This window comes from Micromonospora sp. CA-249363 (assembly GCF_050950185.1).
GTDB lineage: Bacteria > Actinomycetota > Actinomycetes > Mycobacteriales > Micromonosporaceae > Micromonospora.
The window spans coordinates 1,018,761-1,076,063 of record NZ_CP192020.1 but is presented as its reverse complement, the minus strand read 5'-3'; the positions used below and the strand labels follow the sequence as shown (position 1 = coordinate 1,076,063).

Sequence of the window (57,303 nt, the reverse complement as noted above, 5' to 3'; positions counted from 1 at the left end):
GCGGCGACGAGTGGCCGGAAAGCCATCGTGCGCAATAATCGGGCCATGAGCAGTGGCCCGCACCGGATCGCCGTCCTCGCCCTCGACCAGGTCGTCGGCCTCGACCTCGGCACCCCGTCCCAGGTCTTCAGCACCGCCCGGGGCGCGGACGACGCGTACCGCTACGACGTCCGGGTGTGCACCCCCGGCGGCAGGCCGGTCCGCAGCACCGCCGGCTTCCAGGTGCTCCCGGACCACGGATTGGAGCTGCTCGACACCGCCGACACGGTGATCGTCCCGGGCATCCACGACGGCGCGGCGCTCACCTCGGGCACCATCGAGCCGGAGGTGGCCGAGGCGCTGCGGTCGGCGTACGAGCGGGGCGCCCGGATCATGTCGATCTGCACCGGCGCGTTCGTGCTGGCCGCCGCCGGCCTGCTGGACGGACGCCGGGCGACGACCCACTGGGCGTACGCCGAGCGTTTCCGCCGCCTGCACCCCCGGGTGGACCTCGACCCGGACGTGCTCTTCATCGTCGACGACCGGGTGCTCACCTCGGCCGGAGTGGCCGCCGGTATCGACCTGTGCCTGCACGTCATCCGGCTCGACCACGGCAGCGAGATCGCCAACCGGGCGGCCCGACGCTGCGTCATGCCGCCGTGGCGCGACGGTGGGCAGGCGCAGTACATCGAACAGCCGGTACCCCGGGCGACCGATGCGAGCACCGCCACCGCGCGCGAGTGGGCCCGGCAGCGCCTGCACGAGCCGATCGCCCTGCGTGACCTCGCCGAGCAGGCCCGGATGAGCGTCCGCACCTTCACCCGACGTTTCCGGCTGGAGACGGGGCTGAGCCCGGCGCAGTGGCTGCTGCGGCAGCGCACCGACCACGCCCGGCTGCTGCTGGAGACGACCGACCTCACCGTCGACCAGATCGCCCGCCGCTGTGGCTTCGGCACGACGGCCGCCCTACGCCAACAACTCCACCAACGCATCGGCGTGGCCCCGTCCACCTACCGCCGCACCTTCCACCCCCGCGAAGAGCTGACCCGGGCCTGACCCCCCGCGATCTTGCACTTTCTGTTGTCGAGATGCCCGCTTGTGTGCACTTTTGTCACCACAGAAAGTGCAAGATCGACGAGGTTGGGCCGGGACGACTCAGGTCCGCAGCAGGTGTAGTTGGGCCTGGTGTTTGGGGAGGTGGACCCTCGCGTGCAGGTCCAGCGTGCGGGACCAGGGCAGCGGCTCGTCGACGATCAGGTCGAAGCCCTCGCGCAGGTGGGTCTCCACCGGGACCTCCGCCGCCAGGCCCAGCTGGTCGACCAGTCCGCACAGGCGATCGCTGGTGCCGTGCAGCAGCGCCGCCAGGCCACGCAGACCGCCCTGCTCGGCGGCCAACGCGTCGAGCTGCGGACGGTGGATGTCCTCCTCCAGCTCGTAGTAGGCGAACGGCGACCCCGCGATCAACGCCTCGCTGGCCTGGATCATCAGCTCGTCGTTGGCAACCAGGTGCGCCACGATCTGCTCGGCACTCAACTGCCCCCGAGGGGCAGGCCCGAACGACGCCCCGTCGATCTCGGCAAACACCAGGTCATAGGCCCGCCGCAACCCACCACTGTCCGCCACACCCCCACCCCACCCGCCCCACCCCGTCGATCATGGGGTTGTGGTGCCCGGTTCACCCGGACGAGCGGCATTTGCCACCCACCACAACTCCATGATCGACGGGGAAAATCAGCGGCGGGACTGGCGGGACCGGAGGTAGTCCGAGACGACGTACTCGCCCAGGTCGTCGGTGTCGGGGGTGAACATGCGGCCACGGCTGCGTCTCGCCACCGCGTCGATGAAGCGGCGCAGGCCCTCGTCGTCACCGAGCATGAACAGGTTGAGGGTGGCGCCGTAGCGGCTGAGCCGGTCCACCTCGCGGACCGTCGCCTCGATCGTCTCCGGCAGCGGCGGCCAGTGGAACAGCGCCTCCCCGTCGTCCGGATCGAGGTGGGCGGTCGGCTCCCCGTCGGTGACCACCAGGACCACCGGCTCGGCGTCCGGGTGGCGGCGCAGGTGCCGAGCGGCCAACCGCAGCGCGTGTTGCAGGTTCGTCCCCTGTTGCAGGTCCGGCTCGACAGCCGCCAACTCCTGCTGGGTGAGCGTCGTCGCCTCCCGACCGAAGCCCACGATCTGCAGAGCGTCCTGCGGAAAACGGGTCTCCATCAGGTGCGCCAACGCCAGCGCCGTCTGCTTCATCGGCCCCCAACGACCCTGCGAGATCATCGAGTACGACAGGTCGACGCAGAGCACCACCGCCGCCGAGACCCGCTTCTCGGTCTCCACCACCTCGAAGTCGTCGACGGCGAGCTGCACCGGGACCGTCGGCCCGGCCCGGCGTACCGCCCGGGTGAGCGTGCGGACCACGTCCAGCGGTTGCTCGTCGCCGTACTCCCAGGGGCGGGACGCGCCGCTGACCTCGCCGGCCGCGCCCGCCGAGCGCAGGTCGTGCTGGCCGCGTGGCCCGGCCGTCAGGTCGGCGAAGACCCGCCGAAGCGCCGTGCCGCCGAGCCGGCGCAGGGCCTTCGGGCTGAGCGTGAGCCCGTCCGCGTCCCGGCCCACCCAGCCCTGCCGGCGCAGCTCGCGTTCCAGCTCGCGTAGCCGGCGGACGTCGTCGGCCGCGTCCCGGCCCAGCGTGCGGGCCACCGCGTCGACGTCCACGTCGTCGAGCGTGGCCCCCGGGTGCTCCTGGTCGAGCTGGTCCAGGAGGTCGTCCAGCTCGCCGATCTCGCCGAGCGCGCCGGCCGCGTCGGCGTAGTCCAACGGCTGGTCGCCCCGGACCCGCTCGCCGCGTCCCCAGCGCAGATCCGGCCGCAGCGCCCGCAGGTTCGCGTCGAGCGCCGACAGCTCACCGGCGAGCCGGTCGCCGAGGGACTGCTGCATCAGGCCGGCCAGCTCGGCGCGCTGCCGCTCGGACAGGGAGTTCATCAGCCGCTCACCGGCCGCCGAGCGGCGGGCCAGCACATCGATCAGCTCGTCGACCGTCTCCGGCTTCTCCGGGAAGAAGTCGCCGTGCCGACGCATGAACTCGGCGAACGCGTCGGTGGTGTCCTCCGCGCGGCCGTGCCGGGCCAGCAGGTCGTTCAGGTCCCGCATCATCTCGGCGAGCCGCTGCTGCGCGGCCGGATCGGCGGACGCGCGGACGGCGTCCCGCAGCCCCGCGAACCGCTGACCGAGCACGTCGTCCCGGAGCTGGTCGAGGATCTGCTGGTACGAACGGCGGGCGTCGTCGCTGGCCCACTGGTAGCCGGACAGCTCCTGGACCGCCCGGGCCGTGGAGCGGGGCAGACTGTCCAGCACCGCCTCGGCGAACCGCGCGTTGTCGTCGTCGCGTCCCCGCAGCTCGTCACGTTCGGCGGCGAGCGCCTGGTCCAGCAGCGCCTGTGCGCGGGTCACCGCGCCGTCGAGGTTGCCGCGACGAAGCGCCTCGCGGCGCAGCCGTCGCGCCCGGGCGGCCAGGTCGTCCAGCCCGCCCCGCCCCTGTGGGCCACGGCGCAGCAGGTCGCGCAGCGCCTGCCGCAGGCTGCCGCCGGCCAGCACCTCGGCGCCGACCGCGTCCACCGCCTCGCGCACGTCGTACGGGGGTGCCAGCGGGTCGGGCCCGCCGTTCCACTGGCCGTACCGGAACCGGTTGCCGGCCACGGTCAGCCCCGGCCGCCGTAGACGGTGCGCCCGGACTCGGTGACGTCCTTGCCGAGCCGGCGGGTCAGGTGCAGCCCCTCCAGCACGAACTCGACGGCCGCGGCGGCCTCCTCCGGGGTGGGCGCGTCGCCCAGGCCGAGCCGGTCGAGCACCTTGGCCAGACCGGGCACCGTGCCCACCTGCCGCAGCAGCTCGGCGGAGCCGACCAGTTCGCCGGTCTCGATCGCCGTCCCGTCCTCGACGAGGGCGGTGAACCCGGACAGGTCCAGGCCGGCCAGGTGGGCGCGGAACGTCTCGGCGGTCGCGGTCCGCAGCAGGTGGGCCAGGATCTCGATCTCCCGCCCCTCCTCGCCGCTCTCGAACTCCACCTTGCCGCGCAGCGTGCTGGTCACCGACACCGCGTCACCGACCCGGGCCACCGGGCTCTCGGGCCGACCGTCCGGGTCGACGGAGGCGGCGAGGAGCCCGGCGCGACGCAGCGCGGCACCGGCCACCGTCTCGGCGGCGGCGATCGCGAACCGGGCGGAGACGCCGGAGCGCGGGTCCACCGACGGGGATTCCCGTACGGCGCGGGCGAAGCGGGCCAGCACCTCCAGCACGTGCTCCGGGACGGCGGCGACCAGGTCCGCCTCCTGGCGGATCAGCGCCAGCTCCAACTCCAGGTCGACCGGGTAGTGGGTACGGATCTCCGCGCCGAACCGGTCCTTGAGCGGGGTGATGATCCGGCCCCGGTTGGTGTAGTCCTCCGGGTTGGCGCTGGCCACCAGGAGCAGGTCCAGGGGAAGCCGGAGCTGGTAGCCCCGGACCTGGATGTCCCGCTCCTCCAACACGTTGAGCAGCGCCACCTGGATGCGCTCGGCCAGGTCGGGCAGTTCGTTGACGGCGAAGATCCCCCGGTTGGTACGCGGCACCAGCCCGAAGTGGATGGTCTCCGGGTCACCGAGGGTGCGGCCCTGGGCGATGCGGATCGGGTCGACGTCACCGATCAGGTCGCCGACGCTGGTGTCCGGGGTGGCGAGCTTCTCGCCGTAGCGCATCGAGCGGTGCAGCCAGCCGATCGGCAGGTCGTCGCCGGCCTCGGCGACCTGGGCGACCGACGCGGGGGTGAGCGGGCGCATCGGGTGCTCGTTGAGGACCGAACCCGCGATGACGGGGGTCCACTCGTCGAGCAGCGAGCCCAGGGCGCGGATCAGCCGGGTCTTGCCCTGGCCGCGCTCGCCGAGCAGCACCATGTCGTGCCCGGCGAGCAGAGCGCGCTCGACCTCGGGCAGGACGGTGTCGTCGTAGCCGACGATGCCGGGGAAACGGGTTTCGCCGGAACGCATCCGGGCGAGGAGGTTGTCGCGGAGTTCCTGCTTGACGGTGCGGTACTGGTGACCGGCCGCCCGAAGCGCGCCGAGCGTGCCGGGCAGGTCGGCCGGTGGAACCGGGATTACCGGGGTAGGCGCAGTCACCCGAGTAACGCTAGCTCACATTTCCGGGGGCGCCTCCGGCTTCGGGTGGCACCCCCACGGCCACCCTCAGCCCCGGCCGCAGCGCCGGCAGGCGCCCCGACGGCGCAGGTGGTACGCGTACGCGGCCGCGCCGAGCGCAACGCCCCACAGCGGCCAGAGCAGCATCGGCGCCCCGGTCAGGCTGGTCCCGCCGGTGAGCTCCCAGAACTTGGGGTTGCTGAGCAGGCCGAGGCTCGCCGCGGTGACGGAGATGGCGACCAGGGTGGCCGGCACCACGGCCAGCGGCACCGGCACCCGCCGACCGGCGAGGCCGACCATCCAGCGGGGGAACCGCTCCCCCCAGCGCTGCACCAGACCGAGGGTGAGGATCGCGCCGGCGGTGGCGAACGCGGCCAGCCCGAACCCGGCCCAGACCAGCCCGCTGTCCTGCATCTCGGTCAGGAACTCCCGGGAGATGCCCAGGGGTATGCCCGCCGCCCAGGCGAACCGGATCACCGCGTACGTCAACGGGATGATCGCCGCGATGCCGGCGGCCCACCGACCCCAGCGGGCGGCGGCGGCCGGGGTGGTCCAGCCACGGTCGGTGTCGTCCCGCCCGCAGGAGACGCAACTCCCGGCGGTGCGGCGTTGCCAGGCGAGCACCGCACCGGCCAGCAGCAGCCCGCCGAGCAGCGCGGCGAACCGGCCGAACAGGGCCCAGTTGAAGATGTCGGAGTAGTCGACCGGCGGCCAGCCGAACGGCGCGCCGACGATCAGGATCGGCAGGTAGCCGAGGATGACCAGCACGCGGACGTCCGGCACGACCACGGCGAGGACGAACGCGACCGCCCAGCCGTAGCCGGCGAGCAGCGCCCGCAGTGGGCCGGGTGGACGGATCGCCGGGCGGCTCATGGCCAGGGCGGCCACGGCGGCGGTCAGCAGGACACCGGCGAAGAGCGGGGTGGCCACCTCCACCGGCACCAGGCGCAGCAGGCTGACGTCACCGCCGTGAGGGTCGTTCGGACCGAACGGGTAGCCGGCGCCGGTGAGCGTGCCGAGCAGGGCGAGTACGCCCCACAGGCCGAGCCAGGCGGCGGCCAGCGGGGCGAGCCGGTCGGGCCAGCGGGAGTCGGTACGGGCTCGAGATTCATTGATCGTCGTCATGCCTACAGCCTCGGCCGATTGGCGGCCGGTTCCCTCCCGGGCGGTGGTGAACCCGCTCCCCCCGCCGAGGGAACGGCCGGTCAGCCGGACGGGGTGACGAAGCCGGACTCGTAGGCGGCGATGACGGCCTGGGTACGGTCGCGGACGCCCAACTTGGCCAGCACGTTGCCGACGTGCGTCTTGACCGTCTCCACGCCGACGACCAGGTGCGCGGCGATCTCCGGGTTGGACCGGCCGGTCGCCATCAGCCGCAGCACCTCGGCCTCGCGCTCGGTGAGGCGTGCGGCGGCCAGGCGGTCCCCACCCACCGGTCCGTACGCCCCGACGAGTTGGCGGATCGCGGCCGGGAACAGCAGCGACTCCCCGGCCGCGACGACCCGTACGGCCTCGACGACCTCCGCCGGCCGGGCCCGCTTGAGCAGGAAGCCGGACGCGCCGGCGCGCAGCGCCTCGTAGACGTACTCGTCGTTGGCGAACGTGGTGACCACCAGAACCCGGGGCGGGTCGGCCGAGGTGGCCAGCAGGTGCCGGGTGGCCTGGATGCCGTCGATGCCGGGCATCCGCACGTCCATCAGCACCACGTCGGGGCGGTGCCGGGCGACCAGGGGCGGCACCTCGGCGCCGTCGGCGGCCTCGGCGAGCACCCGCAGGTCGGGTTGTGCGTCGATGATGGCCCGCAGCCCGACCCGGATCAGCTCGTCGTCGTCGACGATCAGCACGCCGGTGGTCATCGCGCGTCCTCGTACGGCAGGCGGGCCTTGACGAGCCACCGGTCGCCGTCCGGGCCGACGGTGAGCCGGCCGCCCAGCAGCAGCACCCGTTCCCGGATGCCGTCCAGGCCCCGTCCGCCCCGCCCCGGTGCGCGCGAGGAGTGAGCCGGTTTTGCGAGCCCCGCAGTCGCGGACGAAGGATGGCTCAGACCGGAGCGGCGCGGGTGGCTCAGGGCGTTCTCCATCTCCAACTCCAGGGCGTCCGGGTGCAGGTCCAGCCGCAGCGTCACCGGCCCGTGCCCGTGGCGGGCGGCGTTCGTCAGTCCCTCCTGGACGATGCGGTAACCCTCGCGGGAGACCACGGCGGGCACCGCCGCCGGGTCGCCGTCGCGGCGGTCGTACACGGTCAGGCCCGCCGCGCGGGCGTCGGTGACCAACCGGTCCAGGTCGGCGAGCGTACGCTGCGGCGCCACCGACGACCGGCCTGATCCGGTCTCGCGGAGCAGCCCCAGCACGTGGTCCAGCTCGTCCATGGCGGTCCGGCCGGCGTCCTCGATGGCGGCCAGCGCACGCCGGACGAACTCCGGGTCGCTGTCGAGCACCTCGCGGGCCGCTCCTGCCTGCAGGGTCGCCACGGTCAACGCGTGACCGACCGAGTCGTGCAGCTCGCGGGCCAGCCGGTTGCGTTCGGCGAGCCGGGTGGCGCGCGCCTCCAGGGCGGCGATCCGCTCGGCCTGGGCGGGGCCGAGCAGCACCGGGGCCATCGAGACGGCGAGCGCGCCGAGCCCGGCGACGGCGTACCCGAGGCCCACCAGCAGGGCGACCCCGGCCAGCGTGAGCCAGCCGCTGTCCCGCCCGTCCAGCGGCCCGAACCGTTCCCGGCTGGTCAGCTCGTCGCCCACACCGAACTGCTGGGCGATGAACGCCAGCGCCATCGGCAGGGCGCTGAACAGCGCGATCATCACCACCGCGCCGACGATGAGGTGTGTCGCGATCCAGAGCGCGCTGCGCAGGCGGCTCTCCCGGTCGCCCCGGTGTCCCGGTGCCGGGTCGGGCAGGTCGACGCCGAGCAGGGCCCGTACGGCGGCGATCTCCAACGCCCGGCTGCCGTCCAGCAGCAGCGGCACCACGGCGATCAGCGCCGCGACCACCAGCAGGACGTACACCAGCGGGCGGGGGATCTCCGAGTCGGTGAGCATCTGCGCGAACGTCACCGCGAGGACCCCGTACGGCAACGCCAGCACACCGCCCAGCAGCAGGAACACGCCGCGTCGCCAGGTGCTGCCGGCGACCAGCGGGGCCAGCGCCGCGCGGAGGGTCATGCGGTCATTCTGCTGGCGTGGGCGCGGTGCGCGACTCCCCCGCAGCGGGGAGATCTCAGCGGTGATCGGCCACGTACCCCTGCGGGTCCTTGTCGCGGAAGGGCAGGTTGCGCCCGTTCTTGTGTTCGCCGTAGAAGGTCAGCCAGCGCTGGCCCAGCTCGGCGCGGAGTTCGAAGCTGGCGTGCCGGCGGAAGTCGGGCAGCGCCTCGTCCTCCTCCTCGGCCAGGTGCTCGCTGTTCTCCCGCCGGGCCGTGCCGACCGCTTCCCACCAGGGCTTGGAGCCGACCGGGTGCAGTTTGGACTCGGCGACGGCGTCCCGGATCTTGTTGTGGTCGCCGATCGCGTCGGCGGTCTCGTCCTCGCCGTCGTCGCCGTGCTTGACCAGGTGCGGGTAGAGGATCGCCTCCTCCGCCTCGGCGTGGATGTCCAGGTGCAGGGCGAGGGCGTCCCAGATGGCCAGCAGTTCCTGCTCGTCGCGGGCGTCGTCGAGGCGGGCGAAGCCGCGCCGGAAGGCGGCGTGGTCGTCCAGGATCAGTGCGGTGATGTCGTCCACGTCGCTCGCTTTCCGCGGTGCTGGGCCGGTCGTCGGGTCGAAACTACCCCGATGTCCGGCTTCCCACGCCCGATCTCGGGCACACCGGACCGGGGCTAGGCTCATGATCGTGACCTACCTCGCCGCGGAAGACCGCTACGACACCATGACCTACCGGCGCAGCGGACGCAGTGGCCTGCGGCTACCCGCCGTCTCCCTCGGGCTCTGGCACAACTTCGGCCCGGACCGCCCGTACGAGCGCCAGCGCGACATCGTCCGGCGCGCGTTCGACCTCGGCGTCACCCACTTCGACCTGGCCAACAACTACGGCCCGCCGCCCGGCTCGGCCGAGGAGAACTTCGGCCGGATGCTCGCCACCGACCTGATGCCGTACCGGGACGAGCTGATCATCTCCAGCAAGGCCGGGTACCTGATGTGGCCCGGCCCGTACGGCGAGTGGGGCTCGCGCAAGAACCTGATCTCGTCGTTGGACCAGTCGCTGCGCCGGATGGGCCTCGACTACGTCGACATCTTCTACTCGCACCGGTTCGACCCGGACACCCCGCTGGAGGAGACGATGGGCGCGCTGGACGCCGTCGTCCGCTCCGGCAAGGCCCTCTACGTGGGCATCTCCAACTACAACTCGGAGCAGACCGCGAGGGCCGCGGCGATCCTGCGCGACCTGGGTACGCCGCTGCTGATCAACCAGCCGTCGTACTCGATGCTCAACCGCTGGACCGAGGACGACGGCCTGCTCGACACGCTGGAGCAGGTCGGCGCGGGTTGCATCGCGTACAGCCCGCTCGCGCAGGGTCTGCTGACCGACCGTTACCTGGGCGGCATCCCGGCCGACTCGCGGGTACGGACCAGCGTCTTCCTCAACGAGAGCGACCTCGGCGACGAGAAGATGGCCACCATCCGGGGGCTCGGCGCGGTCGCCGAGCGGCGCGGTCAGTCCCTGGCCCAACTGGCGCTGGCCTGGGCGCTGCGCGACCCGCGGATGACCAGCCTCATCATCGGGGCGAGCAGCGTCGAGCAGTTGGAGACCAACATCGCCGCCGTACACAACCTCGACCTCGACGCCGACGACCTGGCCGAGATCGACCGCCTGCTGGGCTGACCCGCCGGATCACGGGCGGGCCGGGTCACCAGATCCGGCGCCGCCCGGCCCGGTGGTTGCGCACCTCGCACCGCGGTCCCGTCGGCGCGACGGTGTCGCGCCGACGCCGACCCACCCCGACCAGCACCGCCACGACCAGCACGACGGCCACGCCGGCCAGCACCGGCCACCGGCCGTCGAGGGCGCGCACCGACGCCACCGGCACGCCCGGGTCGGCCGCCGCCGCCACCGCCGACTCGGTGGCGACCGGCCGGCTCGCGGGGGTACGCGCCGACGCCTTCGCCGACGCGCGGGTCCCGGTACCGCCCGGGGCCGCGAAGACCACGTCGGAGCAGGAGTAGTAGGTGTCCGGCGTGTTGGAGTTCTGCCAGATCGTGTAGATCAGGTGACGGCCGGTACGCCCCGTGGGCAGCCGACCGGCCAGTTGGTACGCCCCCGCCCGCACCGGCGGATCGGTCCGGGTCAGGAACGGACGCGACTCCAGATCCGCCCAGGTCAGCGGCTTACGGGGGTCGTAGTCGGGCGTGGTGACGTAGAGCCGGAAGGTGCCCCGGTGCTCAATGGTGGTCCGGTACCGGAAGGTGAACGTCGCGCCGGTCGTCAACCGGGTGCTCGGCCAGTCGGTCCGGGGCAGGTCCAGCCCTCGGTACGCGGAGAGTCCCCCGCTGCACAGTTCGCCGTCCGGGATCCGTTCCCGGTCCCGACCGTTGATGGCCGCGACGCGTACGTTGTCCCATTCCCGCACCGCCGCGCCCGCCGCCACGGCCGCCCGGCAGGCGCTGGTGGACGCGTACCGGCCCTCGGGCCCGCAGGCCGCCGCCCGGCTGACCGGGTCGGTGGGGGCGCCGTGCGCCCAGCCGGGCGTGCCGCCCAGCGGTGCCGCCGCCACGACGACGAACACCACGACGAGCATCCGACGCACGCTCATGGCTTGAACCTCCCGCCACTGGTACGGGCGCGGGAGGTCAAAGGTTCGACGCCCGGGCGCCGGGAATCGCGCGGCGGTCCCCGGCGTTCCGATAACCGGTACCGATACAGGCCAGACCCCCAGGCCGAGGAGGCAGACATGAAGGTACGTAGCTCGTTGCGTGCGCTCAAGCAGAAGCCCGGTTCGGTGGTGGTCCGTCGTCGCGGCCGGGTGGTCGTGGTGAACCGCGCGAACCCGCAGTGGAAGAGCCGCCAGGGCTGACAAGGCCCTTACCGGACATACCGTCGACAACGCCCCGACCGGGACCATCCGGTCGGGGCGTTTCGCGTTCCGGTTCTCGGCGAGCGGCACGCCTGAGTCGGTGGCATCATGCCCCTTGATCAAGCATGTTCATCGATCGAGGGGGCGACGGTGCACGGAACAGACAGATCAACAGCCCGACGGCGTACGCGACAGTTCGCCGCCGGTGTGGTCGGCGCGTTGGCCGTGCTGGCAAGCGTTCCGGCGCCGGCGTGGGCGGCCACCTGGTCGCCGATCCAGGTGGTGTCGGAGCCCGGCTGGAGCGGGCTGGACCAGCCCTTCGTCGCGGTCGACCGGCAGGGCGACTCGCTGCTCGCCTGGGCGGGCTGCGACAACAACACGAGTGGCTGCAACGACCAGGTGAAGGCGCAGCTCGTCTCGGTCGACGGCGCGGCCGGCCCGGTCCAGACGCTCTCGCCGGTCGGCCCGTCCGCCTTCTGGCCCAAGGTCGCGTCCGACGACGACGGCGACTCGGCCGTGGTGTGGACGCAGGACGGCCTCGTGGCGGGCCGCCGGGTGTCCGCCACCGGCGAACTGGGTCCGCTCCAGATGATCACGACGTGGCACGGGGTCAGTCCGGCCGTCGCAGTCGACCCGTCGGGACTGGCGCTGGTCACCTGGACCGAGATCCGCGACGGCACGTACACGACGAAGGCCCGTTACTTCGGCGCGGACAGCTCCCTCGGCCCGGAGCTGACCCTCGGTGTCGGTGCGGACCAGCCGGTCGTGGGCGTCGACCGCACCGGGACCGCCGTCGTCGCCTGGACGGAGAGCTACGAGCGGGTGGTCGCGCGCCGCGTGCGCCCCGAGGGGGTCGCGCCGCTGCGCGTCATCGCCGGGCGGGCCACCGACGTGCGGTACGCCAGCGTCTCGCTCGCCGTGGACCGGGACGGGGACGCGGTGATCAGCTACCGGTGGTCGAAGGCGGGCGACCCGCCCCGCCTGCGCGTGCGGCACCTCAGCCAGACCGACACGCTGGGCAGCGTCCTCAGTGTCTCGCCGGCCGCCCACGAGCTGAGCCTCTTCGACGAGCTCGCCGGTGACCTGGACGGCGACGCGGTGCTGACCTGGGGTCGCTGGACTCCCGAGGGTCGGCAGGTCTTCGCGCGCTCGATCTCCTCCACGGGGGTGCTCGGCACGGTCACCCGGCTCGGCGACGGTGACTGGCCGAAGATCACGCTGGACGATGACGGCGACGGCCTCGTCACGTGGCAGGCGCCCAGCCCGGACTTCTCGACCACTCAGGTGCACGCCCGGACGATCGGTCCGGACGGCACGGTCGGGGCGGACGAGACCATCGCTCCCGACGGTCGCTACGCGCAGCCAGCGTCCAGCCCGACGGGCCGCTTCTCGGTGATCTGGCAGAAGGCGTCCTACGAGTACGACATCCGGGCGCGCTTCAGCCAGTAGCGGCGCGCAGACAACGAGACGCCCGGACCGGTTCGCCGGTCCGGGCGTCTACCGGAGCTGTCGGAGTTGACTCTTGTCGGGTTTGCCGCTGGCGGCGAGCGGCACCCGGTCGATGACCGTGACGGTACGGGGCACCGCGAGGTCGCCCACCTGTACGGCCACGAGCTTGCGCAGCAGGTCCGGATCGGGCGTCCTCCCGGACGCCGGCACCACGAAGGCGTGCACGGCCTCGCCGGTCATCTCGTCCGATTCCCCGACGACGTACGCCTCGGCGATCGCGGCATCGGAGACGAGCGCCCGCTCCACCACTCCGGCGTGAATCAACTGCGCGTTGACGATGATCACGTCCCGGCTGCGCCCGAGCAGCCGCAGGTAACCGTCGGCATCGAGCTCGCCCAGGTCACGGGTCCGCACCCAGCCGTCCACGAACACCTCGGCCGACTCGGCCGGGTCCTGCCAGTACGACGCTGCCTGCGCGGGTGTACGGACGTAGATCTCCCCGTCGCGAAGGGAGACCTCGACGGCGGGACGACCGACCGTCGCGAGGGTGGCGGGGTCGGTCATCATCTCGGTGGGGGGCACCATGGCGATCATCGACGTCTCGGTCTGACCGTAGCCGTGGAAGAGCACCGGGCCCAGCACGTCGAGCGCCTCCGCCAGTCGGCCCGGCGCGAGCGGCGACCCGGAGACCATCAACGCCCGCAGGTGACGCAGGTCCACCGGCTGGGAGCGCTGGTCCCGGATCAGCTGGTGCAGCTTGCCGACCGTGATCACGCTCGCCGTTGCGCGGTGCTCGACCAGGGCATCCGGGAAGACCGGCCGGGGCGCCACGACGAGGGTGCCGCCCGCCACGAGGGCGAGGATGCCGTACTCCAGCATCACCTGACTGGCCAGCGATCCGAAGACCAGGTAGCGCTGCATCCGGGTGGCCAGCTCGGCGATGGCCGGGGGCCACCGGTCCGGGTACGGGGCCCAGGACGCCGACATGGCCGCGTAGGTCTGCACCACGCCCTTCGGAGTTCCCGTACTCCCACTGGTCCAGATGATCCGTGCCGGGTCCTCGGCCCGTCCCGCCGCGACAAGAGGCAGCCCGTCGTCAGGCCGCACGGCGAGCGAGGCCAGCCGGGTCGAGTCGACCACGAGGGAGCCGGACAGCTGTGCCGAGCTCAGGTCGGCACGCCACCCGGACACCCGCGCCCCGACGGCGAAGGCGGCCATGGTGGCGGCGAAGGCCGGGGCCGTGACCGGCAGGTCGAGCGTGACACCCACGCCCGGCCCCGCCCCGGACGAACGCAGCCCGGCCGCGATGCGCCGGATCAGACCCGCCATCTCCGACGCGGTCGTGACGACCGGCCCGTCCTCGAAGGCCGGCCGGTCCCCGCCGGCGCTCAGAAGGTCGAGGACGGGCTGCGGCCAGACGTCAGCGGGCATCGGCGAGGACGCCCTTGACGAAGACCTCGAGGGGCTGCTGGTGCACCGCCGGCAGGTTCCATGTGTTCTCCAGGTTCTCCGCCAGGTGGTGCTCGGCGACGACCTGCCCGTCGCGCCGCACCCGCACCACGGGGTGCAGATAGCTGGCGTCGTGGGCGGCGGTCGCGTCGTTCTCGGCGGGGCGCGGCACGGTGATGTCGAACGGGTCGACGTGGTCGTGGTCGGGGCCGTACTCGAGGGTGACCACGAACGCGAACACGTCCGGCTCCGCGTCCCGCAGATAGGCGACCGGCACCTCCTCGCGGTAGCGGGCGGCCTCGCCCTCCACGCTGATGACGTCACCGAGCACCGAGAACTGCTGCCACAGCGCCGAGGTCACGTTGATCCGGGCGATGATCGAGTCGGCGATCGCCTCCGGGGTCAGGGGGATCTGCCGGGACGGCCAGGGCGCACCGTGGTGCCGCTCGCGGAGGATGTGGTGCAGCGCGCGGGTGGCGTAGCGGAAGCCGTGGATGAAGCCGTTCGTGGACTTCTTGAAGTCACGCTGCTGACTGAGGGTGCCGGCGAAGTAGAGGCCGGGAACGTTCACCGATTCGAAGGCCGACGTCTGCGCCGGAAACCGATCGTTGATGGCCAGCTCCGGCCGGGCCGACTCGGCGAAGATGGACGCGTCGAAGCGGAACCCCGTGCAGAGAATGACCCGGTCGTACTCGAGTTCGCGCAGATTCTCGACGGTCCGGGCGTACCGGAAGAGCACCCGGAAACCGCCACCTTCGCGCTGACTGATCTGCTCCACCGTGCCGTCCAGGACGGCGTTCTGCGACTTCAACTGATAGGTGTCCAGGAAGTTGTTGTTCACCGCACGCAGGTGCCCGACGTAATGGGTCTGCCAGGCCAGCTTGATGGAGTGCGGCCCGGCGACGTGAATCGTGGCGGCGGTCTCGACCAGTGCGTCAGCGGTCTCGAAGGCGGAGTTGCCCTTACCGATGATCAGCACCCGCTGGTTGACGAAGTCGGCGGGGTCGACGCTCACGGTGTCGTAACGCTCGGCCAGCTCCGCGCCCTCGATCGACGGCACGTGGAGCTGGGAGACGCCGGTGGCGACGATGACCCTGCGCGCGGTCCAACGGTGCTCACCGGCCTGCACGGTGAACACGTCACCGGTCTTCGACACCGCTGTCACCCGGGTGTCGTAACGGACGCGCAGACCCCGTGCGAAGTCGGCGAGATAACGCAGCAGATCGTCGGCGGCGGGAAAGTAGCGCGTGCTGTAGTTCTTGAAGAGAAGCGCCGGATCGTCGGACAGCAGCGAGTTCCAGTCCGACCGTAGATTGAACTCCGGGTCCTCTGAGCCGGTCCACACCTTGTTGATCGAGATCAATTGGCGGTGCCGGGGATAGGTCTCGAAGAACATGCCCGGCCGCGGGCCGCCCTCCAGCACCACATAGTCGTGACCGTCGCGCTCCAGCAGGGCCGCGAGCTGCAGACCCGCCGGACCGGCTCCGATGATCAGGCAATCGTGCGTCATGTGGCGCAATGTACTGAGGCGATTTCAGAGCGCTCTGAGAAACCGTCTCTAGCATCCGCTTGCATGACGATTCAGGTGGATCTGGCAGCACCGCTGCACCCCGCCGACCTGCGCGCGGCAGCCGGGCCGGTCACTGTCGTGATCGGCGACGAGGTACGCGACCGGGTGGCGACCGGGCGCACGTTCCTCGGCAAGGCACTCGGCGACGACCGGGCCATCTACGGTGCCACCACCGGCTTCGGGGCGCTCGTCGGGTACGCGGGCCGAGCCGACCAACGCGACCAGGCCGACAACACCCTCGCCCACCTCGGCGCGGGGCAGGGACCCGACCTCTCCCCCGATGTCGTACGCGCGACGCTGCTGGTCCGTGCCTGGTCCCTGGCCCAGGGCGCGTCCGGGGTCTCGCCACACGTGATCGACGCGCTCGCGGCCATGCTCGGCACGACGTTCACGCCGGCGATGCCCCGTCTCGGCTCGGTCGGGGCCAGCGGTGACCTGATCCCGCTCGGCGCCGCCGCCCAGGCGCTGCGTGGTCGTGGACACGCCTACGTGGACGGTGTCCGGATGCCCGCCGGGGACGCGCTGACCAGGGCCGGGCTGGAGCCGCTGCCGCTCGACGGCCGGGACGCGCTCGCGCTCGTCAACGGCACCTCGCTGACCACCGCCGCGCTGACCCTCGCCCTGGACCGGGTCCGCACCTCGCACCGAGTGGTGCGGACGCTGAGCTGCCTCCTCGCCGACCTGCTCGGCTGCGACCCGCAGTTCCTCGACCCCGCCCTGCTGGCCGCCTACGGTCACCAGGGCGCCATCGAGGTCGGTGCCGCGATGCGGGCGACCTGCGCCGGCCTCCGGCCGTCCGGCGGCAGACCCCTGCAGGAGCCCTACAGCATCCGCTGCGCGCCGCAGCTGCTCGGAGCGGCCGAGGACGCCCTGCGCTACGCCGACGGCGTCGTGGCGGCCGACCTCGGCGCGGTGAGCGACAATCCGCTGTTCTTTCCGGACGACGACAAGGTCGTACACGGCGGCAACTTCTTCGGTCAGCCCGCCGCCTTCGCCGCCGACGTCCTGTCCATGGTGATCGCCCAGGTCGGCAACCTCGCCGAGCGCCAGCTCGACCTGCTGGTGGATCCGGGCCGCAACGGCGGGCTGCCACCGATGCTCGCGGCGGGGCCGGGTCAACAGCACGGGCTACAGGGCGTCCAGCTCGCGTCCACCGCCCTGATCACCGAGATCAGGCGGGACACCGTGCCCGCGAGCGCGCAGAGCCTCCCCACCAACCTGCACAACCAGGATGTCATCCCGCTCGGCACCCAGGCCGCGCTCCGCGCCCTGGACCAGGCGGAGCTCCTGCGCCTGATCACCGGTTCACTCGCGCTGGGGCTGCGCCAGGCGGTGCATGTCGGAGCGCGCCGTCCCACGGCGGTGGGCAGCGGCCGTGCTCTCCAGGCCCTGGAGGAAGCAATCGCCCCGATCGATCCGGACCGACCACTCGACGGTGACGTGCGAACGGCGGTCGCGATTCTGGAAGAGCTTGAAAAATCTCTGAATTCCCACTCGTACGGTGAGCGCCGTGATGCTTGATTACCTGATCATCGGAGCAGGGCCGGCCGGCCTTCAGCTCGCCGCCCTGTTCGAGGCCGACGGCAAGCGCGACTATGTGGTGCTGGAGGGTGCCGACGGGCCGGGTGCCTTCTTCGCCACCTATCCGCGACACCGCACACTCATCTCGATCAACAAGCCACACACCGGCACGGACGACCCCGAACTGAACCTGCGGCTCGACTGGAACTCCCTGCTCACCGACGATCCCGCGCTGCTGTTCACGCAGTACACCGAGCGGTACTTCCCGGACGCCGACGTGATGGTGCGGTACCTCGCGGACTTCGCCGCGAAGACGGGCGTCAAGGTCAGGTACGGGGTCCGGGTGACCCGCGTGTCCAAGCACGACGACGTCTTCACGGTCGAGGCCGGCGACCAGCGCTGGGAGGCCCGCGCGGTGATCGTCGCCACCGGCGTCTCGAAGACCTACGAGCCGGACATCGACGGATTCGAGCTGGCCGAGGGGTACGACGTGATGAGCGTCGAGCCGCGTGACTATCTCGACCAGAAGGTGCTGATCATCGGCAAGGGCAACTCCGCCTTCGAGACCGCCGACAACCTCATGGAGACCACGACGCTGATCCACGTCGCCGGGCCCAGCTCGGTCCGGATGGCGTGGCGTACCCACTACGTCGGGCACCTGCGCGCGGTGAACAACAACTTCCTGGACACCTATCAGCTCAAGTCGGCGAACGCGATCCTCGACGGCACGATCATGAGCATCGAGCGCGACGGTACGGGCTACAAGGTCACGTTCAGCTTCTCGCGAGCGAACGAGGTCGTGAAGGAACTGCACTACGACCGGGTGCTGGCATGTACGGGATTCCGATTCGACGACTCGATCTTCGATTCCTCGGCCCGACCGCAGCTCGCCATCCGGGACCGGTTCCCGGCGCAGACCGAAGCGTGGGAGTCGGTGAACGTGCCGGGGCTGTTCTTCGCCGGAACGATCTCGCAGGAACGCGACTTCAAGAAGTCCACGAGCGGTTTCGTGCACGGCTTCCGCTACGCCGTACGCGCGTTGCACCGGATCCTCTCCCGTCGGTACGACGCCGTCCAGTGGCCGTCCACCGGACTCGCCGCCGAGCCGGCGGCCATGACCGCGGCCGTCATCGAGAGAGTCAACCGCAGCTCGGCCCTGTGGCAGCAGTTCGGGTTCCTCGCCGACGTGCTCACCGTCGCCGCAGACGAGGCCCGCTACCACGAGGAGGTGCCGGTGGACTACCTCGTGTCGACCGGCCTGCGCACCCCCGACCACGAGTACGACCAGGCATTCGTCGTCAGGCTGGAGTACGGGCCCGACCACGACCAGGTGGACCCGTTCGACATCACCGTGTCCCGCATCGCCCAGGATGCCGTGGGGCAGGCGCACGACGCGGCGTACCTGCACCCGGTGGTCCGTTACCACCGCGCGGGCCAGGTGATCAGCACACATCACCTGGCCGAGAACCTGGAGAACCGGTGGGATCGGCCCGACGTCCACGTACGACCGCTGAAGGAGTTCCTCCACCGTTGCCTGTCCGGCGTCGAGGGCTGACATGGACCCCGTCCACCGGGACTTCTTCGAGGGCGGCGCCGGCCGGGAGCGCACCCTGGCCGGCAACGAACGGGCCTTCGCGCGACGGTGGCTCGTACCCCGGGTGTTGCGGGCGACCGGCGAGCGGGACCTACGGACCACGGTGGCCGGCACGTCGCTGGCCACGCCGGTGCTGGTCGCTCCGACGGCCTTTCATCGGCTGGCGCATCCCGACGGCGAGGCGGCCACCGCGCGGGGCGCCGCGGCGGCCGGTACGGCGATGGTGGTGAGCATGGCCGCCACCCAGCCGGTCGAGGAGATCGCGGCGGCGGGCGGAACGCTGTGGTTCCAGCTTTACCCGCAACCCGATCTCGACTTCACCGAGTACGTGGTCAAGCGTGCCGAGTCGGCGGGCTGCCAGGCATTGGTGGTGACCGTGGACTCACCGGTGTTCGGGAGGCGCGAGCGTGACCTGCGCAACGGCTTCACGGACCTGCCGCCCGGCTACGCCTGCGAGAACATGCGCGACGCGACGGGCCGGGTCCGCCCGATCGAGATGGACGCGACGGCGGGGTGGGACCGGATCGCGTGGCTTCGCGGTGTCACGGGACTACCGATCCTGCTCAAGGGCATCCTGCATCCCGCGGATGCCCGCCTCGCGGTCCAGCACGGCGCCGCCGGTGTGATCGTGTCCAACCACGGCGGACGACAGCTCGACGGGGCGGTCCCCACGCTCGACGCGCTGCCCGCGGTGGTGGAAGCCGTGCAGGGGCAACTCCCGGTGCTGCTCGACGGGGGTGTGCGCGGCGGCACCGACGTGCTGATCGCGATGGCGCTCGGGGCGCGGGCGGTGCTGGTGGGGCGTCCGGTGATCCGAGGGCTCGCGGCGGGCGGATCCGCGGGCGTACGGGAGGTTCTCGAACGACTCACCGGCGAACTGGATCAGGTCCTCGCCCTGGTCGGCGCGCGGCGACCGGCCGACCTGACGCCCGACGTGGTGGCGACCCGGTGAAGGCCGTCGTCGACCTGCGAGAGTGGATCTTCGAACGGGTCAACGGGACCGAGGGCGTTCCCGTCCCCGGGCCACTGGTGGGGCCGGAGGACTTCGAGCGGGTCTACAGCGACCCGGCCGCCGACGGGCGCAGCCGCGGGGCGGGCCTGTCGGACCTCTTCTGGTACTGGCTCGCGCCCGGTCCGCAGATGCACCAGGAGCACCTTGAGCCCGGCGAGCGGTACCGGACGGTCGCGCGGACGACACGTCAGGTGCTGGCCGTCCCCCACCCGCGCGCCGACGAGCTGGCGACGGCCGCGACCCGGCGGATCCTCGACGCGCTCCCGACCGACCGGACCAGTCACGTGCGGCTACGGGACCTGATGATGCCGATCTGGGCCGAGGTCTCGTACGAGCTGGTCTTCGGAGCGCCCTGCCCGCGCGAGGTGCGGGACCTCGTCGTGGCGAACGCGGACGACGTGGTCACCGCGCTGAAGGGCATGAGTCTGCGGCACATGTCCCGGCGGGATCGCCTGACGCGCTACCTGCTGGACCGGATCGACGCGGGGACGTGCCCGGTCGTGCTGCCGCCGCCCTTCACCGCCCTGGAGACCGCCTGGTACCTCCAGGGCGCGTTCTTCAACACGGCGGTGGTGCAGATGTCGGAGGCCATGACACACATCCTGCTGTGCGCCCGGTCCGTCGAGGACACGTCGGACGACTCCCTCGACCGGATCATCGACGAGACGCTCCGCGTGTACCCGCTGTTCGGCATCGCGCACCGGATCACCTCGGGACCGATCACCGTGGGAGATCACGTCCTTCCCACCGGATCGGTGCTGCTCTTCAACTATGGGGCCTACCAGCGCACCGGACCCGCCGACGACGACGAGTTCAACCCGGACCGCTGGTTGTCGTTGCGTCGGCAGGACGCCCACTTCATCCCGTACGGCGTGAGCGCCAACCGAGCCTGCCCCGCACGCGGATCGGCGCCCGTCCAGCTCCGCGCGGCGACCCGGGAGGTGCTGCGGCGCTTCTCGATCAGTTCGTCGGCGGCGCACACCCGCTCGCTGCCGAGTCGTGGCCCCGCGTACCTGACGCCCCGGGGCCTCCCCGGCCCCGGCCGAAACCGGCTCGCCCTCATGCGGCAGCGCGACCGGCTCTTCGACGTCGGCCGCTCGGTCAAGCAGCTGGTGTGCGGGACGTGGATGGTCGTCGACGCCCGACGACAGAAGTTGTGCACCAGATTCTTCGAGGAGGCCGGCTCATGACACCCACTGAACTCGCCCCGCGGTTCTTCATCGCGGTCGCGGTCATCCTGCTGTTCTGCAAGCTGGTCGCCTGGCTCCTCGGCAAGGTGGGGCAGCCCGCCGTCGTGAGCGAGATGCTGGCCGGGGTGCTGCTCGGCCCGTCGCTGCTCGGCCTGCTCTGGCCGGGTGCGCAGGCCACGCTCTTTCCCGCGCCGCTGCTGCCGATCCTGTACGTGGTCGGCCAGGTGGGCCTGGTGCTGTTCATGTTCCAGGCCGGGTACGCCTTCACCTCCCACCGGCTGACCAATCTCGCGGGCACGGCGGGAGCGGTGTCGCTCGCGGGTGTCGCCGCGCCGCTGGCGCTGGGCATCCTGCTGGTCCTCGGTGTGGCGGGCTTCGTACCGATCCGAGCGGACGACGTGTCGCTCGGTGTGTCCGCGGCGTTCGTCGGCGTGGCACTGGCGATCACGGCCTTCCCGATGCTTGCCCGGATCATCACCGAACGCGGCCAGACCGGCACCCGGCACGGGATGGTCGCCCTGGCCAGCGGCGCGATCGACGACATGGTCGCGTGGATCATGCTGGCGGTGGTGCTGGCGTTCGCCTCGGGCGAGGCCGGCCCGGCTCTGGTCACCGCGGGTGGCGCGGTGCTGTTCGGGGTCGCCCTGTGGCTGGGTGGGCGGCGGGTGACCAGCTACGTGATGGGGTTCCCGGGCGACCGGGCGCGGCTGCTCGGCACGGTGGCGCTGCTCTTCCTGGTCGCCTGGTACACCGACGAGATCGGGCTCTACGCGGTCTTCGGCGCCTTCGCGGTCGGCGTGGTGATGCCGCGCTCCGAGCAGACCGACAAGGTGGTCGACACGCTCTCGCCGATCGCCGCGACGGTGTTCCTGCCGCTGTTCTTCACCTACTCCGGTCTGCGCACCGAGTTCGCGCTGCTGGGCGATCCCGCCGTACTGGGATTCGCCGCCGCGTGTGTGACCGTGGCGATCGCCGGCAAGTACGGCGCCTGCTGGGCCGCGGCCCGGATGCGCGGTGAGCCGAACGGGGTCGCCCTGCGCGTCGGCGCCCTCATGAACGCCCGTGGCCTGATGCAACTGATCGCGCTCAACGTGGGTCTGGAGGCGGGCATCGTCAACCCGTCGCTCTTCACGGTGTTGGTGCTGGTCGCGCTCATCACGACGCTGATGACGACCCCGCTGCTGAGCTGGATCGAGCGGCGCGAGGCGCGAACTCGTGCCGCTGCGCCCTCGCTCGTGACCGCCGGAACCCCGTAAATTGTTTGTTTGCGGCGACAAGTTTTCCGGAACATAGAGACATGTCGATGTGTCAGTGTCACTATCTACCCATGACTCGACTCCTGCTCGTCGAGGACGACTCGGAGCTGCGCGGGATGGTGGCCGAGACGCTGATCGGCGAGGGATACGTCGTCGACCAGGCCCCCGACGGCCAGCGCGGTCTGCACCTGGGGCTCACCCGGCCGTACGACGTGATGGTGATCGACCGACGCCTACCCGCCCTCGACGGGCTGGACCTGGTCGTCCGGCTGCGCTCCCGAGCGGTGGCCGCCCGAGCGCTGCTGCTGACCGCGCTCGGCACCGTCGAGGACCGGGTCGCCGGCCTCGACGCAGGCGCCGACGACTACCTGACGAAGCCCTTCGACCTGGACGAGCTGAGCGCCCGCATCCGGGCGCTCTGCCGCCGGATCACAGACTCCACCGAGGTGCTGCGGTTCGGGTCGGGCCAGCTCGACCTCTCCGCGCGCGACGCCGTCCTGCCCGACGGCACCCGGATCGCCCTCTCCGCGCGCGAGTTCGAGCTGCTCCGGGTGCTCGCGGCCCGACCGCTCACCGTCCACTCCCGCTCCGAGCTGCGCAGCCGGGTCTTCGACGAGGCTGCCGCGGCGTCCCTGGTCGACACGTACGTCTACTACCTGCGCCGCAAGCTCGGCCGCTCGGTGATCCGGACCGTCCACGGTCTCGGCTACAAGCTGGGAACCCTGTGAGTTCCGAGGACACCATGCTGCGCCGGGCCAGGGCGCGGGTCAGCCTGCTCGTCGGACTCACGATGACGGCGCTGCTCGCCCTGGGCGCCGCCATCTCCTACGTCGCTCTGCTGCACAACCAGCACGAACAGATCGAGCGCGAGCTCAGCTACGGCGTGGCCCACGGCACCATCAACGGGCCGCCGGCCTGCAGCTGGATCATCCTGTACGACGGCGGTCGCATCGACCTGGGTCGGAACCCGCCCCCGCCGGGCTTCCCCCTGCGGTCCGCCATCGACGCGGCGGCCCTCGACGGTCAGGTCCACAGCGACAAGGTCGACCGCAACGGCACGACCTACTACGTCCGCACCCAGCCCCGCGGCACGGGGGTCGTGCAAGCGGTGTTCGACGCGCGCTTCCAGCTCTCCGACCGGCGTCACCTGCTCGCCGCCTTCCTCCTCGCCGCGATCGTCGGCCTCGCCGCGGCAGCGCTCACGGGCATCGCCGTGGGCCGCCGAGCCGTGGCACCGCTCGCCGAGGCGCTCGGCCGGCAACGCCGGTTCGTCGCCGACGCCAGCCACGAGTTGCGCACCCCCATCGCCCAGGTCCACACCCGCGCGCAGATCCTGGCCCGCCGCGCCGGTACCGACCGCGCCGACTACGACCGCCTGATCGAGACCACCGGACGGCTCGGGGAGATCGTCGACGAGCTCCTGCTGTCTGCCCGCCTCGCCGCCACCCCGGTCGACCGACACCCCGCCGAGCCCGTCGACCTGGCCCTGCTCACCGCCCAGGCCGTCGACTGCGAGGCCGACCGCGCGGCGGAGCAGGGCGTCCAGCTGCACATGGCCGTCCCGGACGCCCCGGTTCTCGTGTGCGGCATCGCCTCGGCCCTGCGCCGCGTGGTCGGCGAACTGCTCGCCAACGCCCTCACCCACACCCCGAGTGGCGGTCGCATCGACGTCGCGCTGCACACCTCCCGCCGGAGCGCGGACCTGGTGGTCATGGACAGCGGCGCCGGCTTCGACCCTGCCGACGCGCCACACCTCTTCGACCGTTTCCACCGCGGCGCCGGGGCCGCGGACCGCCGCTTCGGTCTGGGCCTGGCTCTGCTGAAGGAGGTGGTCACCAGCCACGGCGGGACGATCTCCACCGACAGTCGGCCCGGCGCCGGGGCGACCTTCGTCGTCCGTCTACCGACAGTTCCGCCTCGGGCCGCCCTGACCGCCTCGGCCGGGAGAGAGCTGCGACGAGAAACAGGTCAGCGACCTGACCGGTATTCCCGACCAAGCCGCTGACCTGCACAAACAAGGGTGGAGCCGAGGGGACTCGAACCCCTGACCCCCACACTGCCAGTGTGGTGCGCTACCAGCTGCGCCACGGCCCCTTGCTGTCGTCCCGGTCGCCCGGGCACTCGGAAACTATACACAGACCCGCCGGCATGGTCATCTCGCGGGGTCCCCACCCGGCCGAGTCAGTTCAGCGCCACGTCCGGCGGGAAGTGGGCGACGGCGGCCATCATCCCGCCCTGCCGGCGCAGCACCATCGGCCACAGGTCGTCGGGGCGGTCGACGAAGGCGTCGCCGGGCAGGGCGTCCAGCACGAACCACGACCCGTCGGCGATCTCCTGCTCCAGCTGACCGCTGCCCCAGCCGGAGTAGCCGGCGAACACCCGGATGCCTCCGATGCTCTCCCGCAGCTTCTCCGGGTCGACGGAGAGGTCGATCGTGCCGACCGCCCCGGACACCTGGTGGAAGCCCTTGAGCCGCCGTAGCGGTTGCCGCATCCGGGCCAGGCAGATCGCCGAGTCGGGTTGCACCGGGCCACCCTCGAAGAGCACCGCCGGGTGGCGAGCCAGGTCGCTCCAGTCGCCCAGCACCTCGGCCACCGGCACCTCGGTCGCCCGGTTCAGGACGACGCCGAGCGCGCCGCCCGGCTCGTGGGCGACCAACAGCACCACCGTACGGTCGAAGTTCGGGTCCTTGAGCGCCGGAGTCGCGACCAGCAGCCGCCCGGTCATCGACTCCATCGCTCGTCCGCCGATCGCCTGGCCCTCTCCCTGCATCCCACCTACCCGTCAGCCGTGAGCCCGCGCCCGGGATCCGTCATCCGCCGCCTCCGCACGGTGCATCGGTGTCAGCCGCGCTGTCAACGCCATGCCTGGCACCATAGCCTGCGTCCCGGGCGCTGGCTAAGGTCTGAGCGGCGGGTGATCGGACAGTTGCGACGGAGGTTCCATGGCACCGACGGCGGACCTCGCGGTGATCGGCGGTTCGGGGCTGTACGCGCTCCTCGACGGCACCCCCCATGAGCTGGGCACCCCTTACGGTCCACCATCGGACGCGGTGACCATCGCGGAGGTGGCCGGGCGGCGGGTCGCATTCCTGCCCCGGCACGGATCCGACCACCGGTATCCGCCGCACCGGATTCCGTACCGGGCCAACATGTGGGCGCTGCGCTCGCTCGGCGTACGCCAGGTGTTGGCGCCGTGCGCGGTCGGTGGGCTGCGTCCGGAGCTGGGCCCCGGCACGTTCGTGGTGCCGGACCAGCTCGTCGACCGCACCAGCGGGCGGGTCCAGACCTACTACGACGAGGGTGCGGTGCACGTGCCGTTCGCCGATCCGTACTGCCCGAGGGGCCGGCACGCCCTGCTCGCCGCGGCGGCCGGGCGGGACGTCACGGCGGTGGACGGCGGGACGGTGGTGGTGGTCGAGGGCCCACGGTTCTCCACCCGTGCCGAGTCCCGCTGGTACGCGTCGATCGGCGGCACTGTCGTGAACATGACTGGCCACCCGGAGGCGGTGCTCGCCCGGGAGATGGCGCTCTGCTACTCCTCCATCGCGCTGATCACGGACCTGGACGCCGGGGTGCAGGCGGGCGAGTCGGTGACCCAGGACGAGGTGTTCCGAGTGTTCGCGGCCAACACCGACCGGCTGCGGGACGTGCTGCTGGACGCGTTGGCCGCGCTCCCCGCCGAGCAGGACTGCGCCTGCGCTCGGGCGTTGGACGGCATCAAACTGCCCTTCGCGCTCCCCTGAGCACTTCCGGACGGACTCCCCGGACGCCGGAAAAGCCCGAAAGGTCTGTCACATCCCGATAGATTCGGCTGATCGGGAGGGCGGCCCACGGTCGCCCCTGCGCGCGAGCGGAGGCAGGCGACGATGGCAACGGTCCGGGATGCGACGTACGACGTGCTCCGCACCCTGGGCATGACCACCGTCTTCGGCAACCCCGGCTCCACCGAGGAGCCGTTCCTGCGGGACTTCCCGGCCGATTTCCACTACGTCCACGCGCTGCACGAGGCCACGGCCGTGGCGATGGCCGACGGGTACGCGCAGGCCGCCGGCAGGCCCGCGCACGTCAACCTGCACACGGCGCCGGGCATGGGCAACGGCATGGGCAACCTGGTGACCGCCTGGCACAACAAGACGCCGCTGATCGTCACCGCCGGTCAGCAGACCCGGGAGATGCTCCTGCTGGAGCCCCGACTGACCAACCGCCGTGCCGTCGAGCTGCCCGAGCCGTACGTCAAGTGGAGCTACGAGCCGGTCCGCGCGCAGGACATCCCGGCGGCGCTGCTGCGGGCGTACGCGACCGCCGTGCAGCCCCCGGTCGGGCCGGTGTTCCTCTCCCTGCCGATGGACGACTGGGCCAAGCCCGCCGAGACGCCGCCCGCGCCACGTTCCGTGGCGACCCGCTTCGGGCCGGACCCGCAGCGGTTGGAGATGTTCGCCCGGGTGCTGGCCGACAGCCGCGATCCGGTCCTGGTGTTCGGACCCGGTGTGGACCGATCCGGAAGTTGGTCGGCGGCCGTCGCGCTGGCCGAGCGACTGGCCGCACCGGTCTGGTCGGCCCCGGCACCGGAGCGGGCCGTCTTCCCGGAGGACCACCCCCAGTTCCGGGGGGTCCTACCGTTCGCCATCGGGCCACTGGCCGAGGCGCTGCACGGGCACGACACCGTCCTGGTCGTCGGCGCCCCGGTGTTCCGCTACTACCCCCACGTGCCGGGCGACCACCTGCCGGAGGGCGCCCGGCTGCTGCACGTCACGGACGACCCGGACGAGGCCGCCCGAGCCCCGGTCGGGGACAGCCTGCTCAGCGACCCCGGACTGACCCTCACCGCCCTGCTCGACCTGCTGCCGGCCACCGGTCGGCAGCCACCCACACCCCGGGCAGCGCCGCCGCGGCCGGAGGTCACCGTGCCGCTGAGCGCCGACGCGATGTTCGCCGCGCTGGCCGCGCACTGGCCGGCCGACGGCGTGCTGGTCCAGGAGTCACCGTCCAACCTGGCCGCGCTACGCCGCAACCTGCGCATCACCCGACCCGCGTCGTACTTCACGATGGCCAGCGGCGGCCTCGGCTACGGCCTGCCGGCCGCGGTCGGTGTGGCGCTGGCCGAGCGGGACACCGGGCGCGGCCGACCGGTCGTCGCGGTGATCGGCGACGGCTCGTTCCACTACTCGGTGCAGGCCCTCTGGACCGCCGCGCGCCTGTCACTGCCCGTCGTGGTCGTCGTCCCGATCAACCAGCAGTACGCGATCCTCAAGGCCTTCGCCGAGCTGAAGGACACTCCCGGGGTGCCCGGCCTGGACCTGCCCGGACTGGACGTCACGGCGATCGCGGCCGGCTACGGCTGCGCGACCGAGGTGGCGCGGACTCCCGACGAGTTCGGCGCGGCGCTCGCAGCCGGACTGCGCGCCACGGGTCCCACCGTGCTGCCGGTGCCGATCAGCACCGACGTGCCCACCATCCTCTGATCGCCGTACGGGCGGTCAGCGCGGGGCGAGCGACAGGGGCGCGCCGCTGAAGACGTCCAGCACGGGCCGCGTCCCCAGCGGCGCGTCCAGGGTGACAACGACCGGTTCCAGCTTGAGCATGGCGTTGCAGACGCCGGTGGACCGGGTGACCGTGCCACCGACCACCACCACGTCCGGCCGTTCCGCCACCAACGGGGTGATGCCGGTGTCACAGGAGCCGACACCCAGGCGGACGGTCAACCGCGCGCCGTCCACCGCCGCGAGGTCCTGCGCGGCGACCACGCCGTCCGGTGGCGGCTGCGTCGGCGGGGCCACCGAGGGGACCGGCGTGACCGCCGTGGGCGCGACGGCGAGCTGCGCCACCGGCGTGGCCAGTTCCTCGACCGTGAACAACCAGGCCGGGACCTGCGCCTCGCCTCGACTCGTACGGACCGGTACGTCGCCGAGGGTCACCCGGGTGACGGTCAGCGGCAGGCACGCCGTCTGCGTCGTGCTGGTGGCCCAGCCGTCCGGTCGCGGCTCGACCGTGGGACCGCCGGGAGTCGGCAGTCCGGGACGCTTCGGCCGTCCCGGGCAGGGCAGCGGGTCCCCCTGGTCGAGCTGCCGGAACGCCTCCTCGGCCGTGATGAGCGGCAGCGTCAACCGACCATCCGGGAAACGGATCTCGCCACTGACGGCTGTCGACGGGATGGCGACCTGTGCGCGGTACCAGCCGGCTCGGAAGGCCGTCTCGGTGTCCGGGGTGAAACGCGGATCGCCGGTGAGCACGGTCGGCCCCTGGAGGGGGACGTACCCGTCGCGCCAGGCGGGACCGGGCCGCCAGGCCGCGGCGACCGCGGCGGCCCGGTCGTCGAACGCACGGTTGGTCGTCGCCGTGGGGCCGCCGGCGGAATCGGCGGCGGGTGCGGCGCAGGCCACCATGGACAGCAGGGGCAGGACGAGCAGCAGGACCGGTCGACGCATGCCCGGTTCGACGGTGCCGGCGCGGCGTGGGTTCCGGTCTCGACTCAGGTCTCGCCACCCAGATCCGTCTGATACGCCCGCAGAGCAGGTTCGCGCCACGCCGCGGTGCTCGCCCACCCACCTCATCAGCCACAGCGACCCACCGCCCCAGCGTCACGGATGTCGCCGCGCCGACCTCGGTCGCGACGGCTCAGGCGTCCGCCAGCCGGCGCAGGTGGGCGGCGACCGCGCGAGCGTCGGGGGCAGCCTCGGGCCCACCCGCGTCGAACGCGTCGGCCAGCGCGCGCAGCTCGGACGGCGGCAGGACCGGCAGACCCATGCCCCGAAGCGGGATGGTGGCCCGTTGCCCACTGACCCGATCGATGACGATGATGGCCGGCGGACCACCACGGCCCTCCGTTCCGCCGTACGACCCGGGGTCGACGCGGGCGGTGGCGAGATCGACGGTTCGGCTGCGCAGCGCGCCTCGCACGTGCACCCGGCTGCCGTCCAACCACGCGGCCGTCCGCAGCACCCGAAGCACCAGGTAGACACCGAGCAGCACGAACGGGAGCCCACACAGCCCGAGGAACAGTCCCCGTCCCGACCCGCCTTCGGACTCCCGCAGCGCGGGCGGCAGCATGCCGGGCGGCAGATCGCGGGCCTCCTCGTAGGTGGCGAACCCGTCCCCGGGGCCGGTGAGGCGACGCAGCAGCCCGCCGGCGATCACGGGCCCCAGCACGAATGCCGCACCGACCGCCGCGACGAGCACCCCCGTCACCACCGCGAGCGTGCGTTGACCGGCTGACGCGCCGACCGACAGACGCAGTCCCTGGTTTGCCACAGCCGCAGCGTAGGCGGCGACGCCCCCACCCGGTGCCCGGCGTCGGCGCGGGCGGGCGGTGATCGACTCCAGATCGGCGATGTGGGGGTGTGCGGACGGCGGGATGCCCCCACATCGGCGAGGTGGAGTGGATCGAGCCCTGCGTCCAGGCCGGATACGACGATGCGCCCCGGCCGGTGGGCCGGGGCGCATCGTTTCGAGGTGGTGGAGGTGCCGGGAATCGAACCCGGGTCCTTCGCCGGTTTGTCAGGGCTTCTCCGAGCGCAGCTCGCTATGCCTCTACTCGGCCCCACCGCTCACGCGAGCAAGTTGGTGTGACGGGCCCAGTCGCTGATTGATCTCGCCGCACGGACCCCGCGACCGGGTCCGATTGGCCAGCCTTCTAGCTGATGCCGGCTAACTGGGACGAAGGCGTTCCCAGGCCGACAGACTCACTACTCGCCTCAGGCGGCGAGAGCGAAGTCAGCGCGATTGTTCTTGGCGCTTATTGGTTTCCGACGACCGATTCTCGAGACGACGTCGGCTTCCTCGGCTCGCTTCCCCTGTCGCTGCGTACGAAGTCGAAACCAGTCACCCCCTCGACAGGCCGCCTTGTGGCGGCACTGACAAGACTAACGCCTGCCGCAACGGCTTTCATCCCGAGCCCCGAGTCGGCGCGCCGACCCGGACAAACGGGACGAATTAGTCGTCCATTCCCTTACCGCGTCGACCGGACACCCGGGCGATCTCCCGGTCCGCGTCGCGCTTGGCGAGGTCCTGGCGCTTGTCGTACGACTTCTTGCCCTTGGCCAGGGCGATCTCCACCTTGGCCCAGCCGTCGGAGAAGTAGACCTGCAACGGGACGATGGTCAGACCGCCCTCGCGGGTCTTGCCGACCAGCTTGTCGATCTCACCACGGTTCAGCAGCAGCTTGCGGGTACGCCGGGGCTCGTGGTTGGTCCAGGTGCCCTGGGTGTACTCCGGGATGTGCATCGCGTGCAGGTACAGCTCGCCGTCGCGCTCCTGGGCGAACGCGTCGACAAGCGACGCCCGCCCGGCCCGCAGCGACTTGACCTCGGTGCCGGTCAACGCCATGCCCGCCTCGTACGTGTCGAGGATCGAGTAGTCGTGGCGTGCCTTCTTGTTGGAGGCGACCACCTTGCGCCCCTTTTCCCGTGGCATCGGCGCCACCCCCTTTCCCCTGGTTGATCCGACTGCGGGGTCACCCCGGCCGGACAACCGATCATGCTACCGGAGTAACAAGGACCCTCCCGCGCCGTTTATTTCCGGGGCGCGGGAGGGTCCCTGTCAGCAGACGAACCCGACTAGACCCGCAGGTAGAAGCGCAGGGTGATCCAGGCGGTGGCGGCGCTGACCAGACCACCAACGAAGGCCATCAGCGGGAAGATGACCAGGATGTCGCCCCAGCTGATCGGCGACAGAAGGCCCTGCAACGCCTTGAGCGACCCGTCGAAGAGCAGATATTTCGCTGCCACCAGGGCCACCAGGCCGAGTAGTGCGCCGATCAGACCGGCCACCACGGCCTCCAGCACGAACGGCGCCTGGATGAACCAGTTGGAGGCGCCGACCAGCTTCATGACCGCCACCTCGCGCCGCTTGCTGTACGCGGCGACCTGGATGGTGTTGGCAACCAGGAGCAGTGCGGCGATGGCCATCACGACCGCGGCGGCCAGGGCGATGTTCTGGATCGCGGTGAGTACGTCGAAGATCTTGTCCAGGAGCCGGCTCTGGTCGACGATCTCGTCGACCCCCTCGGTCTCCTTGTACTGGTCGTAGATGTTCTTGTACTGCTCCGGGTTCTTCAGCTTGAGCCGGAACGACTCCGGAAGCTGGTCCGGCTTGACCGCGTTCACCAGGTCCGGCGCGTCCTGGTACATCTCCTGGAACTTCTTGTACGCCTCGTCCTTGTTGACGTAGATGACTTCCTTGACCAGGGGGTCGTTCTTCAGCTTGTCGTTCAGATCAGTGCGCTGCTGCTCGCTCACCTCCTGGCTCAGGAAGATCGAGACCTCGATGTTCTTGTAGTAGAGGTCCTTCATGTCGTCAACCTGGCGGTACATGAGACCGCTGGCGCCGAGCATGGTCAGCGAGACCGCCATCGTGATGATCATCGCGACAGTCATGGTCACGTTGCGCCACAGTCCGACCAGTACCTCGGACAGGACGTATTTCACGCGCATCGGGATTTCCTCCGGGTCTCCGGCATGAGGTGTTCGTCGTCAGGCTGCGAAAGGGGTGAAGCGCCGGTTCACCCGTAGACGCCGCGGGCCTGGTCACGCACGATGCGGCCGCTCTCGATCTCGATGACGCGGCGGCGCATCTGGTTCACGATGTTGGAGTCGTGGGTGACCATCACGACGGTCGTGCCGGTGCGGTTGATCCGGTCCAGCAGACGCATGATCTCGATCGAGGTGTCCGGGTCCAGGTTTCCGGTCGGCTCGTCCGCCAGCAGGATCAGCGGACGGTTCACGAACGCCCGGGCGACGGCGACCCGCTGCTGCTCACCACCGGAGAGCTCGTGCGGATAGCGGTGCTCCTTGCCACCGAGCCCCACCAGCTCCAGCACCTCCGGCACGACCCGGCGGGCGACCGCCTTGGTCTTGCCGATCACCTCGAGAGCGAACGCCACGTTCTCGTAGGCGGTGCGGTTCGGCAGCAGCCGGAAGTCCTGGAAGACACAGCCGATAGAGCGCCGGAAGTGGGGTCGCTTCCAGGAGCGCATCGACGTGACGTCCTTGCTGTTGACGATGACACGTCCCTTGTTGGGGGTCACCTCGTGCAGCAGCATCTTGATGATCGTGGACTTGCCGGAGCCGGATGGACCGATGAAGAAGACGAACTCGCCCTTCTCGATCGAGACGGACACGTTGTCGAGCGAAGGCCGGGACGCCTTCGGGTACGTCTTCGTCACTTGCTCAAGCTGAATCACGGGTGGTGAGTCTACGCGGTGTAACAACTGAGCCAAGCCCCACGCCCCGCAGATGGGGCGCGCGTCGTCGAATCCGGCTCTCACCTGGAGATCGACGACGCGCTCCGCCCGCGAGTCGTTACGCAGTGTCGTTGGCGAGCTGCCGCTGCTTGCGCCAACGGATACCGGCCTCGATGAAACCGTCCAGCTCGCCATCGAAGACGGCGCTCGGATTGCCGGTCTCCTGCTCGGTTCGGAGATCCTTCACCATCTGATACGGGTGCAGGACGTACGAGCGCATCTGGTCGCCCCACGAGCCGGCCGCGTTCTCCTTCAGGCCCTCCAACTTGGCCTGCTCCTCCTGGCGCTTGCGCTCCAGCAGTCGGGCCTGGAGCACCCGCAGCGCGGAGGCCTTGTTCTGTAGCTGGGACTTCTCGTTCTGGCAGGTCACCACGATGCCGGTGGGGATGTGGGTGAGCCGGACCGCCGAGTCGGTGGTGTTGACGCTCTGCCCACCGGGGCCCGACGAGCGGTAGACGTCGGTCCGTACCTCGTTCTCCGGGATGTCGATGTGGTCGGTCTGCTCGGTCACCGGCAGCACCTCGACGCCCGCGAAGCTCGTCTGCCGCCGGCCCTGGTTGTCGAACGGGCTGATCCGGACCAGCCGGTGGGTGCCCGACTCGACGCTGAGCGTGCCGTACGCGTACGGGACCTTGACGGCGAAGGTGGCCGACTTGAGGCCCGCCTCCTCGGCGTACGAGGTGTCGTAGACCTCCGTCGGGTAGCCGTGCCGCTCGGCCCAGCGCAGGTACATCCGCAGCAGCATCTCGGCGAAGTCCGCCGCGTCCACACCACCCGCGCCGGCCCGGATGGCGACCAGCGCCTCCCGGGAGTCGTACTCGCCGGAGAGCAGAGTGCGGACCTCCATCTCCTGGATGGCCTTGGTCAGCCCGGTGATCTCCGCCTCGACCTCGGTCAACACACCCGGGTCGGACTCGGCCTCGGCCAGCTCCAGCAGCACCTGGGCGTCGTCGAGCCGGCCGCGCAGGCTGCCCAGCTTGCTGATCTCGCCGTTGACGTACGACAGCTGCGAGGTCACCTGCTGAGCCTTGGCCTGGTCGTCCCACAGGTCGGGGGCGGACGCCTCCTGCTCCAGACGGGCCTTGTCCTCGTGCAGCCGGTCCAGGTTGAGGACGGCCTCGATGTTGCGCAGGGTCGCGTCGAGTTCCTTGAGCTGTTCGGCGTAATCGGCAGCGGTCACGACAGACAAGCCTACTGCGTCGCGGAAGCCGCAGCTCGCTCCGTGTCCGCGAACCCGCCGGTCGTCACCCGGCGGGGGCGGACTTCAGCCACGACAGGGCCGCCCGGTGGTAGGCGACCGCGAACTCCAGCGCGCTGGCGTCGTACGTCTCCCCGTCCCGTTTGGCGTTCTTGACCTGCTCCCGCACCTGGGCGAGGGCCTCGGTGTGGTACTCGTTGGCCGAGGCGTACAGGCTCTTGAGCTGGCTGGACGAGTGGAGGTTGCCGAAGGCCATCCGGAGCGCGATCGGGTTGCGGATCGTGTCCCGCCCCGGGTTCTCCGCCAGCCAGCGGGAAAATGTCCGTTTTCCGCTGGCGGTGAGCGCGTACGGCTGGCTCATTCGGGGGCCCGGCTTGCCGAGCCGTACGTAACCCCGCTCGGCCAGGACCGGCAACTCGCGGTAGACCTGACTGCGGGTCATCGACCAGTAGGGCGCCAGCCGGCGCTCTGCGGCGGCCATCAGCTGACCGCCTGTCATGGGACCCTCGTGGAGCAGCCCGAGAAGGGCCGCCGCAGTGGGGTTGACTCCGGATTCCGCCATGCCCGTTACGCTGCCACTTTGCGCTGCCGGCGTCCAGGATTTGGCGGTTTGCCACCCAAGAAGGACTTCCTAAGTGCACTGTCGGCGGCAGACTGTCCGTTGAGGACTATCGATGGATTGCCGCCATCGGTCGACCGCCGGCGGCGCTGCGCACGCCGCCGGCGGATCACCGCAGGTCAGCCCATGTGGGGGTACGTGTGGTCGGTCGGCGGCACGAACGTCTCCTTGATCGTGCGCGGCGACACCCAGCGGACCAGGTTGAGCCAGGAGCCCGCCTTGTCGTTGGTACCGCTGGCGCGGGCGCCACCGAAGGGCTGCTGCCCGACGACCGCCCCCGTCGGCTTGTCGTTGATGTAGAAGTTGCCGGCCGCGTACCGCATGCGCTCGCCGACCGCGTCGACGACCCGGCGGTCGGTGGCGAACACCGACCCGGTCAACGCGTACGGGGCGATCGACTCGGCCTGGGCGACCACCTCGTCGAAGCGGGCGTCGTCGAAGACGTGCACGCCGAGGATCGGCCCGAAGTACTCGGTGGTGAACGTCTCGTGCGCGGCGTCGGAGCACTCGAAGAGCGTCGGCCGGACGAAGTAGCCGACCGAGTCGTCCGCCGTGCCACCGGCCAGCACGCGGCAGCTGCCGTCACCGTTGATCAGCTCCAGCGCGGCGGTGTGCCGGGCGAACGCCTTGTCGTCGATCACCGCGCCACCGAAGTTGCCGAAGTCGGCCACGTCGCCGTAGGTCAGCGAGTCGGCGGTCGCGGCCAGACGATCGCGCAGGCCACCCTCCCAGATCGAGCGCGGCACGTACGCCCGGGAGGCGGCCGAGCACTTCTGACCCTGGTACTCGTACGCGCCGCGGATCAGCGCGGTGTGCAGCGCGTCCACGTCGGCGCTGGTGTGCGCGACCACGAAGTCCTTGCCACCGGTCTCGCCGACCAGCCGCGGGTAGCCCCGGTAGCGCGCGATGTTGTCGCCGACCGTCTTCCACAGGTGCTGGAAGACCTTTGTCGAACCGGTGAAGTGGATACCCGCCAGGTCCGGGTCGGCGAGCACGACGTCGGAGACCTCCTCGCCCCGGCCGGTCACCATGTTGATCACGCCGGGCGGCAGGCCGGCGGCCTCGAAGAGCCGCATGGTGAAGTGCGCGGCGAACTGCTGGGTCGGGCCCGGCTTCCAGATCACGGTGTTGCCCAGCAGCGCCGGCGCGGACGGCAGGTTGCCGGCGATGGCGGTGAAGTTGAACGGGGTGACCGCGTAGACGAAGCCCTCCAGGGGCCGGTGGTCGAAGCGGTTCCACACGCCGGGCGACGACGCCGGCTGCTCCTCGAGCAGACGCCGCGCGAAGTGCACGTTGAAGCGCAGGAAGTCGATGAACTCGCAGGCCGCGTCGATCTCCGCCTGGATCGCGGTCTTCGACTGGCCGAGCATGGTGGCGGCGTTGAGGGTGTCCCGCCAGGGGCCGGCGAGCAGCTCGGCGGCCCGCAGGAAGATCGCGGCGCGCTCCTCGAACGGCAACGCCCGCCACATCGGAGCGGCGTCCTTGGCCGCCTTGATCGCGGCGCGGGCGTCGTCGTGGGAGGCGTGCGCGGTCACGCCCAGCACATGGGCGTGCTTGTGCGGTTGCACCACGTTGATCGGGTCACCCGCCGCCATCCGCTGCTCCCCACCGATGGTCATCGGCAGGTCGATGCGCTCGGCAGCCAACTCGGTCAGCCGCCGCTGCAGCCGCTCCCGGTCTGCGCTGCCCGGCTCGTAGTTGCGAACCGGCTCGTTGCGCGGCTCGGGAACGGAGAACACGGCATCCATCAAGGCTCCTGGCGATCTCGACAGCGGTGGCGAAACCGGACCCGCGGGCACCGACCGGATAGCCGGACACCGGACGCCGCGCGGGGTAGCCGAGCAGCGGCGGGACCTCCCGCGATTGTTTCACGCGAACGTGCTGGCCCTGCCGCCGCCGTCTGTGCATAACGAAGGACCGCCCTGCCCTTTCTCTCCTTACCTCACTCTGGTGGGGCTGGGGCGACCGTCCCCGGCTCCGGGCGGTCAGGCTTGATCCCTCCGCCGGGGACGGTCGCCCCAGCCCCGACGTTGGTCGCGGTCCGCGCGCCCGTTGCTGTTCCTTCCGGGGTACGCCTCGACCCGTCGCCCGACCTGTGGCGTTGCAACCGTGTCCCGCCCTGGGCCGGTTGACTCCACTCGACTTGTCCGATGGCTCGGCTGGGGCGTACCCGGGGGGTGTGGCTCGTTCGGTGGGGGGCGCGGCGGCCCGCGTACCCTGAATGGTCGGTGACCTGGCGCCTCGAAGGGGAGACGATGACCAAGCAGCCCGGCCGCGACTCAGCCGCGGAGTCGGACCAGCCGGCGGTCGACGCGACGACCCCGACCGGCCGGCCCCTCCCGGCTCCCGGAGCGGCGGTCCTCGCGCTGCTGGCGCTCGGCTGGCTGGCCGCCATGCTCTGGTCGACCCGGGAGGCCATCACCTCGGCGGCGGCCGGCATCACCGCGATCAGCCTGTCCGCGTTCGCCCTGCCCGGCGTGATCTCGGCCGCGCTCGTGGCGGGCGCGGCCACCGCGCTGGCCTTCGGCAACCTGCTGTCCCGCCGGTACGGCGACGGGACGACCCTGCGCTTCGTCGGCGCGATCGGGGCCGGGATGGTGGTCGGGTTGCTCGCCGCGGTGGCTGTCAACCTCACCTACTTCGACACCTCGACCACCAACGTGATCGCCGGCACCACCGCGGCCGCCGCGATCATCGGTGGGGCGATCGCGGGCGCCCGGACCGCCCCGGCGGTCGGCGCGGTGGTGACCGCCGCGTTGGGCACGCTGATCTTCGTGGTGGCGTTCAGCCGTGCCCGGGACCCGCTGTTCGACCTCTTCGGCGCGGGCGACACCCAGCAGTCGCTCGTCGACGCGGCCAAGTGGGTCTCCCGCACCGAGTCGCTCCTCGGCGGCCTGCTCGCCGGACTACTCGCCTTCGGCTACCTCACCTGGGCGCGACGTCGGGCCCTGCGGCGCGATCCGCAGACGCCGGCACTGCGCTGGCCGGCGTACCTGCTCGCGGGCGCCGGACCGGGCCTGCTCCTGCTGCTCGCCGAAGTGATCATCCGGATCGGCGGCCGCTCGCTGCTGGACCTGGCCAGCGCGCTCAGCGAGGCCGACGCGGTGGCGCAGACGTCGCTGGGCACCTCGCGGGTGGACAACGGCATCTGGGTGCTGTTCGTGGGGGCGCTGACGGCACTCGTCGCGTTCGGCCGGACGCTCGGCCCGGCGCACACCGACGACGAACCGACGCCATCCGACGACGCACCGGCGCCGACCGGCCGGCCTGTCTCCGGGCCGGCGACAACCGCCGGCGCGGCCAGCGATGTCGAGGAGGACGAGCCGGACACGGCGGACGCCGACCCGGCTCGCTGAGCGCTGTCAGTCGGCGGTGCGCAGCAGGACGTCCAGCTCCGACACGTCGTACCACTCCAACTCGTGATCCTCGGCGCCGTCGACGGTGAACTGCGCGTCCGGGTCACCGGCGGCGGCCTCGGCCACCACGTCGGCCGCGGCGGCGACCTCCTCGACGGCGTCCGTACCGTCCACGTGGATCGCCGCGACAGCTCGCACCGGCACGGTGTCGGTCAAGGTCACCAGGCTGGAGCCCAGCTCACCGTCGCCACGACCGAGAGCGGCGGGCGGCAGGTCGACCGAGACGACCACGCGGCGGCGGGGCGCGGCCGGGTCGGCCCGGAGCAGGTGCAGGGCGTCCTGGGCGGCCCGCGTGAACGCGACGTACTCCAACTCCTCCTCGTCGCCCTCGGCGTACCACTCGCGCAGCGAGGGCGTCACCGCGTGCGCGGCGTCGGCGGTCAGCCCCTGCTCGCGCAGGCGGGCCAGCATGGGTACGGTCGCCGGCACGTACACCCGGACAAGCTCGTCGGTCACCGGTCGTCTCCCCGCTCGGTTCCGTACCGGCGGTGGCCGGCACGGGCGCAGATCATGCCGCACGCCGTGACCGTCATACACCTCGCCTCCGGCCGGTGGAAGTTTTCCGCCGGTGTGTCCGACGCCGACGGCCACGGCAATGTTGGGCGGTGAGCGCTGCCGGTGGCAAACTGAGGCAAACGACGTCAACCCCGGGAGTTCCTGTGGAGCCGAGGTTCCTGCTGCTCTCCGACGTGGCCGCCGAGCTGAACGTGTCGGACTCGCAGGTCTACCACATGGTCCGCAGCGGGGAGCTGCCGGCGATCAAGGTCGGCGGGCGCGGCCAGTGGCGGGTCGAGCGGGCCCGGCTGGAGGAGTACATCGCGCAGAAGTACGCCGAGACCGCCGACTGGGTGCGCGAGAATCCCCTCGTCGACCGCGAGCCCGAGTAGCGACGCTCGGCCCTCCGCGCGCGGTGATCCACTCCAGATCACCGATGTCGGGCTGTCCGAACCGCCGCGACACCGCCGAATCCGCGAAGTCGAGTGGATCACCCGGGCGCGGCCCATTCGCCGCAGTGGCCATTGACCGGGACCGCTTTGTCGCCGAGAATCTAGTGAGTCGAAGGCAAACTAAGGCAAACGCAAGATCATTGGGAGGCAGCGATGAGCGAGCGGCGACCCGGAGTCTCCCGACCATCCGTGCGCCTGCGTCCCGTCCCGCCCATCGACCCGCCGTACCAGGACGAGACGTACTGGCCGGGGCCGACGGCCGGTCAGCTCGCCCTCGACCTCTTCGCCTCGACACGACCGGACCCGGTCCGGCCCACGACTCCACGCCGTACGCCCGCGCATCCGGCCAACCATCCGGGCGCTCCCCTGCCTCCGTCGACGGCGCCCGAGGCCACCCGGGCCGCGCATCGCTTCGTCGGCACCTGCCTTGAGGTGGTCAACGGCTACCGCTTACCGGCTCAGGTACGCCCTCTGCTCGACCCGGGCCGGGCGACCGACCTGCTCACCGAACTCGCTCGGGCCACCGGGCGGGCCGGTCCGGCGCGGCGTCGGGCGACCCGGCCGGCACTGCGGCTCAGCCGGCTGCGGGTCTGCGAACCTCGCGAGGCAGCGGTGGAGGCAGCCGCCGTGGTGAGCGGCCCGGGTGGTCGCAGCTGGGCCATGGCGGTACGCCTGGAGCACCGGCGTGGCCGCTGGCTGTGCACAGCCCTGCACGTCCTCTGATCCGCTCGCCGTGCGCTGATCGACTCGACATCCCCGAAATCGGGGCATCAGCCGGCCGCTGACACACCGACTTCCCCGAAGCGGAGTCGATCTCGTCCCCGGGCCCAGACGCCGGCCGGACGAAGACGCCAGGCCGACCGAGGCCGGGGCGACCGGCCGGGACCGGGCCGACCGAGGCCGGGCCGGGCCGACCGAGGCCAGGCCGGGCCGACCGAGGCCAGGCCGGGCCGACCGAGGCCAGGCCGGGCCGACCGAGGCCAGGCCGGGCCGACCGAGGCCAGGCCGGGCCGACCGAGGCCAGGCCGGGCCGACCGAGGCCAGGCCGGGCCGACCGAGGCCAGGCCGGGCCGACCGAGGCCAGGCCGGGCCGACCGAGGCCAGGCCGGGCCGACCGAGGCCAGGCCGGGCCGACCGAGGCCAGGCCGGGCCGACCGAGGCCAGGCCGGGCCGACCGAGGCCAGGCCGGGCCGACCGAGGCCAGGCCGGGCCGACCGAGGCCAGGCCGACCGACCGGAAACGGGGACGGGGACGCCGATGGGCCCCGGCCTTGTCGGCCGGGGCCCATCGGGACGCGGTGTCGGTCAGTTACCGCCGTTGGGTGCGCCGTGGCAGCGCTTGTACTTGCGACCCGAGCCGCACGGGCACGGCGCGTTGCGGGACGGGCCGTTGCCGCCGTCGGCCTGGTTGGGGGCCGGGCGCCGGGAACCGGCCGTCGGGAGCACCGGGCCACGCAGGCCCGAGGCCGGCCGCTGCGGGGCGGACGGAGCACTCCGCCCGGGCGCAGCCGGAGCGCCAGGCGCCGGGCGGCCCACGCCGAGCGCCGGCGCCTGCTGCTGCTCCTGTTCGAAGGCGACGGCGCCGGGGCTGGCCTCGCCGTCGATGGTCGGAGCGGAATACTGCAGACCCTGCCGCTGCGGCGCACGGTTCAGACCCTTGGCCCGGATCTCCACCGGCTTGTCGAGCAGCTTCACCTCTTCCGAGTCGGCTTCGGGCTCCGGCTCGGTGACCTGGACGTCGACGTTGTAGAGGAAACCGACGGTCTCCTCCTTGATGCCGTCCATCATGGTGGCGAACATGTCGAAGCCCTCGCGCTGGTACTCCACGACGGGGTCGCGCTGGGCGTACGCCCGGAGGTTGATGCCCTCCTGGAGGTAGTCCATCTCGTAGAGGTGCTCGCGCCACTTGCGGTCGATCACCTGGAGCAGCACCATCCGCTCGAGCTGGCGCACGCCTTCGGTGCCGAGCTGCTCCTCGCGGCGGTCGTACGCGGCGTTCGCGTCCTCCTTGAGGCGTGCGACGAGGAAGTCGGCGTCCATGCCGGCCCGTGACCCGCCGGCCTCCTCCTCCAGCTCCTCGATCGTCACGCCGACCGGGTAGAGCTGCTTGAGGCTGGACCAGAGCTGCTCGAGGTCCCAGTCCTCGCCGTACCCCTCGGAGGTGGCGCCCCGCACGTACGCCTCGACGGTGTCGTCGATCATGTTGCGGACCTGGTCGGACAGGTCTTCGCCGTTGAGCACCCGCAGCCGCTCGGCGTAGACGACCTGGCGCTGCTTGTTGAGCACCTCGTCGTACTTCAGAACGTTCTTGCGGATCTCGGCGTTCTGGCCCTCGATCTGGGCCTGGGCGCTCTTGATCTGGCGGGTGACCATCTTCGACTCGATGGGCACGTCCTCCGGGATGTTGAAGCGCTCCATCACGGCCTCGACCGCGCCGGCCCGGAAGCGGCGCATCAGCTCGTCCTGGAGGGACAGGTAGAACCGGGACTCACCCGGGTCGCCCTGCCGGCCGGCACGACCGCGCAGCTGGTTGTCGATCCGCCGGGACTCGTGCCGCTCGGTGCCCAGCACGTAGAGACCACCGGCGGCGGCGACCTCGTCCGCCTCGGCGTCGCAGGCCTGCTTCCAGGTGGGCAGGACCTCCTCCATCGCCTTGGCGTAGTCCTCCTCGTTCTCCAGCGGGTCGAGACCGCGCTGGCGCAGCTCGTTGGCCGCCAGGAACTCGGGGTTGCCGCCGAGCAGGATGTCCGTGCCACGGCCGGCCATGTTGGTGGCGACGGTGACCGCACCCTTGCGCCCGGCCTGGGCGACGATCTCCGCCTCCCGGGCGTGGAACTTGGCGTTCAACACGTTGTGCGGGATGCCCCGGCGGCGCAGCAGCTGGGACAGGATCTCGGAATTCTCCACCGAGACGGTGCCGACGAGCACCGGCTGGCCCATCTGGTGCCGCTCCGCGATGTCCTCGATGACCGCGTTGAACTTGGCCTTCTCCGTCTTGTAGATGACGTCCGGCCGGTCCTCGCGGACCATCGGGCGGTGGGTCGGGATGGTCACGACACCGACCTTGTAGACCTTGTTGAACTCGCTCGCCTCGGTCTGCGCCGTACCGGTCATGCCGGACAGCTTGTTGTAGAGGCGGAAGTAGTTCTGGAGGGTGATCGTGGCCAGGGTCTGGTTCTCCTGCTTGATCTCCACCCCCTCCTTCGCCTCGATCGCCTGGTGCATGCCCTCGTTGTAGCGACGGCCGTGCAGGATGCGACCGGTGAACTCGTCGACGATCAGGACCTCACCGTCGCTGACGATGTAGTCCTTGTCGCGCTTGTAGAGCTCCTTGGCCTTGATGGCGTTGTTGAGGTAGCCGACGAGCGGGGTGTTCACCGACTCGTACAGGTTGTCGATGCCGAGCCGGTCCTCGACCTTGGCGACACCGCGTTCGGTGACCGCGACGGTCCGCTTGGAGTGGTCGACCTCGTAGTCGCCCTCGCCGTCGGTGCCGGGCTGGAGCCGGGCGACCACGCCCGCGAACTCGCCGTACCAGCGGGCCGAGTGCTCGGCCGGGCCGGAGATGATCAGCGGGGTACGCGCCTCGTCGATCAGGATCGAGTCGACCTCGTCGACGACGGCGAAGTTGTGGCCCCGCTGGACCAGCTCGTCCTTCGACCAGGCCATGTTGTCGCGCAGGTAGTCGAAGCCGAACTCGTTGTTGGTGCCGTAGGTGATGTCGCACTCGTAGGCGGCCTTGTGCTCGGCGGCCGGCCGGTTGGGCAGCACGACGCCGACGGTCAGCCCGAGGAACTCGTGAACGCGGCCCATCCAGGCCGCGTCGCGCTGGGCGAGGTAGTCGTTGACGGTGACCACGTGTACGCCGTCGCCGGAGAGCGCGTTGAGGTAGACGGCCATGACCGAGGTCAGCGTCTTGCCCTCACCGGTCTTCATCTCGGCGATGTTGCCGAAGTGCAGCGCCGCGCCGCCCATCACCTGGACGTCGTACGGCCGCTGGCCGAGCACGCGGGCAGCCGCCTCGCGGGCCACCGCGAACGCCTCCGGCAGCAGGTCGTCGAGGGTCTCACCGTCGGCGAGCCGCTCGCGGAACTGCTCGGTCATGCCGCGCAGCTCCTCGTCGGTGAGGTTGACGTAGTCGTCCTCGATCGAGCTGACGGCGGCGGCGATGGCCTTGAGCCGGCGCACCATGCGGCCTTCGCCCGCGTTAAGGACCTTTTCCAGAATCGACACGGATCAACGCTCCCCTAGACAGTCTCGAACCATCGTAGGCGCAACATCGGCGCGATGGTCACTGGTGGCGGCGGTCCGCTCCGCCGAACCCGACATAACACGCGCACGGGTCGCGCCCGGGACGTTATCCGGTTACGCCCAGGGCGAACGTTCCGGCACGATGCACGGGTGGAGCCAGTGGAGATCATCGAGGACGGGGTGCTGCTGCGACCCTGGCGGGAGGCGGACGCCGAGGGCGTACACCGAGCCTGCCAGGACCGGGACATTCAGCGTTGGACCACCGTACCGCGCCCGTACCTGCCCGAACACGCCCGCGACTTCGTCTCGCGGGTGAGCGCGCGAGCGTGGGCGGACGGCACCGGGGCACCGTTCGCCGTCTGCGACGCGGCCAGCGGTGACCTGCTCGGCTCGTGCGGGCTGATCTCCATCGACAGCGCCGGCACCGGTGAGATCGGCTACTGGACGGCCCCGTGGGCGCGCGGTCGGGGTGTGGCCGTCCGGGCCACCCGGGCGGTGTCCCGCTGGTCGTTCGAGAAGCTGGGGCTGCGCCGGCTGCTGTGGCAGGCGGAGGTGGGTAACCACGTCTCCCGGCTGGTCGCGCTCCGGGCCGGCTTCCGGATCGACGGCCGGGTCCGGCAGGCGAACCCGACGCCGGACGGCGGCGCGGACGGCTGGATCGGCTCGCTGCTGCCGGGCGAGGTGCCCGAAGCAGGGTCGACCGGTCCGGCCGCCCGAGGCACCCTGGCGGCTCGCCGGGCCGCTGTCTTCGGCCGCCCCAAGCCGGTTCTCTTCGCCACCTCGGCGCACGGTGAGCTGCGGCTCCGACCGATGGAGGAGCGGGACCTGGACGCCGTCGTGCAGACCTGCCGGGACCCGGAGTCGATCCGCTGGACCACGGTCCCCGACCCGTACGACCGCTCCGACGCGCAGGGGTACCGGAGCTTCGGCCAGGACGCCTGGGCCCGGGGCGACGCCGCCTGCTTCGTGATCGCCGACCCGGACGACCGGTACGCCGGTTCGCTGGACCTGCGGCTCTCCCCCGCCGATCCGCTGCTGGCGGACGTGGGCTTCATGGTCGCCCCGGCCGTCCGCGGCCGGGGCTACCTGCCGGCCGCGCTGCTCGCGCTCAGCGCCTGGGGTTTCACCACCCTTGGCCTGGCACGCATCGAGTGGAAGGCGAACGTGGGCAACACCTCGTCCCGCCGGGCCGCCGAGAAGGCGGGCTTCACGTTCGAGGGGACAGCCCGGGGCGGCGTGCCGCACCGAGGTGAACGGGTCGACGCCTGGGTGGCCGCGCTGCTCGCCGAGGACCTGACGTGACGGGCGCGCCACCGGTCGTCGAGGCGCACGGGGTACGGCTGCGGGCGTTCCGCCTCGACGACATCGCGGACCTCATCGACGGTTGCGCGGACCCGCTCAGCCAGCGGTTCGTGTCCACCATGCCGTCCCCGTACACCGAGGTCGACGCCCGCTGGTGGGTCGAGGCCGGCGCGCCGGCGGTCTGGGGCGGCGGCGGCGCCGCGTACGCCATCGCGGACCCGGCCACCGACCGCCTGCTCGGCGGCACCGGGTTGAGCAACCCGGTGCCCGCCCGACGCCAGGCGGACATCGGGTACTGGCTGCGGCCGGCGGCGCGGGGACGCGGGCTGGCCACGGCCGCGACCCGGGCGCTGAGCGAGCACGCCTTCAACGCCGGGACGGTCCGGCTGGAGTTGCCGACCGAGCCGGAGAACGCGGCCAGCCAGCGCGTCGCGCTGGCGGCCGGCTTCCGCTACGAGGGCCTGCGCCGGTCGGCCGGCCAGCGTCGGGACGGCGGCCGGCACGACCTGTTGACCTGGGTACGCCTCGCCGGAGATCCGCCCGGCCCGATCGCCCGGCTGCTGCCGGACCTGCCCGACGGGATGCTCACCGACCAGGTGGTGGCGCTGCGCCGGCTCGCGCCGCAGGACGCGGAGATGATGTACGGGCTGCACAGCCGGCCGGAGGTGGTGGCCAACCAGGCTCCTCCGGTGCCTCCGACGCGGGAGTCGATCGAGCGGCGCTGCCGGCTGGCCGAGAGCGGGTGGCTGACCGGTGACATCGCCCGGCTTCTGATCGTCGACGTGGCAACCGGCGAGCCGGCGGGCAGTTGCGGCCTGTCGTACACCGAGGTGGCCAGCGGGGAGGGTTCGATCGGCTACGCGCTGCTCCCGCAGTGGCGGGGACACGGGTACGCCACCCGGGCGGTCCGGCTGCTCGCGGCCTGGGCGTTCGGACCGGCCGGTCTTGCCCGGCTCACGGCCGGTACGGTGCCCGGGAACACCGCCTCGCACCGCGTGCTGGAGCGGGTCGGCTTCCAGCGCGAGGGCCTGCAACGGGGTCGGCTGCCCGGCCTGGCGGGAGCTCGCCTCGACGACCTGACCTTCGCCCTGCTCCCCGCCGACCTGCGCTGACCGAGCACGAGGGCCGTGACGGACGACCGCCACGGCCCCATGCTCGACGGGTCGGACCCGCCTCAGGCGTCGAGGGAGATGATGCCGTAGTCGTAGGCGTGACGTCGGTAGACGACGCTGGGACGGCCGGTCTCCTTGTCCTGGAAGAGGTAGAAGTCGTGACCGACCAGCTCCATCTGGAAGAGCGCGTCGTCGATCGTCATGGGCTCGGCCGGGTGCACCTTCTCCCGGGCGATGTGCCACGGCTGGTCGTACTCCTCCTCGGCGCGCTCCGCCACGGCGGTGCCGGCGCGGGCGCTCGACGCGGACAGCGGGGCGGCGACCAGGTCGGTGACCGGCAGGTCGGCGGTGGCGGCGGCCACGGAGATCGGCGCGTGCCGGCCACGGTGTACGCGCCGGCGGTCCGCCGCGCGGCGTAGCCGGGTGTCGAGTTTCGCGATGGCGGCGTCGAGCGCGCTGTAGAAGTCGTTCGTGCAGGCCTCGGCCCGGATCACCGGACCACGGGAAACGCAGGTGATCTCCACCCGCTGGCAGTGGTCGGCCTGGCGCGGATTGCGCTCGTGAAACAGCTCGACATCGATGCGAATAATCTTGTGGTCGTAACGTTCGACCTTTGCGAGTTTCTCGGCTACGTGTACCCGGTAATGGTCCGGCACTTCGACGTTGCGGCCCTTGACCACGATGTCCACGTGACCTCCCTTGTTCGGACGTCTTCGATCCGGTTTCCCGATCGAGCGCCGTAGGAAGACCCCCTGGCGTCGACCGGTCAGTGCGGCTACGCCTCCTCTCACCGCCAGGGGCGGGATGGAACGACCTCCTACCCCCGACAGCGAAACGCTAACTCCTGTTCGCTCGGCAGTCACCCCTTGTCGCCAAGACCGCCCGGTATTTTTCGCACCTCATACACCAACGGGTGAAACGGAAACACGGTCGGTTACAACTGGAGTCGTTTCTCGGTTGCGGCGAGCACCGCGGCGACACCCGGTCGCCATCCGGTGGCGGTCAGCACCCGGGCCGCCGCGGCCAGCGTCACCCCGGTGGTCACGATGTCGTCGAGCAGCACCACGACGGGTCCGCTTCCGGAGGGGCCGAGCCCGTCCGACGCGCCGGAACGGGGACGGAAGGCCGCCTCGGCGGCCGCCGCGCGACCCGCGCTGTCCAGTGTCAGGGAGTCGGGCCGGGGCAGGGCACGCAGCGGCCGGTGCACCCGTACCTGCCAGCCGCACCGGCCCAGCCGGGCCGCGCAGTGCCGGGCCAGCCGGTCCAGGTGGTCGCCGTACCGGGCGCGCGCCGCAGCCGCGGTGTCCGGCACCGGCACCAGCGCCACCGGACGCACCTCGCCGACCGCCGCCGCGACCACCTCGGCCAGCAGGGCGCCGAGCGGACGGGCCAGACCGTGTCGGCCGTGTTCCTTGTACGCCAGCAGCGCCTCACGCAGCGGACCGGCGTACGGGCCGAGGGCGACGCAGCGCGGCAGGCCGGGCGGGGCGGGCGTGGGGCGGGTCACCCGGGGACGCAGCGCGCTCAGCGCCGTCACGCAGGAGGGGCAGACCCCCTGTCGCATCCGCTGGTGACGCTCCCGGCAGCCGGCGCAGTCCGCGGGGAGGACCAGGTCGGCGAGGTCCGCCCAGAGCCCGCGCACGACGTCAGTAGAGGAAGAACGGGGCCGACGGGTTGCTCGGGCGGACTCCGGCCGGTGGCGGGGGGACGTCCCGCACGCTCTCGGGCTCGATCCGTTCGAACGGGCTGCTGCGGTAGGCCACCTTGTTCGCCTCGTACATGTACGCCCCGGTGGGCACGCGCACGCTGCGGTTGGTGGGGTACGCCGTCAGGTGGTTGACCTTGGCGCCCACGTCGGTGCGCAGCGGCGTCTCCAGGGCGCCGTCCACGCTGATCTCGTAGATCGCCGGCTGGCCCGCCGAGCCGGCCACCACCAGCCGGTCCTCCCCGATCCAGTCCACCGCAGTCAGGTTGGTCAGGGAGGTGACCAGTGGCCGGGGCGGGCCGATGGACAACCCGTTGCCGGAGCCGTCGAGGTTGAGCGCCGCGACGTAGAGCTGCCCACCGGCGATGAACGCGATCCGCTGACCGTCCAGCGCGGAGGCGACCGCGGTGACCTCCGGCGAGGGCAGGTTGAGCGGCACCTGCGACATCCGGGCGGCCTCGTCGAAGCGGTAGAGGCGACCGTCGGCCACCACCAACCCCTGGGCGGGACGCGTGTCGGCGGTACGCAGCCAGACCGGGCGACCGATCGAGGTGTACTCCCCGGCGCTGCGGCCAAGCGTGGCCACGGTGTCCGCACCCGAGCCGACCGCGAGTCGCTGCCGGTCCTTGCCGCTGGTCACCACCAGCGCGGCGAGCACCCGGTTGACTCCCCGCGCGAGACCGGCGGACACGATGGCGCGGTTGGCCTCCGGTGTGAGGGGTACCGCGCCGCTGGGCTCACCCGCGAAGTCGAGCGGGCGGATCGCACCCTCGTAGACGCCGTACCGCTGCGGGTCCTCCCGGACGGGGTAGAGCGGCTGGGCCGTCCGACGCTCGTCGAGGTCCTGCACGGGCTGCGAGTTGTTCCGGATCTTCAGCTCCAGCTCGCCGGGCAGGTCGCCCAGCGACCAGGCGAGCTGCGTCATCACCTGGTCGACGCGGCTCTGGTCGTCGCCGGACATGTCCAGGTTGACCTCCCACCGGTTGTTCGCGCCGGTGGCGTTGTTGATCAGCTCGGTGCCGTCCGGCAGGCCGACGACGCCCGGCCGGAGCCAGTCGGACGGGCCGCCCACCAGCCACCGCACGACCTCGTTGACGCGGCGCTCGTCCGGCACCGCGTACGGCAGGTAGCGCTGATCGGGCACGAGCCGCGTACGGTCGGAACTCCAGAAGTAGATCGACTCGTCCTGGTAGTACTGCTGAAGGGCGACGTCACTGAGCAGCAGCACGTTCGGCGGGTCGAGCAGGTACTGGCCGGCGCGCTCGTCGCTGCCGGCGCCGCCCAGGGCCGCGCTGCGCAGCCGGAACTCGTACTGCGTCTCGGTCGCCACCGGCGGCGCCAGGGTGCCGTTGGTCCGCAGCACGCCGATCTGCTGCACCGTGATCTTGACGGTGGTGGTGGAGTCGCTGTTGAAGGTGAAGACGGTCTCGCGCAGCCGCACCACGGTCAGCGCGACCTCGCTGCCCTTCCTGTCCTGCAGACGGGGCCGGTGCTCGGGGGCGATGAAGGCCTTCACCCGCTCGTACGCCCGGTCCGGCTCGCCGGCGGCGGCGGACAGGAAGTTGCGCACGAAGGCCGCGTTGTCGCTGCCGCTGGCGGTCCGCGACGGCGGCTCGCTGCTGCGGCCGTTGCTCGATCCGGCCTCGGTCGCGGTGCCGGCCTTGCCGTCGACCCGCACGTCGGACGAGGCCGGAATGCCGCACCCGGCGCTGAGGAGCAGCGCCGCGCCGAACGCGCCGAGCAGTGGTCGGGCCCTCACGAGCGCACCTCCTGCCGCTCGCCACCGTCGGCCGGGGCCGGGCCGATCGCCAACGCTCCACCGCTGCCCGGCCCGATGGCGAGCGGGCCACCGTCGCGCGGCCCGCCGAACGGCAACGCCGCGTCGGCGGGCACCAGCCGCAGCGGCGACGTGGTGAGCCGGTCACCGGCGCGGGCGGGCAGGGTGAGCCGGAACTGGGCGCCCTGACCCGGCGCTCCCCAGGCCTCCAGCCAACCACCGTGCAGACGGGCGTCCTCCAGGCTGATCGACAGGCCCAGCCCGGTGCCGCCGGTCTGGCGGGCCCGCGACGGGTCGGCCCGCCAGAACCTGTTGAACACCAGCTTCTCCTCGCCCACCTTCAGCCCCACCCCGTGGTCACGGACGGTGAGCGCCACGGCGGTCTCGTCGATGCCGAGGGTGATCAGCACCGGCCGGGCCTCGCCGTGCTCGACGGCGTTGCCGACCAGGTTGCGCAGCACCCGCTCCACCCGGCGAGGGTCGACCTCGGCGATCACCGGGGTGCTGGGCAGGTCCAACTCGATCTCCACGCCCACCCGCTCGGCCAGCCCGGCCAACCTGTCGACGACCCGGTGCACCACCGGCACCAGGTCGGTCGGCTCGGCGTCCAGCATGGCGAAGCCCGCATCGAACCGGCTGATCTCCAAGAGGTCGGTGAGCAGTTCCTCGAAACGGTCCAGCTCGGCCTGGAGCAGCTCGGCGCTGCGCGCCACCGCGGGATCGAACTCGTCGCGCTCCGCGAAGATCAGGTCGGCGGCCATCCGGACCGTGGTCAACGGGGTCCGCAGCTCGTGCGACACGTCGGAGGTGAACCGCCGCTGCAACCGGGACATCTCCTCCAGGCGCAGGATCTGCCGTTGCAGGTTGGTCGCCATCTGGTTGAACGAGGCGGCCAGCAGCGCGAGGTCGTCCTCGCCGTTGACCACCATCCGCTGGTCGAGGAGGCCGGCGGAGAGCCGCTGGGCGGTCCGCGCGGCGACCCGGACCGGGTTGACCACCAGCCGGGTGACCAGGGCGGCGAGCAGCCCCAGCAGAATCACCAGGGCGATGCCGGTGCCGACGACGGTGGCGCGGGCGTCCGCGGCGGTGGTGTCCTGACGGGTCAGCGGCACCAGGTAGTAGAGCTCGATCTGCCCGAACCGGGTCGGCACCGGCGAGCCGTAGACCAGGTACTTCGTCTGTTCGCCGGTGAGGCGGCCGGTCTGGATCTGGCTGGCCACCTTGCCGCTGGCGACCGCGGCCCGCAACTCCTTGCTGATCAGGGGCTGGACGTTGGCCGCCGGCGCGGTACGGGTCTGGATCATCGTCGGGTAGTCGGCGGCGGTGATCGCCACCACCACGCCGCTGGTCTGCTGGGGGTCGCCCCCGGCCAGGTAGTTGACCGTGCCCTCGATGGTCTCCTGGAGCTGCGCCTCCTGGGGCTGGCCGTAGAGGGAGACCTGCTTGGCCGCGTACCCGGCGCCGCCCTTGAGGCGCAGTTGGACGTCGGTGCGCGCGTTGTCGAGCAGGATCGTCGTGATCTTGTCAGCGATCAGGTACGCGAAACCGCCCACCAGCAGGCTGGAGGCGACCAACGTGATGGTGACGACGCGGACCTGGAGCGAGCGCCGCCAGGTCTGGTGCGCCCGGGCCAGCAGCCGCGCGGCCCGGCCGCTCAGCACACGCCAGACCTCCCGACCGGCAGCGAGCCGGCGGGCTGTGGTGTTCTGCGGGGGCGGCGAGGTCGACACAGTGCGACCAGGCTATCCGGTGCCCGCCTTGTAGCCCACGCCCCGCACGGTGAGGATGATTTCCGGTCGCTCCGGATCTGGCTCGATCTTGGCGCGGAGCCGCTGTACGTGCACGTTGACCAGTCGGGTGTCGGCCGCGTGCCGGTAGCCCCAGACCTGCTCCAGCAGCACCTCGCGGGTGAAGACCTGACGCGGCTTGCGGGCGAGCGCGACCAGCAGGTCGAACTCCAGCGGCGTCAGCTTCACCTCCTCGTCGTTGCGGCTGACCGTGTGAGCGGGCACGTCGATGCTGATCTGGTTGCCGGGCGGCCCGATGGTCAGCATCTCCGGCGCGACGTCCTCGCCACGGCGCAGCCGGGCCCGCATCCGGGCCACCAACTCCTTCGGCTTGAACGGCTTGACCACGTAGTCGTCGGCGCCGGATTCGAGCCCGAGGACGACGTCCACGGTGTCGCTCTTGGCGGTCAGCATGACGATCGGCACGCCCGATTCGGCACGAATCGACCGTGCCACGTCGATACCGCTCATTCCGGGCAACATGAGGTCGAGCAGGACGATGTCCGGTCGACTGTCACGAAACGCGGCCAACGCCCGCTCGCCGTCGGCCACGAACGAGGGCAGGAAACCCTCACTGCGCAGCACGATGCCGAGCATCTCGGCGAGTGCGGGGTCGTCGTCGACCACCAGTACCCGGGCTCTCATGGGATTAATATTGCATCCCCGTTCAGTTCGGTGGGACCGGCGTCAGCCGGCACGACAGCGCCGCCGGCAATCCTGAACCGCGACCCGCGGCGGCGGCGCCGCGTGGTGCGAGGGCCCGCACCGGGATCGTCCCCGGGCGGGCTGCCCCCATGATCCCCCCTCGACGGCGTCCGGCGCCACCACCACCGCGGCCGGCCGGTCGCGGCGGCTCAGCCGAAGAGTGCCCGCCCCCAGTGGTCGCCACCGTCGCGTACGCCGGGCGGGCAGGCGAACAGGCCGCTGGAGACGTGCCGCAGGTACTCGTTCATCACGTCGTGGCGGGCCAACTGGGTCTGGATCGGCACGAACTGCCGGCGCGGGTCCCGCTGGTAGGCGATGAAGAACAGGCCGGCGTCGAGCCGGCCGAGACCGTCCGAGCCGTCGACAAAGTTGTAGCCCCGGCGCAGCAGGTGTGCGCCGTTGTTGCGGCTCGGGTGGGCGAGGGCGACGTGGGCGTGCTCGGCGATCAACGGCTTGCCGTCGTCACCGCGTGCCGCGAAGTCCGGCTCGTCGAACTCCTTGCTGCGCCCGAGCGGGGCGCCGCTGCCCTTGGTCCGGCCGACGATCTCCTCCTGCTCGGCCAGCGAGGTGCGGTCCCAGGTCTCCACGAGCATCCGGATCTTGCGGGTGACCAGGTACGAGCCGCCCGTCATCCAGTCCGGCCCGTCGCCGGGCTGCACCCACAACTGGTCGCGCAGCAGGTCGGTCTCCTCGGCCTTGAGGTTGGCCGTGCCGTCCTTGAAGCCGAACAGGTTGCGGGCGGTCGCCTGGTCGCGGGAGGTCGAGGACGTACGGCCGAAACCGAGCTGCGACCAGCGGACGCTGACCACCCCCATGCCGATCCGCGCCAGGTTGCGGATCGCGTGCACCGCCACCTGGGGATCGTTGGCGCACGCCTGCACGCACAGATCGCCGCCGGAGATCGGGGCCTGCAACGCGTCACCGGGGAACTTCGGAAGCTCCGCCAGAGCAGCCGGGCGGCGGTCGGCGATGCCGAACCGGTCCCGCCCGTCGGCGTCGCGGAACAGCGTGGGCCCGAAGCCGATGGTCAGGGTGAGCTGTGACGGCGGGAGACCGAGCGCCTCGCCCGTGTCGTCCGGCGGGGCCTCCGGCATCCCACCGACGGCGCCGAGGACACCGGCGTCACGGCCGGCCGTCATCCGGGCGGCGGCGGCCGACCACTCCTCGAGCATCCCGACCAGGCGGGCCCGGTCCTTCGTGATGACGTCGAAGGCGACGAAGTGCAGCCGGTCCTGGGCCGGGGTGACGATGCCGGCCTGGTGCTCGCCGAAGAACGGCACCGCACCCGCCGGGTGGTCGCTGGCCGAGGCCGGGCCACGCGAGTCGCCGACCAGCGCGCCCGCGCCGGCGGCCACCCCCGCGACTCCGGCCACCCCGGCGCCGGCGAGCGTGATAGCCCGCCGGCGGGTCAACCTGCGTACGCTCATCGACTCGACTCCCCCTGCGTCCCGGTCACTTGGCGACGACTGCGGCGACCTTGCTGATCGGCTCGGCGAGCGCGTTGATGCCGTCCGAGAGCTCCTTGAGCTCGGCCTTGCTCAGGGCGGTGTGCAGCTTCCACCCGTCGCCGTCGCGGTGCTTGCCGAGCTGCGCCTCGACGTTCGCGAACTCGGTGTCGAGCTGCTTGACCAGCTCCGGCGAACGCTGCTCCAGCGCCGGCCGCAGGGCGGACAGGGCCGCCTTGGACCCCTCCAGGTTGGCGGCGAAGTCCCACAGGTCGGTGTGCGAGTAGCGGTCCTCCTCGCCGGTGATCTTGCCGCTGGCGACCTCGTCCAGCAGTTCCTTCGCGCCGTTGGCGAGTTGCAGCGGCGAGAGCTTCTCGGCGTTGGCCTTCGCCACGATCTCCTTGACGTCGACCAGCAGCCGGTCGGCGATCGGGCCGTCCTTGCTGATGTCGCCGGACTGCCAGAGATCCTTCTCGATCCGGTGGAAGCCGGTGAACTCCATCCCCTCCTCGATGACCTCCTCGCGGCCGTCGATCTTGGGGTCGAGGTCACCGAAGATCTCGGCCACCGGCTCGATCCGCTCCCAGTAGGTGCGCGCCACCGGGTACAGCGTCTTGGCCTTCGCCACGTCGCCGGCCTTCACCGCGCCGACGAACTCCTCGGTCTTCTCCAGCAGCGCGGTGGTCTGGCTCTTGACGTAGCGCTGGTAGTTGTCCGTAGCACCGGCCAGGGCCGCGTCAGCGGTCAGCGGCTGCGCGGACCCGCTGACCTTGAGCGCGCCCCGGATGCCCTTGCCGCTCATGCCCGGCTTGCAGGCCGTCTCGTACGTGCCGGCGGGCAGCTCGACGTGCAGCTCGCGGCTCAGTCCGGGGGCGATGTTCTCCACCTCGCCCATCACCCGGTCGCCGGAGGCGTACACGTAGAACTCGGTGACCTTCGCGCCCGAGTTGGTGATCTTGAAGGTGGCCGTCCCGGCGCCGAGGTCGGTCGTGGCGACGTCGCAGGCCGTGTCGGTGGCCTTGACCACGATCGGCCCGCCCGCCGCGTCCGACTTGTCGGAGTCGGCCTTGGAGCAGGCGGCGACGCCGGCCGTCGCCAACACGCCGGCAGCGGCCAGCGCGAAGAATCGGGTGGTACGCATCTGTGCTGTCTCTCCTCGTGGGGTCAGGCACGCTGCGGCGCGGATGCCGCCTCTGCCTCGGCGCCGGTGTCGGCCCCGCGTTCGGTGACGGTGGTGGTGGGCGGCGACGTCCGCTCGGACTCCTCGACGCCGGGCGCCGAGGCCGCGGCCCGCGCCGGCGTGGAGGGCGCTGCCGGGGCCGTCGTGGCCATTCCCGACGCCGGGGTACGCCGGGTCGGGCGCAGGAAGAGCACCAGGACGGGTACGGCGTACCCGATCCAGGCGATGGTCTCGAGCACGGTGGGCGCGGGGGTCACGTTGAACATGCCGGCCAGCAGCGCCGCGTACCAGGTGCTCGGGTCGAGCGTGGCGGTGATGTCGAACGCCAGGTCGCCGAGGCCGGGCAGGACACCGGCCTCCTGGAAGTCGTGCACGCCGTACTTGAGGATGCCGGCAGCCACCAGGATCAGCAGCGCGCCGGTCCAGGTGAAGAACTTGCTGAGGTTGATCTTGAGGGCGCTGGCGTAGAGCAGCACGCCGAGGACCACGGCGGTCACGATGCCGCCGATGAGCGCGAGCAGCGGTCCGCTGTCCCCGGCCGCGCCCTGCGCCGCGGAGTAGAAGATCAGCGCGGTCTCCAGGCCCTCACGGATCACCGCGAGGAAGGCCATTCCGGCGACGGCGAGCGACCCGACGGCGAGGGCCTCGGTCAGCTTGCCGCGCAGCTCACCCGCGATCGTGCGGGCCGCCTTGCGCATCCAGAAAATCATCCAGGTGACGAACACCACGGCGGCGACGGAGGTGATCGCCTCGAACAGTTCGCGATCCTCGGAACGGGCCAGCAGCGAGGTCGAGGTGTACTCGATGAGCCAACCGAACAGCACGGAGAGCGCCACGGCCAGGCCGACGCCCGCCCACACCTGGGGCAACCGGTCCCGGCGCTGCGACTTCACCAGGAAGGCGACGAGGATGCTGACCACCAGGGTCGCTTCCAGGCCTTCCCGCAGGCCGATCAGGTAGGTGGCGAACATCCCCGCTCCGTGTTCATTAGGCACGCCTTCACTAACTTAGGGCAGCCATACCTTCCTCCTGTTCACAGGCCTCGTCAAGTTGTTCATGGCAAGCTCACTCTCCCCGTGACCTGGTCTTCGACGCCCGGCCGCGCACCGTTCACCGCTCGGCCGTGCGAGGATCCCCGTCGTGAAAGCCTTCCTGCCGTGGCTCGCGGTGTTGGCCGTGGTGCTGCTCCTCAGCGCGCTACGCCAACGCGCTCTGGCCACCGTCGTGTCGCTGGGCTGGCTGGCCTGGTGCGCCTGGACCTGGCTCCGCCCCACCCCCCGCCGCTGAACCCCCGCCCCGCGCCCCCGCACCCCGCCCCGCGCCCCGGGCCCGCCCCGGGGCCAGCCCGGCCCGGCCCAGCCCAGCCCAGCCCAGCCCGGCCCGGCCCAGCCCAGCCCAGCCCGGCGATCTTGCACTTTCTGTGGCGACAAATCGGGATCAGAGCCGCGAATCGGCAACAGGAACTGCAAGATCGCGGAAAACAGGGGCTGCGCGAGACGACGAACCGGGCCGGCTGTGCGCAGCCGGCCCGGTTCGAAAAGAGAGTTGATCAGTAGCGGTAGTGGTCCGGCTTGAACGGGCCCTCCGGGGAGACGCCCAGGTACGCGGCCTGCTCCTTGGTGAGGGTGCTCAACTTCGCGCCCAGGGCGCCGAGGTGCAGGCGGGCCACCTTCTCGTCCAGGTGCTTGGGCAGCACGTAGACGCCGATCGGGTAGTCCTCGGTCTTGGTGAACAGCTCGATCTGGGCGATGGTCTGGTTGGCGAACGAGTTCGACATGACGAAGCTCGGGTGCCCGGTGGCATTGCCCAGGTTCAGGAGACGCCCCTCGGACAGCACGATGACGGCGTGTCCGTCGGCGAAGCGCCACAGGTCGACCTGCGGCTTGATGTTGACCCGCTCGACGTCGGACCGCTTGGCCAGGCCGGCCATGTCGATCTCGTTGTCGAAGTGACCGATGTTGCCGACGATGGCCTGGTGCTTCATCCGGGCCATGTGCTCGTTGGTGATGACGTCGAAGCAGCCGGTGGCGGTGATGAAGATGTCCGCCTGCTCGACCACGTCGTCCAGGGTCGCGACCTGGTAACCGTCCATCGCGGCCTGGAGGGCGCAGATCGGGTCGACCTCGGTCACCACGACCCGGGCACCCTGACCGCGCAGCGACTCGGCGCAGCCCTTGCCCACGTCGCCGTAGCCCATGACCACGGCCATCTTGCCGCCGATCAGCACGTCGGTGGCCCGGTTGATGCCGTCGATGAGGGAGTGCCGGCAGCCGTACTTGTTGTCGAACTTGCTCTTGGTCACCGAGTCGTTGACGTTGATGGCCGGGAAGAGCAGCGTGCCGGCGCGGTGCATCTCGTAGAGGCGGTGCACGCCGGTGGTGGTCTCCTCGGTCACGCCCTTGATGCCAGCCGCGATGCCGGTCCAGCGCTGGCCGTCCTCACCCAGCGAGCGGTGCAGCAGCTCGAGGATGACCGCGTACTCCTCGGAGTCGGCGGACTCGACCGGCGGCACGACGCCGGCCTTCTCGAACTCGGCACCCTTGTGCACCAGCAGGGTGGCGTCACCGCCGTCGTCGAGGATCATGTTCGGGCCCTGCCCGTCCGGCCAGAGGAGCACCTGCTCGGTGCACCACCAGTACTCGGGCAGCGTCTCGCCCTTCCAGGCGTACACCGGAACGCCCGAAGGGGCGTCGGGCGTGCCGTCCGGGCCGACGACGATCGCGGCGGCGGCGTGGTCCTGGGTGGAGAAGATGTTGCAGGACGCCCAGCGCACCTGCGCGCCGAGGGCGACAAGCGTCTCGATGAGGACGGCGGTCTGGATGGTCATGTGCAGCGAGCCGGTGATCCGCGCGCCGGCGAGCGGCTGCGCCTCGGCGAACTCCCGCCGGATGGCCATCAGGCCGGGCATCTCGTGCTCGGCGAGCTGGATCTCCTTGCGCCCGAACTCGGCGAGCGACAGATCCGCCACCTTGAAGTCGCCCTCGGCGAGCGTGCTCGGCCGGGCCTCGGACGGCGTACCGCTGGCGGCCGCCGGGAGGGTGCTGGTCATGAAAGCTCCTGTCGAACGATGTCTGCGCCGACCTTCCACCTTACGCGCGCCGACGACGGCCGCCGGGGGACGGGCGGCGGACAGCGCACGGGGCGGTCGGTGGTGGACAGACCCGCTGCCCGCCTCCGCCCGCCCCGCGCATCCCCCCGGTTTGGTTCCCCGCACGTTGTCGGACCGTCGTCGCGATAACGCTGCGTACCCATAGAGTCACACTCGGCCAGGAGCGAGTCAAGCTATTCCGGGAAAGTCGGACTTGTGTCGAGTCAGCGAAGGCCCGACGTCGCCACGTACGCCTCACCGTCGCCGCTGATCCGCAGCGGCTCGCCCGCCGCCGTGCCGATCGCCGCCTCGCCGGACACCAGCGTCAGGGCACCCGCCCCGTCGTCGACCGTCACCGA

51 protein-coding genes, 1 tRNA gene and 1 other RNA gene (2 of these 53 running past the window's edge) are annotated in these 57,303 nt (G+C 71.5%); 19 read left to right on the top strand and 34 right to left on the bottom strand.

The genetic code is table 11. From position 1 onward, the window contains the following. Nucleotides 1-26, bottom strand: partial view of an MFS transporter gene (locus tag ACQPZK_RS05120; RefSeq protein WP_433537181.1) — the beginning only. The gene continues 1,330 nt to the left of window position 1, outside the view; only the first 26 of its 1,356 coding nucleotides appear in the window; the start codon lies at nt 24-26; its stop codon lies beyond the left edge, outside the window. A gap of 19 nt (nt 27-45) precedes the next feature. Here ACQPZK_RS05120 and ACQPZK_RS05115 point away from each other — a divergent pair, with 19 nt between their 5' ends. Next, on the top strand, nt 46-1,035 hold the full coding sequence (locus ACQPZK_RS05115; protein WP_433537180.1) for a GlxA family transcriptional regulator: 990 nt from the start codon (nt 46-48) through the stop codon (nt 1,033-1,035). Between the two features lie 99 nt (nt 1,036-1,134). Here ACQPZK_RS05115 and ACQPZK_RS05110 read toward each other — a convergent pair whose 3' ends face one another. The 7 genes from ACQPZK_RS05110 to ACQPZK_RS05080 form a co-directional block, all read right to left on the bottom strand. Beyond that, nucleotides 1,135-1,602, bottom strand: a complete 468-nt coding sequence (locus tag ACQPZK_RS05110; protein ID WP_433537179.1) for a hypothetical protein — start codon at nt 1,600-1,602, stop codon at nt 1,135-1,137. A gap of 108 nt (nt 1,603-1,710) precedes the next feature. Further along, the gene (locus ACQPZK_RS05105; RefSeq protein ID WP_433537178.1) at nt 1,711-3,663 is read right to left on the bottom strand and encodes a vWA domain-containing protein; all 1,953 of its coding nucleotides are present in this window, start codon (nt 3,661-3,663) and stop codon (nt 1,711-1,713) included. Nucleotides 3,664-3,665: 2 nt separating this feature from the next. Beyond that, nucleotides 3,666-5,117, bottom strand: coding sequence for a magnesium chelatase (locus ACQPZK_RS05100; RefSeq protein ID WP_433537177.1), 1,452 nt, complete (start codon nt 5,115-5,117; stop codon nt 3,666-3,668). A 66-nt stretch (nt 5,118-5,183) separates the two neighbouring features. Further along, nucleotides 5,184-6,260, bottom strand: a complete 1,077-nt coding sequence (locus ACQPZK_RS05095; protein ID WP_433537176.1) for a hypothetical protein — start codon at nt 6,258-6,260, stop codon at nt 5,184-5,186. A gap of 80 nt (nt 6,261-6,340) precedes the next feature. Beyond that, on the bottom strand, nt 6,341-6,991 hold the full coding sequence (locus tag ACQPZK_RS05090) for a response regulator transcription factor (RefSeq protein WP_433537175.1): 651 nt from the start codon (nt 6,989-6,991) through the stop codon (nt 6,341-6,343). After that, the gene (locus tag ACQPZK_RS05085) at nt 6,988-8,292 is read right to left on the bottom strand and encodes a histidine kinase (protein ID WP_433537174.1); all 1,305 of its coding nucleotides are present in this window, start codon (nt 8,290-8,292) and stop codon (nt 6,988-6,990) included. The genes ACQPZK_RS05090 and ACQPZK_RS05085 overlap by 4 nt, the downstream gene beginning before the upstream one ends. Before the next feature lie 55 nt (nt 8,293-8,347). After that, nucleotides 8,348-8,845, bottom strand: a complete 498-nt coding sequence (locus tag ACQPZK_RS05080; protein ID WP_433537173.1) for a hemerythrin domain-containing protein — start codon at nt 8,843-8,845, stop codon at nt 8,348-8,350. 103 nt (nt 8,846-8,948) lie between these two features. Here ACQPZK_RS05080 and mgrA point away from each other — a divergent pair, with 103 nt between their 5' ends. Continuing rightward, nucleotides 8,949-9,944 (top strand): L-glyceraldehyde 3-phosphate reductase, encoded by a 996-nt coding sequence (gene mgrA, locus ACQPZK_RS05075; protein ID WP_433537172.1) that lies wholly within the window; start codon nt 8,949-8,951, stop codon nt 9,942-9,944. Between the two features lie 25 nt (nt 9,945-9,969). On the opposite strand, the gene ACQPZK_RS05070 is transcribed toward mgrA, so the two are convergent. Next, nucleotides 9,970-10,872: a lytic polysaccharide monooxygenase auxiliary activity family 9 protein gene (locus ACQPZK_RS05070; protein WP_433537171.1), complete on the bottom strand. Its 903-nt coding sequence runs from the start codon at nt 10,870-10,872 to the stop codon at nt 9,970-9,972. Between the two features lie 138 nt (nt 10,873-11,010). Between ACQPZK_RS05070 and ACQPZK_RS05065 the strand changes: the two genes are divergently transcribed. After that, the gene (locus ACQPZK_RS05065) at nt 11,011-11,133 is read left to right on the top strand and encodes a 50S ribosomal protein L36 (protein ID WP_030490864.1); all 123 of its coding nucleotides are present in this window, start codon (nt 11,011-11,013) and stop codon (nt 11,131-11,133) included. Between the two features lie 150 nt (nt 11,134-11,283). Beyond that, nucleotides 11,284-12,582 carry a hypothetical protein gene (locus tag ACQPZK_RS05060; RefSeq protein ID WP_433537170.1) on the top strand — a complete coding sequence of 433 codons (1,299 nt, stop codon included), beginning with the start codon at nt 11,284-11,286 and terminating at the stop codon, nt 12,580-12,582. A 48-nt stretch (nt 12,583-12,630) separates the two neighbouring features. Here ACQPZK_RS05060 and ACQPZK_RS05055 read toward each other — a convergent pair whose 3' ends face one another. Both ACQPZK_RS05055 and ACQPZK_RS05050 read right to left on the bottom strand, forming a co-directional pair. Continuing rightward, the gene (locus ACQPZK_RS05055; RefSeq protein ID WP_433537169.1) at nt 12,631-14,013 is read right to left on the bottom strand and encodes a class I adenylate-forming enzyme family protein; all 1,383 of its coding nucleotides are present in this window, start codon (nt 14,011-14,013) and stop codon (nt 12,631-12,633) included. Next, nucleotides 14,003-15,541, bottom strand: coding sequence for an NAD(P)-binding domain-containing protein (locus tag ACQPZK_RS05050; RefSeq protein ID WP_433537168.1), 1,539 nt, complete (start codon nt 15,539-15,541; stop codon nt 14,003-14,005). Before ACQPZK_RS05050 ends, ACQPZK_RS05055 begins: the two co-directional genes overlap by 11 nt. Before the next feature lie 63 nt (nt 15,542-15,604). On the opposite strand from ACQPZK_RS05050, the gene ACQPZK_RS05045 reads away from it, so the two are divergent. The 7 genes from ACQPZK_RS05045 to ACQPZK_RS05015 all read left to right on the top strand — a co-directional run bounded on the left by ACQPZK_RS05045 (nt 15,605) and on the right by ACQPZK_RS05015 (nt 24,179). Then, nucleotides 15,605-17,122, top strand: a complete 1,518-nt coding sequence (locus ACQPZK_RS05045; RefSeq protein WP_433537167.1) for an aromatic amino acid ammonia-lyase — start codon at nt 15,605-15,607, stop codon at nt 17,120-17,122. Further along, the gene (locus ACQPZK_RS05040) at nt 17,115-18,677 is read left to right on the top strand and encodes an NAD(P)-binding domain-containing protein (protein ID WP_433539113.1); all 1,563 of its coding nucleotides are present in this window, start codon (nt 17,115-17,117) and stop codon (nt 18,675-18,677) included. The genes ACQPZK_RS05045 and ACQPZK_RS05040 overlap by 8 nt, the downstream gene beginning before the upstream one ends. A gap of 1 nt (nt 18,678) precedes the next feature. Then, on the top strand, nt 18,679-19,668 hold the full coding sequence (locus ACQPZK_RS05035; RefSeq protein WP_433537166.1) for an alpha-hydroxy acid oxidase: 990 nt from the start codon (nt 18,679-18,681) through the stop codon (nt 19,666-19,668). Further along, nucleotides 19,665-20,918: a cytochrome P450 gene (locus ACQPZK_RS05030; protein ID WP_433537165.1), complete on the top strand. Its 1,254-nt coding sequence runs from the start codon at nt 19,665-19,667 to the stop codon at nt 20,916-20,918. The genes ACQPZK_RS05035 and ACQPZK_RS05030 overlap by 4 nt, the downstream gene beginning before the upstream one ends. Then, complete coding sequence (locus ACQPZK_RS05025; RefSeq protein ID WP_433537164.1) at nt 20,915-22,174, top strand: cation:proton antiporter; 1,260 nt, start codon at nt 20,915-20,917, stop codon at nt 22,172-22,174. The genes ACQPZK_RS05030 and ACQPZK_RS05025 overlap by 4 nt, the downstream gene beginning before the upstream one ends. A 71-nt stretch (nt 22,175-22,245) precedes the next feature. Next, nucleotides 22,246-22,902, top strand: a complete 657-nt coding sequence (locus ACQPZK_RS05020; RefSeq protein WP_433537163.1) for a response regulator transcription factor — start codon at nt 22,246-22,248, stop codon at nt 22,900-22,902. Then, nucleotides 22,899-24,179 carry a sensor histidine kinase gene (locus ACQPZK_RS05015; protein ID WP_433537162.1) on the top strand — a complete coding sequence of 427 codons (1,281 nt, stop codon included), beginning with the start codon at nt 22,899-22,901 and terminating at the stop codon, nt 24,177-24,179. Before ACQPZK_RS05020 ends, ACQPZK_RS05015 begins: the two co-directional genes overlap by 4 nt. A gap of 16 nt (nt 24,180-24,195) precedes the next feature. On the opposite strand, the gene ACQPZK_RS05010 is transcribed toward ACQPZK_RS05015, so the two are convergent. Next, nucleotides 24,196-24,268, bottom strand: a tRNA-Ala gene (locus tag ACQPZK_RS05010). Nucleotides 24,269-24,355: 87 nt separating this feature from the next. Continuing rightward, nucleotides 24,356-24,946 carry a YqgE/AlgH family protein gene (locus tag ACQPZK_RS05005; RefSeq protein WP_396801320.1) on the bottom strand — a complete coding sequence of 197 codons (591 nt, stop codon included), beginning with the start codon at nt 24,944-24,946 and terminating at the stop codon, nt 24,356-24,358. A 172-nt stretch (nt 24,947-25,118) separates the two neighbouring features. On the opposite strand from ACQPZK_RS05005, the gene ACQPZK_RS05000 reads away from it, so the two are divergent. Both ACQPZK_RS05000 and mdlC read left to right on the top strand, forming a co-directional pair. Then, nucleotides 25,119-25,919, top strand: a complete 801-nt coding sequence (locus ACQPZK_RS05000) for an S-methyl-5'-thioadenosine phosphorylase (protein WP_433537161.1) — start codon at nt 25,119-25,121, stop codon at nt 25,917-25,919. 123 nt (nt 25,920-26,042) lie between these two features. Next, a complete protein-coding gene (gene mdlC, locus ACQPZK_RS04995; protein WP_433537160.1) occupies nt 26,043-27,638 on the top strand; it encodes a benzoylformate decarboxylase in 1,596 nt (531 codons plus the stop codon). 15 nt (nt 27,639-27,653) lie between these two features. On the opposite strand, the gene ACQPZK_RS04990 is transcribed toward mdlC, so the two are convergent. From ACQPZK_RS04990 to pruA, 9 genes are all read right to left on the bottom strand, one after another. Further along, the gene (locus ACQPZK_RS04990; protein ID WP_433537159.1) at nt 27,654-28,601 is read right to left on the bottom strand and encodes a hypothetical protein; all 948 of its coding nucleotides are present in this window, start codon (nt 28,599-28,601) and stop codon (nt 27,654-27,656) included. Nucleotides 28,602-28,791: 190 nt separating this feature from the next. After that, nucleotides 28,792-29,424: a hypothetical protein gene (locus tag ACQPZK_RS04985; protein ID WP_433537158.1), complete on the bottom strand. Its 633-nt coding sequence runs from the start codon at nt 29,422-29,424 to the stop codon at nt 28,792-28,794. 202 nt (nt 29,425-29,626) lie between these two features. Next, nucleotides 29,627-30,002: a transfer-messenger RNA gene (ssrA, locus tag ACQPZK_RS04980) on the bottom strand. Between the two features lie 103 nt (nt 30,003-30,105). Next, the gene (gene smpB / locus ACQPZK_RS04975) at nt 30,106-30,585 is read right to left on the bottom strand and encodes an SsrA-binding protein SmpB (protein WP_354817929.1); all 480 of its coding nucleotides are present in this window, start codon (nt 30,583-30,585) and stop codon (nt 30,106-30,108) included. Between the two features lie 143 nt (nt 30,586-30,728). Next, nucleotides 30,729-31,604, bottom strand: coding sequence for a permease-like cell division protein FtsX (ftsX, locus tag ACQPZK_RS04970; protein ID WP_433537157.1), 876 nt, complete (start codon nt 31,602-31,604; stop codon nt 30,729-30,731). Between the two features lie 68 nt (nt 31,605-31,672). Then, nucleotides 31,673-32,353: a cell division ATP-binding protein FtsE gene (ftsE, locus tag ACQPZK_RS04965; RefSeq protein WP_007455859.1), complete on the bottom strand. Its 681-nt coding sequence runs from the start codon at nt 32,351-32,353 to the stop codon at nt 31,673-31,675. A gap of 118 nt (nt 32,354-32,471) precedes the next feature. Then, nucleotides 32,472-33,593 (bottom strand): peptide chain release factor 2, encoded by a 1,122-nt coding sequence (gene prfB, locus ACQPZK_RS04960; RefSeq protein WP_433537156.1) that lies wholly within the window; start codon nt 33,591-33,593, stop codon nt 32,472-32,474. Nucleotides 33,594-33,657: 64 nt separating this feature from the next. Next, a complete protein-coding gene (locus ACQPZK_RS04955; protein WP_266249116.1) occupies nt 33,658-34,173 on the bottom strand; it encodes a PadR family transcriptional regulator in 516 nt (171 codons plus the stop codon). 176 nt (nt 34,174-34,349) lie between these two features. Then, entirely contained in the window at nt 34,350-35,978 is a 1,629-nt protein-coding gene (pruA, locus tag ACQPZK_RS04950; RefSeq protein ID WP_433537155.1) for an L-glutamate gamma-semialdehyde dehydrogenase, read from the bottom strand. A gap of 507 nt (nt 35,979-36,485) precedes the next feature. Between pruA and ACQPZK_RS04945 the strand changes: the two genes are divergently transcribed. Further along, nucleotides 36,486-37,586 carry a hypothetical protein gene (locus tag ACQPZK_RS04945; protein ID WP_433537154.1) on the top strand — a complete coding sequence of 367 codons (1,101 nt, stop codon included), beginning with the start codon at nt 36,486-36,488 and terminating at the stop codon, nt 37,584-37,586. 6 nt (nt 37,587-37,592) lie between these two features. Here ACQPZK_RS04945 and ACQPZK_RS04940 read toward each other — a convergent pair whose 3' ends face one another. Continuing rightward, the gene (locus ACQPZK_RS04940) at nt 37,593-38,102 is read right to left on the bottom strand and encodes a DUF6912 family protein (protein ID WP_433537153.1); all 510 of its coding nucleotides are present in this window, start codon (nt 38,100-38,102) and stop codon (nt 37,593-37,595) included. Between the two features lie 203 nt (nt 38,103-38,305). Between ACQPZK_RS04940 and ACQPZK_RS04935 the strand changes: the two genes are divergently transcribed. Together ACQPZK_RS04935 and ACQPZK_RS04930 are read left to right on the top strand one after the other, a co-directional pair. Next, a complete protein-coding gene (locus tag ACQPZK_RS04935; RefSeq protein WP_433537152.1) occupies nt 38,306-38,533 on the top strand; it encodes a helix-turn-helix transcriptional regulator in 228 nt (75 codons plus the stop codon). A gap of 213 nt (nt 38,534-38,746) precedes the next feature. After that, nucleotides 38,747-39,316, top strand: a complete 570-nt coding sequence (locus ACQPZK_RS04930) for an Rv3235 family protein (RefSeq protein ID WP_433537151.1) — start codon at nt 38,747-38,749, stop codon at nt 39,314-39,316. A gap of 581 nt (nt 39,317-39,897) precedes the next feature. On the opposite strand, the gene secA is transcribed toward ACQPZK_RS04930, so the two are convergent. After that, entirely contained in the window at nt 39,898-42,825 is a 2,928-nt protein-coding gene (gene secA / locus ACQPZK_RS04925; RefSeq protein ID WP_433537150.1) for a preprotein translocase subunit SecA, read from the bottom strand. Nucleotides 42,826-42,993: 168 nt separating this feature from the next. Here secA and ACQPZK_RS04920 point away from each other — a divergent pair, with 168 nt between their 5' ends. Together ACQPZK_RS04920 and ACQPZK_RS04915 are read left to right on the top strand one after the other, a co-directional pair. Continuing rightward, nucleotides 42,994-44,145, top strand: a complete 1,152-nt coding sequence (locus tag ACQPZK_RS04920; RefSeq protein ID WP_433537149.1) for a GNAT family N-acetyltransferase — start codon at nt 42,994-42,996, stop codon at nt 44,143-44,145. Further along, nucleotides 44,142-45,257, top strand: coding sequence for a GNAT family N-acetyltransferase (locus tag ACQPZK_RS04915; protein ID WP_433537148.1), 1,116 nt, complete (start codon nt 44,142-44,144; stop codon nt 45,255-45,257). Before ACQPZK_RS04920 ends, ACQPZK_RS04915 begins: the two co-directional genes overlap by 4 nt. A 62-nt stretch (nt 45,258-45,319) precedes the next feature. Here the strand turns inward: ACQPZK_RS04915 and hpf are convergent, their stop codons facing one another. The 8 genes from hpf to efeU form a co-directional block, all read right to left on the bottom strand. Next, nucleotides 45,320-45,946, bottom strand: a complete 627-nt coding sequence (gene hpf / locus ACQPZK_RS04910; protein ID WP_433537147.1) for a ribosome hibernation-promoting factor, HPF/YfiA family — start codon at nt 45,944-45,946, stop codon at nt 45,320-45,322. A gap of 245 nt (nt 45,947-46,191) precedes the next feature. Further along, nucleotides 46,192-46,899, bottom strand: coding sequence for a ComF family protein (locus tag ACQPZK_RS04905; RefSeq protein ID WP_433537146.1), 708 nt, complete (start codon nt 46,897-46,899; stop codon nt 46,192-46,194). Between the two features lie 4 nt (nt 46,900-46,903). Beyond that, a complete protein-coding gene (locus tag ACQPZK_RS04900) occupies nt 46,904-48,721 on the bottom strand; it encodes an LpqB family beta-propeller domain-containing protein (RefSeq protein WP_433537145.1) in 1,818 nt (605 codons plus the stop codon). Beyond that, nucleotides 48,718-50,469 carry an MtrAB system histidine kinase MtrB gene (gene mtrB, locus ACQPZK_RS04895; RefSeq protein ID WP_433537144.1) on the bottom strand — a complete coding sequence of 584 codons (1,752 nt, stop codon included), beginning with the start codon at nt 50,467-50,469 and terminating at the stop codon, nt 48,718-48,720. Before mtrB ends, ACQPZK_RS04900 begins: the two co-directional genes overlap by 4 nt. Before the next feature lie 12 nt (nt 50,470-50,481). Beyond that, nucleotides 50,482-51,171 carry an MtrAB system response regulator MtrA gene (gene mtrA / locus ACQPZK_RS04890; RefSeq protein ID WP_355052014.1) on the bottom strand — a complete coding sequence of 230 codons (690 nt, stop codon included), beginning with the start codon at nt 51,169-51,171 and terminating at the stop codon, nt 50,482-50,484. 209 nt (nt 51,172-51,380) lie between these two features. Then, a complete protein-coding gene (efeB, locus tag ACQPZK_RS04885) occupies nt 51,381-52,658 on the bottom strand; it encodes an iron uptake transporter deferrochelatase/peroxidase subunit (RefSeq protein WP_433537143.1) in 1,278 nt (425 codons plus the stop codon). Between the two features lie 25 nt (nt 52,659-52,683). Continuing rightward, the gene (gene efeO, locus ACQPZK_RS04880; RefSeq protein WP_433537142.1) at nt 52,684-53,817 is read right to left on the bottom strand and encodes an iron uptake system protein EfeO; all 1,134 of its coding nucleotides are present in this window, start codon (nt 53,815-53,817) and stop codon (nt 52,684-52,686) included. A 23-nt stretch (nt 53,818-53,840) separates the two neighbouring features. After that, complete coding sequence (gene efeU, locus ACQPZK_RS04875) at nt 53,841-54,827, bottom strand: iron uptake transporter permease EfeU (RefSeq protein WP_433537141.1); 987 nt, start codon at nt 54,825-54,827, stop codon at nt 53,841-53,843. A gap of 169 nt (nt 54,828-54,996) precedes the next feature. Between efeU and ACQPZK_RS04870 the strand changes: the two genes are divergently transcribed. Further along, nucleotides 54,997-55,143, top strand: a complete 147-nt coding sequence (locus ACQPZK_RS04870; RefSeq protein WP_422738428.1) for a hypothetical protein — start codon at nt 54,997-54,999, stop codon at nt 55,141-55,143. Nucleotides 55,144-55,405: 262 nt separating this feature from the next. Here the strand turns inward: ACQPZK_RS04870 and ahcY are convergent, their stop codons facing one another. Further along, nucleotides 55,406-56,905 (bottom strand): adenosylhomocysteinase, encoded by a 1,500-nt coding sequence (gene ahcY, locus ACQPZK_RS04865; RefSeq protein WP_433537140.1) that lies wholly within the window; start codon nt 56,903-56,905, stop codon nt 55,406-55,408. A gap of 263 nt (nt 56,906-57,168) precedes the next feature. After that, on the bottom strand, nt 57,169-57,303 hold the 3' portion of the coding sequence (gene manA / locus ACQPZK_RS04860; RefSeq protein ID WP_433537139.1) for a mannose-6-phosphate isomerase, class I. It continues 1,029 nt past the right edge of the window; only the last 135 of its 1,164 coding nucleotides appear in the window; its start codon lies off the right edge, out of view — the gene reads right to left on this strand; the stop codon is at nt 57,169-57,171.

Coding starts and splice junctions, on each gene's coding strand:
- ACQPZK_RS05115 (WP_433537180.1), top strand. CDS start 46: ATGAGCAGTGGCCCGCACCGGATCGCCGTCCTCGCCCTCGACCAGGTC.
- ACQPZK_RS05095 (WP_433537176.1), bottom strand. CDS start 6,260: ATGACGACGATCAATGAATCTCGAGCCCGTACCGACTCCCGCTGGCCC.
- ACQPZK_RS05090 (WP_433537175.1), bottom strand. CDS start 6,991: ATGACCACCGGCGTGCTGATCGTCGACGACGACGAGCTGATCCGGGTC.
- ACQPZK_RS05085 (WP_433537174.1), bottom strand. CDS start 8,292: ATGACCCTCCGCGCGGCGCTGGCCCCGCTGGTCGCCGGCAGCACCTGG.
- mgrA (WP_433537172.1), top strand. CDS start 8,949: ATGATCGTGACCTACCTCGCCGCGGAAGACCGCTACGACACCATGACC.
- ACQPZK_RS05070 (WP_433537171.1), bottom strand. CDS start 10,872: ATGAGCGTGCGTCGGATGCTCGTCGTGGTGTTCGTCGTCGTGGCGGCG.
- ACQPZK_RS05065 (WP_030490864.1), top strand. CDS start 11,011: ATGAAGGTACGTAGCTCGTTGCGTGCGCTCAAGCAGAAGCCCGGTTCG.
- ACQPZK_RS05055 (WP_433537169.1), bottom strand. CDS start 14,013: ATGCCCGCTGACGTCTGGCCGCAGCCCGTCCTCGACCTTCTGAGCGCC.
- ACQPZK_RS05050 (WP_433537168.1), bottom strand. CDS start 15,541: ATGACGCACGATTGCCTGATCATCGGAGCCGGTCCGGCGGGTCTGCAG.
- ACQPZK_RS05045 (WP_433537167.1), top strand. CDS start 15,605: ATGACGATTCAGGTGGATCTGGCAGCACCGCTGCACCCCGCCGACCTG.
- ACQPZK_RS05040 (WP_433539113.1), top strand. CDS start 17,115: ATGCTTGATTACCTGATCATCGGAGCAGGGCCGGCCGGCCTTCAGCTC.
- ACQPZK_RS05035 (WP_433537166.1), top strand. CDS start 18,679: ATGGACCCCGTCCACCGGGACTTCTTCGAGGGCGGCGCCGGCCGGGAG.
- ACQPZK_RS05025 (WP_433537164.1), top strand. CDS start 20,915: ATGACACCCACTGAACTCGCCCCGCGGTTCTTCATCGCGGTCGCGGTC.
- ACQPZK_RS05020 (WP_433537163.1), top strand. CDS start 22,246: ATGACTCGACTCCTGCTCGTCGAGGACGACTCGGAGCTGCGCGGGATG.
- ACQPZK_RS05005 (WP_396801320.1), bottom strand. CDS start 24,946: ATGCAGGGAGAGGGCCAGGCGATCGGCGGACGAGCGATGGAGTCGATG.
- ACQPZK_RS05000 (WP_433537161.1), top strand. CDS start 25,119: ATGGCACCGACGGCGGACCTCGCGGTGATCGGCGGTTCGGGGCTGTAC.
- mdlC (WP_433537160.1), top strand. CDS start 26,043: ATGGCAACGGTCCGGGATGCGACGTACGACGTGCTCCGCACCCTGGGC.
- ACQPZK_RS04990 (WP_433537159.1), bottom strand. CDS start 28,601: ATGCGTCGACCGGTCCTGCTGCTCGTCCTGCCCCTGCTGTCCATGGTG.
- smpB (WP_354817929.1), bottom strand. CDS start 30,585: ATGCCACGGGAAAAGGGGCGCAAGGTGGTCGCCTCCAACAAGAAGGCA.
- ftsX (WP_433537157.1), bottom strand. CDS start 31,604: ATGCGCGTGAAATACGTCCTGTCCGAGGTACTGGTCGGACTGTGGCGC.
- ACQPZK_RS04955 (WP_266249116.1), bottom strand. CDS start 34,173: ATGGCGGAATCCGGAGTCAACCCCACTGCGGCGGCCCTTCTCGGGCTG.
- pruA (WP_433537155.1), bottom strand. CDS start 35,978: ATGGATGCCGTGTTCTCCGTTCCCGAGCCGCGCAACGAGCCGGTTCGC.
- ACQPZK_RS04945 (WP_433537154.1), top strand. CDS start 36,486: ATGACCAAGCAGCCCGGCCGCGACTCAGCCGCGGAGTCGGACCAGCCG.
- ACQPZK_RS04930 (WP_433537151.1), top strand. CDS start 38,747: ATGAGCGAGCGGCGACCCGGAGTCTCCCGACCATCCGTGCGCCTGCGT.
- mtrA (WP_355052014.1), bottom strand. CDS start 51,171: ATGAGAGCCCGGGTACTGGTGGTCGACGACGACCCCGCACTCGCCGAG.
- efeB (WP_433537143.1), bottom strand. CDS start 52,658: ATGAGCGTACGCAGGTTGACCCGCCGGCGGGCTATCACGCTCGCCGGC.
- efeO (WP_433537142.1), bottom strand. CDS start 53,817: ATGCGTACCACCCGATTCTTCGCGCTGGCCGCTGCCGGCGTGTTGGCG.
- efeU (WP_433537141.1), bottom strand. CDS start 54,827: ATGTTCGCCACCTACCTGATCGGCCTGCGGGAAGGCCTGGAAGCGACC.
- ahcY (WP_433537140.1), bottom strand. CDS start 56,905: ATGACCAGCACCCTCCCGGCGGCCGCCAGCGGTACGCCGTCCGAGGCC.